General features: G+C 73.2%; 46 protein-coding genes and 1 pseudogene (2 of these 47 running past the window's edge). 20 read left to right on the top strand and 27 right to left on the bottom strand.

Going from position 1 to position 56,879, the window contains the following annotated elements:
- Positions 1-1,055, top strand: the 3' portion of a protein-coding gene (locus ACZ4NT_RS06075) for a maltokinase N-terminal cap-like domain-containing protein (RefSeq protein ID WP_467723791.1). Its footprint begins 337 nt before the window's first position; only the last 1,055 of its 1,392 coding nucleotides appear in the window; the start codon falls outside the window, past its left edge; the stop codon is at positions 1,053-1,055.
- A gap of 48 nt (positions 1,056-1,103) precedes the next feature.
- Positions 1,104-3,401, top strand: coding sequence for a 1,4-alpha-glucan branching enzyme (glgB, locus tag ACZ4NT_RS06070; protein ID WP_467723789.1), 2,298 nt, complete (start codon positions 1,104-1,106; stop codon positions 3,399-3,401).
- A gap of 25 nt (positions 3,402-3,426) precedes the next feature.
- On the opposite strand, the gene ACZ4NT_RS06065 is transcribed toward glgB, so the two are convergent.
- Both ACZ4NT_RS06065 and ACZ4NT_RS06060 read right to left on the bottom strand, forming a co-directional pair.
- On the bottom strand, positions 3,427-4,854 hold the full coding sequence (locus ACZ4NT_RS06065) for a M1 family metallopeptidase (protein ID WP_467723787.1): 1,428 nt from the start codon (positions 4,852-4,854) through the stop codon (positions 3,427-3,429).
- Positions 4,855-4,969: 115 nt separating this feature from the next.
- Positions 4,970-5,758, bottom strand: a complete 789-nt coding sequence (locus ACZ4NT_RS06060; RefSeq protein ID WP_121408098.1) for a PIG-L deacetylase family protein — start codon at positions 5,756-5,758, stop codon at positions 4,970-4,972.
- A 256-nt stretch (positions 5,759-6,014) separates the two neighbouring features.
- Here ACZ4NT_RS06060 and ligD point away from each other — a divergent pair, with 256 nt between their 5' ends.
- Positions 6,015-6,980, top strand: a complete 966-nt coding sequence (gene ligD, locus ACZ4NT_RS06055; protein WP_121408099.1) for a non-homologous end-joining DNA ligase — start codon at positions 6,015-6,017, stop codon at positions 6,978-6,980.
- 24 nt (positions 6,981-7,004) lie between these two features.
- Here ligD and ACZ4NT_RS06050 read toward each other — a convergent pair whose 3' ends face one another.
- Entirely contained in the window at positions 7,005-8,327 is a 1,323-nt protein-coding gene (locus tag ACZ4NT_RS06050; RefSeq protein WP_467723784.1) for an MFS transporter, read from the bottom strand.
- Between the two features lie 105 nt (positions 8,328-8,432).
- On the bottom strand, positions 8,433-9,035 hold the full coding sequence (locus tag ACZ4NT_RS06045; RefSeq protein WP_121408101.1) for a TetR/AcrR family transcriptional regulator: 603 nt from the start codon (positions 9,033-9,035) through the stop codon (positions 8,433-8,435).
- A 103-nt stretch (positions 9,036-9,138) separates the two neighbouring features.
- On the opposite strand from ACZ4NT_RS06045, the gene ACZ4NT_RS06040 reads away from it, so the two are divergent.
- Entirely contained in the window at positions 9,139-10,164 is a 1,026-nt protein-coding gene (locus ACZ4NT_RS06040; RefSeq protein WP_467723782.1) for a DMT family transporter, read from the top strand.
- On the opposite strand, the pseudogene ACZ4NT_RS06035 reads toward ACZ4NT_RS06040, so the two are convergent.
- Positions 10,106-10,519, bottom strand: a pseudogene (locus ACZ4NT_RS06035) (LysE/ArgO family amino acid transporter); the annotation flags it as partial. The gene ACZ4NT_RS06040 and the pseudogene ACZ4NT_RS06035 sit on opposite strands and share 59 nt — an antisense overlap.
- Complete coding sequence (locus ACZ4NT_RS06030) at positions 10,486-10,644, bottom strand: hypothetical protein (RefSeq protein WP_467723780.1); 159 nt, start codon at positions 10,642-10,644, stop codon at positions 10,486-10,488. The gene ACZ4NT_RS06030 and the pseudogene ACZ4NT_RS06035, both read right to left, overlap by 34 nt.
- Before the next feature lie 67 nt (positions 10,645-10,711).
- On the opposite strand from ACZ4NT_RS06030, the gene ACZ4NT_RS06025 reads away from it, so the two are divergent.
- Positions 10,712-11,626, top strand: coding sequence for a LysR family transcriptional regulator ArgP (locus ACZ4NT_RS06025; protein WP_467723778.1), 915 nt, complete (start codon positions 10,712-10,714; stop codon positions 11,624-11,626).
- 177 nt (positions 11,627-11,803) lie between these two features.
- Positions 11,804-12,994 carry a hypothetical protein gene (locus tag ACZ4NT_RS06020; RefSeq protein ID WP_467723777.1) on the top strand — a complete coding sequence of 397 codons (1,191 nt, stop codon included), beginning with the start codon at positions 11,804-11,806 and terminating at the stop codon, positions 12,992-12,994.
- 251 nt (positions 12,995-13,245) lie between these two features.
- Here ACZ4NT_RS06020 and ACZ4NT_RS06015 read toward each other — a convergent pair whose 3' ends face one another.
- From ACZ4NT_RS06015 to ACZ4NT_RS06000, 4 genes are all read right to left on the bottom strand, one after another.
- Positions 13,246-15,369, bottom strand: coding sequence for a xanthine dehydrogenase family protein molybdopterin-binding subunit (locus ACZ4NT_RS06015; RefSeq protein WP_467723775.1), 2,124 nt, complete (start codon positions 15,367-15,369; stop codon positions 13,246-13,248).
- Positions 15,370-15,454: 85 nt separating this feature from the next.
- A complete protein-coding gene (locus tag ACZ4NT_RS06010) occupies positions 15,455-16,447 on the bottom strand; it encodes an FAD binding domain-containing protein (protein WP_467723773.1) in 993 nt (330 codons plus the stop codon).
- A complete protein-coding gene (locus tag ACZ4NT_RS06005; RefSeq protein WP_467723772.1) occupies positions 16,444-17,007 on the bottom strand; it encodes a (2Fe-2S)-binding protein in 564 nt (187 codons plus the stop codon). Before ACZ4NT_RS06005 ends, ACZ4NT_RS06010 begins: the two co-directional genes overlap by 4 nt.
- Before the next feature lie 48 nt (positions 17,008-17,055).
- Positions 17,056-17,544, bottom strand: coding sequence for a DUF5709 domain-containing protein (locus ACZ4NT_RS06000; protein WP_121408108.1), 489 nt, complete (start codon positions 17,542-17,544; stop codon positions 17,056-17,058).
- Positions 17,545-17,771: 227 nt separating this feature from the next.
- Here ACZ4NT_RS06000 and ACZ4NT_RS05995 point away from each other — a divergent pair, with 227 nt between their 5' ends.
- Positions 17,772-18,950, top strand: coding sequence for a PP2C family protein-serine/threonine phosphatase (locus ACZ4NT_RS05995; RefSeq protein WP_467723769.1), 1,179 nt, complete (start codon positions 17,772-17,774; stop codon positions 18,948-18,950).
- 9 nt (positions 18,951-18,959) lie between these two features.
- Here the strand turns inward: ACZ4NT_RS05995 and ACZ4NT_RS05990 are convergent, their stop codons facing one another.
- Positions 18,960-19,625, bottom strand: a complete 666-nt coding sequence (locus tag ACZ4NT_RS05990; protein WP_121408110.1) for an NUDIX domain-containing protein — start codon at positions 19,623-19,625, stop codon at positions 18,960-18,962.
- A gap of 194 nt (positions 19,626-19,819) precedes the next feature.
- Here ACZ4NT_RS05990 and ACZ4NT_RS05985 point away from each other — a divergent pair, with 194 nt between their 5' ends.
- Positions 19,820-20,176, top strand: coding sequence for a hypothetical protein (locus ACZ4NT_RS05985; protein WP_121408111.1), 357 nt, complete (start codon positions 19,820-19,822; stop codon positions 20,174-20,176).
- A gap of 98 nt (positions 20,177-20,274) precedes the next feature.
- Here the strand turns inward: ACZ4NT_RS05985 and ACZ4NT_RS05980 are convergent, their stop codons facing one another.
- From ACZ4NT_RS05980 to ACZ4NT_RS05965, 4 genes are all read right to left on the bottom strand, one after another.
- Positions 20,275-22,164: a discoidin domain-containing protein gene (locus tag ACZ4NT_RS05980; protein ID WP_121408112.1), complete on the bottom strand. Its 1,890-nt coding sequence runs from the start codon at positions 22,162-22,164 to the stop codon at positions 20,275-20,277.
- Between the two features lie 380 nt (positions 22,165-22,544).
- Positions 22,545-23,540, bottom strand: coding sequence for a LacI family DNA-binding transcriptional regulator (locus tag ACZ4NT_RS05975; protein ID WP_467723767.1), 996 nt, complete (start codon positions 23,538-23,540; stop codon positions 22,545-22,547).
- A gap of 241 nt (positions 23,541-23,781) precedes the next feature.
- Positions 23,782-25,275, bottom strand: a complete 1,494-nt coding sequence (locus tag ACZ4NT_RS05970; RefSeq protein ID WP_467723765.1) for an FGGY-family carbohydrate kinase — start codon at positions 25,273-25,275, stop codon at positions 23,782-23,784.
- Positions 25,276-25,427: 152 nt separating this feature from the next.
- Positions 25,428-26,606: an ROK family transcriptional regulator gene (locus ACZ4NT_RS05965; protein ID WP_121408115.1), complete on the bottom strand. Its 1,179-nt coding sequence runs from the start codon at positions 26,604-26,606 to the stop codon at positions 25,428-25,430.
- Positions 26,607-26,791: 185 nt separating this feature from the next.
- Here ACZ4NT_RS05965 and ACZ4NT_RS05960 point away from each other — a divergent pair, with 185 nt between their 5' ends.
- Complete coding sequence (locus tag ACZ4NT_RS05960) at positions 26,792-28,894, top strand: alpha-galactosidase (protein WP_467723763.1); 2,103 nt, start codon at positions 26,792-26,794, stop codon at positions 28,892-28,894.
- Positions 28,895-28,922: 28 nt separating this feature from the next.
- On the opposite strand, the gene ACZ4NT_RS05955 is transcribed toward ACZ4NT_RS05960, so the two are convergent.
- From ACZ4NT_RS05955 to ACZ4NT_RS05940, 4 genes are all read right to left on the bottom strand, one after another.
- Positions 28,923-29,654: a hypothetical protein gene (locus ACZ4NT_RS05955; protein ID WP_467723761.1), complete on the bottom strand. Its 732-nt coding sequence runs from the start codon at positions 29,652-29,654 to the stop codon at positions 28,923-28,925.
- 128 nt (positions 29,655-29,782) lie between these two features.
- Positions 29,783-31,660 carry a GMC family oxidoreductase gene (locus ACZ4NT_RS05950; protein WP_467723760.1) on the bottom strand — a complete coding sequence of 626 codons (1,878 nt, stop codon included), beginning with the start codon at positions 31,658-31,660 and terminating at the stop codon, positions 29,783-29,785.
- A complete protein-coding gene (locus ACZ4NT_RS05945) occupies positions 31,657-33,075 on the bottom strand; it encodes a hypothetical protein (RefSeq protein WP_467723758.1) in 1,419 nt (472 codons plus the stop codon). The genes ACZ4NT_RS05950 and ACZ4NT_RS05945 overlap by 4 nt, the downstream gene beginning before the upstream one ends.
- On the bottom strand, positions 33,072-33,758 hold the full coding sequence (locus ACZ4NT_RS05940) for an FCD domain-containing protein (protein WP_121408119.1): 687 nt from the start codon (positions 33,756-33,758) through the stop codon (positions 33,072-33,074). Before ACZ4NT_RS05940 ends, ACZ4NT_RS05945 begins: the two co-directional genes overlap by 4 nt.
- A 352-nt stretch (positions 33,759-34,110) precedes the next feature.
- On the opposite strand from ACZ4NT_RS05940, the gene ACZ4NT_RS05935 reads away from it, so the two are divergent.
- The 7 genes from ACZ4NT_RS05935 (at position 34,111) to ACZ4NT_RS05905 (ending at position 42,835) form a co-directional block, all read left to right on the top strand.
- Entirely contained in the window at positions 34,111-35,274 is a 1,164-nt protein-coding gene (locus tag ACZ4NT_RS05935) for a glycoside hydrolase family 64 protein (protein WP_183117195.1), read from the top strand.
- A gap of 145 nt (positions 35,275-35,419) precedes the next feature.
- Positions 35,420-36,520 (top strand): substrate-binding domain-containing protein, encoded by a 1,101-nt coding sequence (locus tag ACZ4NT_RS05930; RefSeq protein ID WP_467724154.1) that lies wholly within the window; start codon positions 35,420-35,422, stop codon positions 36,518-36,520.
- Positions 36,521-36,612: 92 nt separating this feature from the next.
- Complete coding sequence (locus ACZ4NT_RS05925; RefSeq protein WP_467723756.1) at positions 36,613-37,944, top strand: ABC transporter substrate-binding protein; 1,332 nt, start codon at positions 36,613-36,615, stop codon at positions 37,942-37,944.
- A 34-nt stretch (positions 37,945-37,978) separates the two neighbouring features.
- Entirely contained in the window at positions 37,979-38,965 is a 987-nt protein-coding gene (locus tag ACZ4NT_RS05920; RefSeq protein WP_467723754.1) for a carbohydrate ABC transporter permease, read from the top strand.
- Entirely contained in the window at positions 38,962-39,825 is an 864-nt protein-coding gene (locus ACZ4NT_RS05915) for a carbohydrate ABC transporter permease (RefSeq protein WP_467723752.1), read from the top strand. Before ACZ4NT_RS05920 ends, ACZ4NT_RS05915 begins: the two co-directional genes overlap by 4 nt.
- 89 nt (positions 39,826-39,914) lie before the next feature.
- Positions 39,915-40,943 (top strand): hydroxyacid dehydrogenase, encoded by a 1,029-nt coding sequence (locus ACZ4NT_RS05910; RefSeq protein WP_121408670.1) that lies wholly within the window; start codon positions 39,915-39,917, stop codon positions 40,941-40,943.
- Entirely contained in the window at positions 40,940-42,835 is a 1,896-nt protein-coding gene (locus ACZ4NT_RS05905; protein WP_467723750.1) for a DUF2264 domain-containing protein, read from the top strand. The genes ACZ4NT_RS05910 and ACZ4NT_RS05905 overlap by 4 nt, the downstream gene beginning before the upstream one ends.
- A gap of 48 nt (positions 42,836-42,883) precedes the next feature.
- Here ACZ4NT_RS05905 and ACZ4NT_RS05900 read toward each other — a convergent pair whose 3' ends face one another.
- On the bottom strand, positions 42,884-43,294 hold the full coding sequence (locus ACZ4NT_RS05900) for a Fur family transcriptional regulator (protein ID WP_121408125.1): 411 nt from the start codon (positions 43,292-43,294) through the stop codon (positions 42,884-42,886).
- A 433-nt stretch (positions 43,295-43,727) separates the two neighbouring features.
- Between ACZ4NT_RS05900 and katG the strand changes: the two genes are divergently transcribed.
- On the top strand, positions 43,728-45,968 hold the full coding sequence (gene katG, locus ACZ4NT_RS05895; RefSeq protein ID WP_467723749.1) for a catalase/peroxidase HPI: 2,241 nt from the start codon (positions 43,728-43,730) through the stop codon (positions 45,966-45,968).
- On the opposite strand, the gene ACZ4NT_RS05890 is transcribed toward katG, so the two are convergent.
- Both ACZ4NT_RS05890 and ACZ4NT_RS05885 read right to left on the bottom strand, forming a co-directional pair.
- The gene (locus tag ACZ4NT_RS05890; protein WP_467723747.1) at positions 45,937-47,061 is read right to left on the bottom strand and encodes a helix-turn-helix transcriptional regulator; all 1,125 of its coding nucleotides are present in this window, start codon (positions 47,059-47,061) and stop codon (positions 45,937-45,939) included. The two genes, katG and ACZ4NT_RS05890, sit on opposite strands and share 32 nt — an antisense overlap.
- 84 nt (positions 47,062-47,145) lie before the next feature.
- Positions 47,146-48,210 (bottom strand): NAD(+)/NADH kinase, encoded by a 1,065-nt coding sequence (locus tag ACZ4NT_RS05885; RefSeq protein ID WP_121408128.1) that lies wholly within the window; start codon positions 48,208-48,210, stop codon positions 47,146-47,148.
- Positions 48,211-48,576: 366 nt separating this feature from the next.
- On the opposite strand from ACZ4NT_RS05885, the gene ACZ4NT_RS05880 reads away from it, so the two are divergent.
- Positions 48,577-49,419, top strand: a complete 843-nt coding sequence (locus ACZ4NT_RS05880) for an aldo/keto reductase (RefSeq protein WP_467723745.1) — start codon at positions 48,577-48,579, stop codon at positions 49,417-49,419.
- Between the two features lie 82 nt (positions 49,420-49,501).
- Positions 49,502-50,179 carry an AIM24 family protein gene (locus ACZ4NT_RS05875; protein WP_467723743.1) on the top strand — a complete coding sequence of 226 codons (678 nt, stop codon included), beginning with the start codon at positions 49,502-49,504 and terminating at the stop codon, positions 50,177-50,179.
- 57 nt (positions 50,180-50,236) lie between these two features.
- On the opposite strand, the gene ACZ4NT_RS05870 is transcribed toward ACZ4NT_RS05875, so the two are convergent.
- The 3 genes from ACZ4NT_RS05870 to ACZ4NT_RS05860 form a co-directional block, all read right to left on the bottom strand.
- Positions 50,237-52,051 carry a M4 family metallopeptidase gene (locus ACZ4NT_RS05870; protein ID WP_467723741.1) on the bottom strand — a complete coding sequence of 605 codons (1,815 nt, stop codon included), beginning with the start codon at positions 52,049-52,051 and terminating at the stop codon, positions 50,237-50,239.
- A gap of 191 nt (positions 52,052-52,242) precedes the next feature.
- Entirely contained in the window at positions 52,243-53,307 is a 1,065-nt protein-coding gene (locus ACZ4NT_RS05865) for a polyprenyl synthetase family protein (RefSeq protein ID WP_467724152.1), read from the bottom strand.
- 29 nt (positions 53,308-53,336) lie between these two features.
- Positions 53,337-54,518 carry a tetratricopeptide repeat protein gene (locus ACZ4NT_RS05860; RefSeq protein WP_467723739.1) on the bottom strand — a complete coding sequence of 394 codons (1,182 nt, stop codon included), beginning with the start codon at positions 54,516-54,518 and terminating at the stop codon, positions 53,337-53,339.
- Between the two features lie 324 nt (positions 54,519-54,842).
- Here ACZ4NT_RS05860 and ACZ4NT_RS05855 point away from each other — a divergent pair, with 324 nt between their 5' ends.
- Positions 54,843-55,469 (top strand): alpha-ketoglutarate-dependent dioxygenase AlkB, encoded by a 627-nt coding sequence (locus tag ACZ4NT_RS05855; RefSeq protein WP_121408133.1) that lies wholly within the window; start codon positions 54,843-54,845, stop codon positions 55,467-55,469.
- A gap of 118 nt (positions 55,470-55,587) precedes the next feature.
- Here ACZ4NT_RS05855 and ACZ4NT_RS05850 read toward each other — a convergent pair whose 3' ends face one another.
- Together ACZ4NT_RS05850 and ACZ4NT_RS05845 are read right to left on the bottom strand one after the other, a co-directional pair.
- Positions 55,588-56,334: a nitroreductase family protein gene (locus ACZ4NT_RS05850; RefSeq protein ID WP_467723737.1), complete on the bottom strand. Its 747-nt coding sequence runs from the start codon at positions 56,332-56,334 to the stop codon at positions 55,588-55,590.
- A gap of 94 nt (positions 56,335-56,428) precedes the next feature.
- On the bottom strand, positions 56,429-56,879 hold the 3' portion of the coding sequence (locus ACZ4NT_RS05845) for a TetR/AcrR family transcriptional regulator (protein ID WP_121408134.1). The gene runs 143 nt beyond the window's last position; the window shows 451 of its 594 coding nt (coding positions 144-594); its start codon lies off the right edge, out of view; it ends in the stop codon at positions 56,429-56,431.

The following is a 56,879-nucleotide window of genomic DNA, read 5'->3' as shown; positions in this document are numbered from 1 at the left end:
CCGGCCTCATGGTGTACGACGCCCTCCAGGACTCCGAGGCGGCGGGGCTGCTGCTGGAGCGGCTGCGGCATCCGGGAACGGCGGGGCCGCTGCGCTTCGAACGGGACACCCGGGTGCCGCTGCCCACCGGGCTGGCCCCCCGGCTGCTGGACGCCGAGCAGTCCAACTCCTCGCTGGTCTACGGCGACTCCTTCATCCTGAAGGTCTTCCGCCGCATCCAGCCGGGCGTCAACCCGGACCTCGAGGTACCCGCGTCGCTGGCCCGCCAGGGCTGCACGCGGGTACCCGCGCCAGCCGCCTGGTTCACCACCTCGCACCCCGAGCAGGCGACGCTCGGAGTGCTCCAGCCGTATCTGCGCGACGCCACCGACGGCTGGGCCCTCGCGCTCGAAACGCTCACCTCGGAGCGGGACTTCACCCAGGAGGCGTACGCGCTCGGCCGGGCGACGGCCGAGGTGCACCTGGCACTCGCCAAGGCCTTCCCGCTCGACACCCCCAGCCGGCGCCACAACCGGCGGCTCGCGGACGCGATGACCGAGCGGCTGCACACCACCGCCCGTTCCGTTCCCGCGCTGCTGCCGTACGTGCCGGGACTCCAGAGCGCCTACGACGCGCTGGCCCTGCTCGACACGGCCCGCCCCGCGCAGCGGATCCACGGTGACCTCCACCTCGGCCAGGTGCTGCGGGCCGGACGGCGGTGGTTCGTCATCGACTTCGAGGGCGAGCCGGCCCGCCCGCTGACCGAACGCCGCCGCGCCCAGTCCCCCGCGCGGGATGTCGCGGGCATGCTGCGCTCCTTCGACTACGCGGCACGGTCGCGCCGCCCGTGGCGCCCGGAGTGGGCGCAGCGCTGCCGCGAGGCCTACTGCGCGGGATACGCCGCGGAATCCCGGTGGGATCCGCGGGAGGAGCCCGAGGTACTGCGGGCGTACGAGACGGACAGAGCCGTCTACGAGGTGCTGTACGAGGCCCGGCACCGGCCCGACTGGCTCCCCGTGCCGATGGCGGCGATCACCCGTCTCGCCGAGACGCCGCTCAATCCGCGACGGCAGTAGCACGCATCCCTTGTTCCCCTTCTCTCCGCCCAAGGAGGCTCCAGAGCCGTGGCACCCCACACCACAGTCGTCCCCGATCCGTCCGCCCCCGTCCTGCCGTCCGGGACGCCGGAACCCGCCTCGATGACGTCCCGGGCCGGTCCGCCGCGGTCCGCGCCGGCCGCACCCGGCGTACGGCCGGCCGACCCGATGGACGCGACGGACCGCGCGCGGCTGCTGTCGGGTGCCCACCACGATCCGCACGCCCTGCTCGGCGCCCACGAGGTCCCGGGCGGCGTCCGGTTCCGGGTGCTGCGGCCGTGGGCGCGCACGGTGGGCGTCCTAGTGGATGGGCGGCGCACGATGCTGCTCGACGAGGGCGACGGCCTGTTCGCCGGCGTCCTGCCGCTCGACGCCATCCCCGCGTACACGCTCCTCGTGGCCTACGACGGCGACGAGTCCGAGGTGGCGGACCCGTACCGCTTCCTGCCCGCCCTCGGCGAACTCGATCTCCATCTGATCGCCGAGGGGCGGCACGAGGAGCTGTGGCGGGCGCTGGGCGCCCGGCCCATGGTCCACGAGGGTGTCGTCGGGACTCGTTTCACGGTCTGGGCGCCGAACGCCCGGGGCGTCCGCGTCTGCGGCGACTTCAGCCACTGGGACGGCGCCGCGTACCCGATGCGCTCGCTCGGCTCGACCGGTGTGTGGGAGCTGTTCCTCCCCGGCATCGGTGCGGGAACGGCGTACAAGTTCGACATCACGCGCCCCGACGGGTCGCACTCCCTGCGCGCCGACCCGATGGCCCGGCGCACCGAGGTGCCCCCGGCGACCGCGTCGATCGTGACGGAGTCGTCCTACGAGTGGGGTGACGAGGCCTGGATGGCGCACCGCGGGGACGTGCCGGTGCACGAGGCGCCGTTCTCCGTGTACGAGGTCCACCTGGCGTCCTGGCGGCCCGGTCTCACGTATCGCGAGCTGGCCGAGCAGCTGCCGCCGTACGTCGCCGAACTCGGCTTCACCCATGTGGAGCTGATGCCGGTGGCCGAGCACCCCTTCGGCGGTTCCTGGGGCTACCAGATCACCGGCTTCTACGCGCCGACGTCCCGCCTGGGTTCGCCGGACGACTTCAAATTCCTGGTCGACGCCCTGCACCGGGCGGGGATCGGGGTGCTGATGGACTGGGTGCCGGCGCACTTCCCGCGCGACGACTGGGCCCTGGCGCAGTTCGACGGCACCCCGCTGTACGAGCACGGGGACCCCCATCGGGCGGCCCACCCCGACTGGGGCACGCTGGAGTTCGACTACGGCCGCCGCGAAGTGCGCAATTTCCTGGTCGCCAACGCCGTGTACTGGTGCGAGGAGTTCCACATCGACGGCCTGCGCGTGGACGCCGTCGCCTCCATGCTCTACCTCGACTACTCCCGGGAGCCCGGGCAGTGGACGCCCAACATGTACGGGGGCAACGAGGATCCGCACGCCGTCTCCTTCCTGCAGGAGATGAACGCCACCGTCTACCGGCGCAACCCGGGCGTGGTCACCATCGCGGAGGAGTCGACGGCCTGGGACGGCGTCACGCGGCCGACGTCGGACGGCGGCCTGGGGTTCGGGCTGAAGTGGAACATGGGCTGGATGCACGACTCGCTGGTCTACATCTCCAAGGACCCGGTGCACCGCAAGTACCACCACAACGAGATGACCTTCTCGATGGTGTACGCGTACAGCGAGAACTACGTGCTGCCCATCTCGCACGACGAGGTCGTCCACGGCAAGCAGGCGCTGGTGGCCAAGATGCCCGGCGACTGGTGGCAGCAGCGCGCCAACGAGCGCGCCTACCTGGGTTACATGTGGGCCCACCCCGGCAAGCAACTGCTGTTCATGGGGCAGGAGTTCGCACAGGGCGGCGAGTGGTCCGAGGCCCACGGGCCGGACTGGTGGCTGCTCGACCCCGGCTACAGCGCCGAGCCCCACCACCGCGGGGTCCGCGACCTCGTGTGCGACCTGAACGCCGTCTACCGCGACGTGCCGGCCCTGTGGCAGCGGGACACGCACCCCGCGGGCTTCGCCTGGGTGGCGGGCGACGCGGCAGAGGACAACGTCTTCGCGTTCCTCCGCCACGCCGCCGACGGCTCGCCGCTGCTCGCGGTCAGCAACTTCTCCCCGGTCGTCCGGCACGACTACCGGCTCGGGGTCCCGGACGGAATGCCGGCCTGGCACGAGGTCCTCAACACCGACCTCGCCCGGTACGGCGGCAGCGACGTCACCAACTCCGGGCCGCTGAAGCCCGACGCGGAGCCGAGCCACGGCCGTCCGGCCTCGCTGTCCCTGACCCTGCCGCCGCTGGCGACGCTCTGGCTGCGTCCGGGCTGACGGCCGGCCCGGGCCTCGGCGCGCGTCACACCGTGGACGGTTTGCCCGCTGTGCCGATCCAGGTGTGGAACAGCGCGCCGAGGTCCTTGCCGGACAGTCGCTCGCCCAGGCGGACGAACTGGGCCGTGGTGCCGTGGCCGCCGCGGTGCTCGGTGGCCCAGGTGCGCAGGATGCGGAGGAAGACCCGGTCACCGACGGTGGTGCGCAGCCGGTGCAGGGCCATGGCGCCGCGGGCGTAGACGGGGGTGGCGAAGATGTGGGCTCCGTCGCCGGGGTCGTCCGGCGCGAACTCCCAGAGGTCGTCGCTCGCGGGACGCGCGTACAGTTCGTCGAAGGCCTGCTGGGCGCTGTGGCCACCGTGCTGCTCGGCGTAGAGCCACTCGGCGTAGGTCGCGAAGCCCTCGTTGAGCCAGATGTCCTTCCAGCTGGTCAGGGAGACGGAGTCGCCGAACCACTGGTGCGCGCTCTCGTGGACGAGGGTGCCGAGGTCGGGCGCGCTGTCGTAGAGGGGGCGGGTCTGGGTCTCCAGCGCGTATCCCACCTGGGGGGCGTGGTCGACCACCGAGCCTGCCGCCCGGAAGGGGTACGGGCCGAACAGCTTGCTCTCCCAGGCCAGTACGGACGGCAGCTTCTCGAGGACGGGCGCCGCCCGGGCCGCCTCGCGCGGGTCGACGGCGTTGTAGATCCTGAGTCCGTCCGGGGTGGTGTACTGCTGGACCTCGAACCTGCCCACCGTCGCCGTGGCGAGGTACGCGGCCATCGGCTCCGACTGGCGCCAGCGGAAGGTGGTGCGGCCGTGCGCGGTCCGCTGCCCGAGCAGGACGCCGTTCGACACCGCGGTGCGTCCTTCGGGGACGGTGAGGGCGATGTCGTAGGAGGCCTTGTCCTTGGGGTGGTTGTCGGCCGGGAACCAGGTCATGGCGCCCTGCGGCTCACCGGCGACGAAAGCGCCGTCGTCCGTGGGGATCCAGCCGTCCGGTGAACCGTCCGGGTCCGTCACGGGTTTCGGGATGCCCTCGTAGGTGACGGTGACGCGGAACTCCTGGTGCCGGCGCAGCGAACGCCGTGGGGTGATCACGAGTTCCTGGCCGGTGCGGCGGAAGGACGCCTTCTCGTGGCCGACCGTCACACCGGTGACCTTCAGGCCCGCGAGGTCGAGGTCGAAGCGGGTGAGGCGCTGGGTGGCCCGGGCGGTGATGGCCGCCCTGCCGTCGAGGTGGCGGGTGCCCGTGTCGTAGTCGAGGGCGAGGTCGTAGTGGCGGACGTCGTAGCCGCCGTTCCCGGCGAGGGCGAAGTACGGGTCTCCGACGCCGGGGGCGCCGGCTCCCGATCCGGCCGCCGCCGGTGAGGCGGCGGCCAGCAGGGCCGCGAGGGCGACGGGGACGACCGCGGCGACGGCCTTCCGGCCCGGGACGGCCGGGCGTCCGAAGGCCTGCTGACGGGGCAGAGTCACATGCGCTCCTGGGGGGGGGTGGCGGTGATCAATGCCGTTCAGCCTAGGGGCCGCTCCGGCCCGGGAACCCCTTGATCAGGTCAAGTTCCTTCCAGGAGCCGGGGGTTCACGGCTGTCACACCCAGGGCGGCGGCCCGTCGGGGATGAGCTGATGCACGTCGAAGAGGACCGCGGCCTCGACACCCAGTGCCGGCCCGGACATACGGCCCACCCAGGTCAGGAACGGGCCCGGCTCGAAACCCTGGTCCCCCAGCCCCTTGGTGTACTCGGCATGCGCCGCCAGTGAGGCGATGCCCCGCTCCAGCGGCTCACCCGTGACGTCCACCCCGTGGGTGGCCTGCTCGGCGCCCGCGACGCACACCATCCGGATGCCGTTCCACGGTTGCAGCCCCTCGCCCTCCAGTTCCGGGAAGATCCAGCGGTTGCCCGCGTCCCGCGCCGCGTCGAGGGTGGCCAGGCCGACCTCGCGGTGGTCCGCCTGGTTCGTCATGCCCCCGATCATGCGGACGGTGAACGCGTTGGTCACCACGATCTCGGGGCGGTGGCGCCGCATGGCCCGCACGATGTCCCGGCGCAGGTCCGGTCCGTACTCCACGACGCCGTCCCGGTGGTCGAGGAACTCCACGGTGTCGACGCCCACTTCGAGGGCCCCGGCCCGCTCCTCGGCCTCGCGCAGCGGCTTCGCGCGGTCGGGGTGCAGTCCGTCGATTCCGGCCTCGCCGCGGGTCGCGAGGAGATACGTGACCTGTTTGCCCTGGGCGGTCCAGCGGGCGACCGCGCACGCGGCGCCGTACTCGAGGTCGTCGGGGTGCGCCGCCACCGCCAGACATCGCTGCCAGTCCTCGGGCAGGACGCGCAGGCCGGCCGGGTCCGGGACGCCGTCTTTGTCGTGAGTGGGATCCATGACCGAATCATGACGCCGTGCGCCGGTTGCGCAACAGAGGCGCGAGGGGTGGCGGCCGGGCGTGCACGTTGCGGGCGGGGACACCTGCCCGCGGACCCGGTCTAAAACCGGCCGTTCGGAAAGGGGGTCCGGCGCTCCGGCGGACGACGGAACGGACTCGTACCCGTCAGGTCCGGAGGGCGGACGGGGGCCCCGTTCAGGGGAAACACCGGCCCGGGACGCGTGGGAACGGGTCGGGACTGTCGACAACTGACCTGTGACACTCCCGCGTATCGCCCCCATGCTCGCCACGCCCGGTGTGCTGCCCCCCTCGGCGCAGGACCCGCGCTGGGCCTACGAGACGAAGCAGGACGGCCAGCGCGTGGTGGTGTATCTGCCCGGGGACGGCAGCGTGGTGCTGCGGGCCCGGTCCGGGGAGGACATCACCGCCGCGTACCCGGAACTGCAGCCTCTGGGCGGTGCCCTCGGGAGCACCCCGGCGGTCCTGGACGGCGAGATCCTGGTCCTGGACGAGCGGGGACGGGGGGATTTCCAGCGGCTGCAGTCGCGCATGGGCCTCGCGCACTCCCCGGCGAGGGCGGCCCGCCGGGCCGCGGAGGACCCCGCGCACCTGATGCTGTTCGACGTGATGCATCTGCGCGGCGACCTCACGAAGCTCACCTATGCCCGCCGCCGCGGGCAGTTGGAGGCCCTTGCCCTGGAAGGGCCCGCCTGGTCGACACCATCGGCGATCGTGGGGCACGGCGAGGCGGCCCTGCAGCTCACCCGGGAGAACGGCTTGGAGGGGCTGGTCTGCAAGCGGCTGGACTCCCTGTACGAACCGGGTGTGCGCTCCCGCGCCTGGATCAAGATCCGGAACATGCGGATCGCGGACGTCGTCATCGGCGGCTGGTCACCCGGCCGGGGACGGCTCACCGGCCTGCCCGGGGCCGTTCTCGTGGGACAGCGCGAGGCGGGACGGCTGCGCTACGTCGGCAGTGTCGGCACCGGCTGGAGCGAGGACGAGCGACTGGCGCTCGCCCGGCTCCTGGACGCCGCGGAGAGCGGCACCTGCCCCTTCGACCCCGTGCCCGCCGCTCCCGGAGCGCACTGGGTGCTGCCCCTCCTGGTCGGCGAGGTCCGGTACAGCACGCGGACCCGCGCCGGGATGCTCAGGCAGCCGTCGTGGCACCGGCTCCGCCCGGATCTGGCACCGGAGGACTCCGCCGCCGACCTCCCCTGAGGCGCCCGTCCCGCCGTACCGCTCTCAGATCGTGTAGCGGCGCAGCGCCGGGGTGGCGAACGCGAGGACGAGCGTCGCGGCCATGACGAGGAGACCGCCGGCCACCACCGCGGCACGTGCCCCGAGCAGCGATCCGGCCGTGCCGTGCAGGACGTCGGCCAGCCGGGGACCGCCCGCGACCACCACCGTGAAGACGCCCTGCATGCGTCCGCGCATCTCGTCCGTCGCGGCGGACAGCAGGATGGCGCCCCGGAAGACCATGGAGACCATGTCGGCGACGCCCGCGGCGGCGAGGAACGCCACGGCCACCCACAGGCTGGTGCTCAGTCCGAACCCGGTGATCGCCACCCCCCAGGCCAGGACCGCGCCGATGACCATCAGCCCGTGCCGGCGGGCCCGCGAGAACGTGCCGGACATGAGCCCGCCGGCCATCGCGCCGATGGGGATCGCCGCGAACAGCAGGCCGAGGGCGAGCCCTTCGCCGTAGGGCGCGTAGGTCTGGGAGGCGAGCTGCGGGAAGAGGGCGCGGGGCATGCCGAAGACCATGGCGATGATGTCGGCGAGGAAGGACAGCAGCAGCACCTTGTGCAGCGACATGTAGCGGAAGCCCGCGACGACCTCGCGCAGCCCCGCGCGCCGGGTCGCCGGGCCGCCGAGCGGCGGCAGCGCCGGGAGCCGGTACACGGCCCAGACGGTGACGCACAGCGCCAGGGCGTCGATGAGGTAGAGCTCGGCCAGGCCGATCACGGGGATGAGGGCACCGGCGAGCAGCGGGCCCGCGATGAGGCCGGTCTGCATCACGGTCGAGCCGAGGGCGTTCGCGGCCGGCAGCTCCTCGGCGGGGACGAGCCGGGCGATGGAGGCGGTGCGGGCGGGCGCGTTGAGGCCGAAGAACGCCTGCTGGAGGGCGAGCAGCACCATCAGTACGAGCACCGAACCCAGTCCGGTGGCCGCCTGTATCCAGAACAGCAGCGAGGTGACGGCGACCCCGGTGTTGGTGATGAGGAGCAGTTTGCGGCGGTCCATGCTGTCGGCGACGGCGCCGCCCCACAGGGCGAAGACCACGAGCGGCAGGAGGCCGGCGAGGCTCGCGTAGCCGACCCAGGCCGAGGAGCCGGTGATGTCGTAGATCTGCTTGGGTACGGCGACCGCGGTGAGCTGGCTGCCCACGGCCGTGACGATGGTCGACGACCACAGCCGGCGGTAGGCGGGGCGGCGCAGCGGGCGGGTGTCCATGGCCCAGCGGCGCCAGCCGCCGCGCGGTGCGGCGGACTCCGCCGTCTCGGGCGCCGGGGGCGCGTCGTGGGGTCCCGCGTCGTTGTCGGTGGTGTTGCTGCTCGTGTCCACGGCCGTCCTGGATGCTCGATACATCTTTCGGTGTCAGCATTCACTATCGTCGACCGGGGCAACCGACCGCCCCGCTGTCCGGCGCCCGGACGGACGGGCCGCAGGTCACCGTGCCGGGCGTCCGGCCGCGATCTCCGCCACCATGCGGGCGGCCACCGCCCCGGCGTGACCGATGGCCCCGGGGAAGATGTCGAGGCCGTGCGCCACGAGGGCGCCTTCGTGCAACAGCATCAGCGTGCGCCCCACAGCATCGGGCGCGTCCGGCTGGAGCGGGCGCACGAGGTCGGTGAACAGTCCGAGCATCCAGCGCTTCTGGCCGTCGATGACCGCGGTCGCGGGATGGGCGGGGTCGTCGATCTCCGCGTGCGCGTTGACCATGCTGCAGCCCCGGGCGCCCTCGGCCTCCATCCACGCCCGCGTGGCGTCGAAGACCGCCGCCACCTTCGCCTCCGCGGTGGGGGCGGCGTCGACGCGCGGCACCAGGAAGGCGCGCCAGCGCTCGTCCCGCTCCGCCAGGTACTCGACGACGATCTGGTCCTTGGAGCCGAAGCGGTCGTACAGCGTCTTCTTGGTGACGCCGGCCTCGGCCGCGATGAGGTCGACGCCCACCGCGTGGATCCCGCGCTCGTAGAAGAGCCGTGCGGCGGCCTCCAGCGCGCGGCGGGCCGCCGGGGTCAGGGTCACGCGGTGGGGCTTCGCGGTCGTCATGCGTCCAGGGTAGACCGATCTGTATAGTCGAGGCCGAGTAAACAGATCTGTCTACTTGCGGCCGGGTCCAGTGCCGGATCCGGCCGAGGAGGTGTGCGGTGCCGTGACGATCCTGTTGTCCCTCGCGTTCGTGGGCGCATGGAGCTCCGGCTTCATCGGCGCCAAGCTCGGAGCGGGCACCGCGCCCGCGCTCACGCTCCTGATGTGGCGCTTTGTGCCCCTGGCCCTCGTCCTGACCGCCGTGGCCCTCACCGCGACCCGCCGGGCGTGGCGGGGCCTGACCCGGAGAGTCCTCGCACGTCAGGCCGCGGTGGGGGCGCTGTCGCAGAGCGGCTATCTGCTCACCGTCTACTACGCGATCCAGTTGGGCGTCTCCAGCGGCACCACCGCCCTCGTCGACGGAACACAGCCCCTGGTGGCCGGGGCGCTGGCGGGTCCTCTGCTGGGGAGCCCGGTGTCCCGGACGCAGTGGGCGGGACTGGGTCTCGGCGTGTCCGGCGTCGCCGTGGTCACGGCGGCCGACGCCGGCGCCGTCGCCGGTGTGGCCTGGTGGGCCTACCTCGTCCCGTTCCTCGGCATGCTGTGCCTGGTGGCGGCGACGTTCCTGGACCGCCGCTCCCCGGGGGAGGTGCGTCCTTCGGTGTCCATGACGATCCACGTCGGCAGCAGCGCGGTCGTCTTCGGCGTCCTGGCCGCGGCCGCGGGAGGGGCCGCCCCGCCCTCCGCCGTCTCGTTCTGGGTCTCGGTGGCCTGGCTGGTGGGTCTGTCCACCTTCGGCGGCTACGGGCTGTACTGGCTCCTGCTGCGGCGCTCCGGGGTGACCTCGGTCAACACCCTCATGTTCCTGATGGCGCCGGTGACGGCCGTGTGGGGGGCGCTGATGTTCGGCGAGCCGTTCGGAGTGCAGACGGGGGCCGGGCTGGCGCTCGGTCTGCTGGCCGTGGCCGTGGTGCGGCTCGGCGAGCGCCCGCGGCGGGGGCCGAGGCCGCCGCGGCCGGTCACGCTCCGCCGATCAGCGTCGCCCCCAGGCCGATCATCGTCGCCGCCACCAGACCGTCCAGCACCCGCCAGGACGAGGGCCTGGCCAGGAAGCGGCCGAGCAGACGGGCACCGAAGCCCAGCGCGGTGAACCAGCACAGGCTCGCCAGCACGGCGCCCAGGCCGAAGGTCCAGCGCAGCGCTCCGCGGTCGGCGGCCACGGAGCCGAGCAGGAACACGGTGTCGAGATAGACGTGCGGGTTGAGCCAGGTCATCGCCAGGCAGGTGAGCACGGCCCGCCGCCGGGACCCGGTCGCCTCGCCCTCCACCCGCAGGGCCCCCGGCCGCAGCACGCGCCGGGCGGCGAGAGCGCCGTAGACCAGCAGGAAGGCACCGCCGACCAGTCCGACCGCCGTCAGCGCCGAGGGCCAGGCCACGACGACCGCCCCCACGCCGCCGACGCCCAGCGCGATCAGCGCGGCGTCGGACAGGGCGCAGATGCCCACCACCGCGAGGGCGCCTCACGACGGACGCCCTGACGCAGGACGAAGGCGTTCTGGGCGCCGATGGCGACGATCAGCGAGAGCCCGGTGCCGAATCCGGCCGCCGCGGCACTGAGGGCGTTGGTCATGACGACGACGCTAAGGAAGCACCTTGGGGAAAGTACAGCTAAAGATTTTTACGTACCCTTAGCCTTCGTGATGACCGAACTCCCGCTCGATCAGGTGCGCACTCTGCTCGCGGTGGTCGACGAGGGCACTTTCGACGCCGCGGCCCGGGCTCTGCACGTGACCCCTTCGGCGGTCAGCCAGCGCGTCAAGGCTCTGGAACAGCGCACGGGCCGGGTACTGCTGATGCGCACGAAGCCGGTGCGGGCCACCGAGTCCGGCGAGGTCGTGGTGCGTTTCGCCCGTCAGCTGGCCCGGCTGGAGCGCGACGCGCAGTCCGCACTGGGCCTGACGGACACCGCGGGGCCGACGCGGCTGCCGATCGCGGTGAACTCCGACTCGCTGGCGACCTGGTTCCTCCCGGCCCTCACCCGTGTGCGCCAGGACCTGCGGCCCTGTTTCGAGCTGCGGCGGGCGGACCAGGACCACACGGCCGCGCTGCTCAGGGAGGGCCGGGTGATGGCGGCCGTGACCTCGTCGCCGGACGCGGTGACGGGCTGTTCCGTCCGGGGGCTGGGGCGCATGCCCTATCTGGCGGTGGCGAGCCCGGACTTCGCGGAGACCTGGCTCGGCGATCGGCCCGACGCGCCGCCGGGCGAACTGCTCGCGGACGTGCCCGTCGTGGCCTTCGACCGGCACGACGACCTCCAGGACGCCTTCGTGCGCACCCTCCTCGGACGGGACCGAGGGGCCTCCGCCCTGCGCCACCACGTCCCCACCTCCGAGGGATTCGTCGACGCCGTCGCGGCCGGAATGGGCTGGGGCCTGGTGCCGCGGGTACAAGCCCGACCGCTGCTGCGGGCCGGGCGGCTCGTCCCGCTCGCCCCGGACCGCACGGTCGAGGTGCCGCTGTTCTGGCAGCAGTGGAAGCTCGACTCACCCGCCCTCGCGGCCGTCGCCGATGCGGTGGTCGCCGCGGCGCGGGAGGCGCTGGGGCCTGCCTGAGGCACGGCCGCGGGCGCAAGCGGGCGGCGGCGTCCCGCACCCCTCCGGGGGCCGGGCTCACACGGCTGCCACACCCGGGTGGCGAGGTGGTTGGCGGCCCCATAGAAATGGTCAGCATCAGCTTGCGCATCGCGATCGGGGCGTGATGCCAGCCGCACCCTCTTCATGGAGCCGACCATGACCACCCGCTCTTTCTCCTTCTCACCCAGCCCTGACCGGCCGGAGATACCCCCGGACGGTGCCGCCGGTCCCCCCGCGCCGCCCCTGCCCCCCAAGCCGCCCGTCGGCACGGAACCGGCCCCGGAAGCACCGCCCACCCGTGCGGCACAGGAGGGGCCCGTACAGGCCGGCCCCGAGCCCGAGGACCAGTACGCCGATCCCATGGACGGACTGGTACACGCGGCCGTCGCCGACCGGCCGCTGGAGGAAGTGGTCCAGCTGATCACGCTCCTGGAGCAGTCGCCGGAGTACGCGCGCGCCACCGTCGACGCGCTCCGGGCGGTCGGGGTCGAGCGCTCCGTCGAGGACGTCACCCGGCTGGTGGCGCTGCTGACGCGCCCCCCGCGAAGCCCCGAATCCGCCGACGAGGCGATCCGCGCCGCGGCCGAGTGTCGACCCGTGGAGGACGTGACCCGTCTGATGGCGCTGCTGCACCGGCCGCCGATCGAGCAACACTGCGGCGACGAGGCGGTACGCGCCGCGGCGAGCCGGCCCGTCGAGGAACTCGTGCAGCTGATCGGCCGGTTGGCCCAGGAGCAGGACGTGCCCACGCACGGAACGGGACTGCTGGCGGGGCACACCACCGCGCCGTCGCCGCACGCCGCGGCCGCGCACCCGCCGCAGGCCGCCCACGAGACACCGGGCGACCACAACCGCAACAACGACCACGACCACGGCCCCGCGTCGTCCCGCACACGGCGCCCCCGCGCGCCACGCAAGGACGGCACTCCCCCGTCGTGGCCGGGATGGCTCGCCGCAGCCGCCCTGGTCCTGTGCGCGCTCGCCTACTTCCCGCTGCACCGGGACGGCGCGCCCGTGAACGCCTACGGCTTCGCCCTGGGCGCCTCCGCCCTGTGTCTGGTCGTCGCGCTGGCGCTGGTGCTCAAGAACGCCCTGCCGGTGCTCGCGACCGCCGTGGTGATTCCGGCCGCACTGGCCGCCCTTCAGGTGCTCGACGGCCGACTCCGGTCGCCGGCCCTGTCCCGGGCGCTGGAGATCACCGCCGCCCCGCAGTGGTTCGCCGGCCTTGCGTCAGTCGTGGCCGCACTGGCGGCAGCCACGGCCCTCCTGGCATCGCTGGCGGCGGAGAAGCTCGGCAGGCAGCCCGAAAGCCGGCCCCTGGCCGGGGCGCACCAGTCACCGGAGTGACGGCGGTGCCCGCCGTGAGCGGGCGCCCACCGCGTCGACCCGCGCGGGTCTGCGTTCCGCAGGCCCGCGCGGTGCTGTCCGCTCTCGCCCGCCCGCGAGCGGGCGCCACTCATCGGCCCCGATCGGGGGCGGGCTCGGCTCTACGGCCCGACCGCGGCCAGGCTTCACTCGACGGCCCGACCGCGACCGGGCTTCACTCGACGGCCCGACCGCGGCCGGGCTTCACTCGACGGCCCGACCGGGGACGGGCCTCACCGGAGCCGCCCCCCGCCGACGTGTTCCGCCAGGCCGGTCAGCACCCGGTCCGGGGTCAGGGGGAGTTCGCGCAACCGGACACCGGTGGCGTGGTACACGGCGTTGCCGACGGCGGCCGCCGTCCCGACGATGCCGATCTCACCGATCCCCTTGCTGCCCATGGGGTTGAGATGAGGGTCCTCCTCGTCGATCCAGTGCGCTTCCAGGGCGGGGACGTCCGCGTGGGCGGGCACGTGGTAGGACGCGAGGTCGGACTCGGTGAAGTCGCCGAACGGCGCGTCCATCGTGCTTCCCTCGGTCAGCGCCATGCCCAGCCCCATGGTCATGCCGCCGATGAACTGGGAGCGCGCCGTGCGGGAGTTGAGGATGCGGCCGGCGGCGTACACGCCGAGCAGCCGGCGGACGCGCACCTCCCCGGTCACGGTGTCGACGGCGACCTCCGCGAAGTGGGCACCGAAGGCGTGCCGGGCGTAGTCGCTCTCGGCGTCGGCGGTGCCTGACGTGTCCGCCCGCGCCTCCAGCCCGTCGTCCGGCAGGGGCCCGGCGTGGCCGGCCAGGGCTGCCTTGAGGCGGCCGCAGGCCTCGTGCACCGCCCAGCCCCAGGAGGCGGTGCCGGACGAACCACCGGCCAGCGGAGCCGACGGCAGGTCACTGCTTCCCACTTCGGTGCGGACGCGTCCGAGCGGGACGTCCAGGGCGTCGGCGGCGATCTGCGCCAGGACGGTCCGGGCCCCGGTGCCGATGTCCGTGGCGTTGATCCGCACCACGAAGTCGCCGTCGGGAAGAGCCCGGACGCTCGCCGTGGACGGCGAGACGAGCACCGGATACGTCGCCGCCGCCACGCCCGAGCCCACCAGCAGCGGGCCTTCCAGGCGCGACCGCGGACGGGGGTCGCGGCGGGCCCAGTCGAACCGGCGCGCCCCCTCCCGCAGGCACTCCACCAGATGACGGCTGCTGAAGGGCTTGCCGCTGTCGGGTTCGGCGTCCGGCTCGTTGGCGATACGCAACTCCACGGGATCCATGCCGAGTTCGACCGCCAGCTCGTCCATGGCCGACTCCAGCGCGTACATGCCCGGGGCCTCGCCCGGCGCGCGCATCCACGACGGGCTGGGCACGTCCAGCGGCACGACCCGGTGCGTGGTGAGGCTGTGCGGAGAGGCGTACATGACCCGGGTGGGCATCGCTGCCTGCTCGACGAACTCCTTGATGCGGGAGGTGTGGGTGGTGACCTCGTGGAGGACCGAGGTGAGCCTGCCGTCCTCGGTGGCGCCCAGCCGGACGCGCTGCAGCGTGGGGGCGCGATGGCCGACCACGGCGGGCAGGTGGCGGCGGGGCAGGTTGACGGTGACGGGGCGGTCCGTCACGCGTGCCGCCATGGCCGCGAGGACGACGTGCGGGCGGGGGGTGCCCTTGGATCCGAAGCCGCCGCCGACGTGTTCGGACACGACGGTGACCCGGTCCTCCGGGATCGCGAACATCTGGGCCAGCACGGCGCGTACGGTCGTGGCGCCCTGGCTGGAGTCGTGCACCACGAGCCGGCCGTCCTCCCAGCGCGCGGTCGCGGCGTGCGGTTCCATGGGGTGGTTGTGCAGCGGCGGCACCCGGTAGTCGGCGTCCACACGGACCGCCGCGGAACAGAAGGCGCCCTCGGGGTCGCCCAGTTCGCGGTGCGCCGGATAGCCGCCGTTGGCCTTCTCGGGTACGTAGGCCCCCGGGTGCCCCTCGGTGAGGGTCACGTCGTGGTCCCGCTCCGCGTAGTCCACCCGCACGGCCGCCGCGCCCGCGCGGGCCGCCTCCAGGGTCTCGGCGACGACCAGGGCGACGCACCAGCCGCGGTGCGGCACCCGGTCGTCCTGCAGGACGGCGAGCGTGGGGTCGTCCTGCTCCGCGACCCGGGGCGCGTTCTCGTGGGTGAGTACCGACAGCACGCCCGGCAGCTCCAGCGCGGCGGCGGTGTCGACCGCGCGGACCGATCCGGCGGCGACGGAGGCGGGCACCGGCCACGCGTGGGCCCGGCGCGGGAGCGGCTGTTCGGCGGCGTAGCGGGCGGTGCCGGTGACCTTGTCCCGGCCCTCCCGGCGCTCGGCGGGAGCGCCCAGCGCGCTACCGGTGTCGGCCATGGAGTCCTCCTGGTGCGTGCAGGTTCCGGTGTCGTCGTTCCCCGGTCGGGGTGCTCGTCGGCGGCGGCGCGGGGCCCGGGATCGGTCAGGTGACGGCCGGGGGTGCGAGCCGGCTCAGGACGTCGACACCCAGGTTGCGGGCCAGCGGCACCTTGAAGGCGTTGTCGCGCAACGGCCGCGCCTCCTCTAGTTCGAGGTCGAGGGCGTGCTCGAACGCGGCCGTGGTGGGCGCCGCGCCCAGCAGCGCCGCCTCGGCCCGCCGCGCCCGCCAGGGCCGGTGCGCCAGTCCACCGAAGGCGATCCCGGCGTGCCGGACGACGCCGTCCGCGATCTGCAGCACGGCGGCCACCGACGCGAGGGCGAAGGCGTACGACGCCCGGTCGCGGGCCTTGCGGTAGGCGGAGGGCAGTCCGGAGGTGGCCTCGGGGAGCAGCACACCCGTGATGAGTTCCCCGGGTCGGATCTCGGTCTCCCGCTCCGGGTGGTCGCCGGGCAGTCGGTGGAACTCGGCCACCGGGACGGTGCGTTCGCCGTCGGCGCCGTGCAGCTCCACCCGGGCGTCGAGCGCGGCGAGGGCGACGGCCAGGTCGGAGGGGTGCGTGGCGATGCACTGCGCGGAGTGACCGAGCACCGCGTGGTCCCGGTGGACTCCCTCCAGGGCACCGCAGCCGGAGCCCGGTTCGCGCTTGTTGCAGGGCTTGTCGACGTCCTGGAAGTAGGGGCAGCGGGTGCGCTGGAGCAGGTTGCCGCCGGTGGTGGCGACGTTGCGCAGCTGCCCGGAGGCGCCCGCGAGGACCGCCTGGGAGAGCACGGGGTAGCGGTCGCGGACCGCGGGGTGGGCCGCGAGGTCGCTGTTGCGGACGGTCGCCCCGATCCGCAGGGACCCGTCGGGCAGTTCCTCCACGGTGTCGAGGGGCAGGCGGCTGACGTCGATGAGGGCGGCGGGCTGCTCCACCCCGAGCTTCATCAGGTCCACCAGGTTGGTGCCGCCGCCGAGGTAGCGGGCGCCGGGGTTGGAGGCGTACGCGTCGGTCGCCTCCTCGACGCTGCCGGCGCGTACGTACGCGAAGGGCTTCACGAGACCACGTCCTCGACGGCCTGGACGATGTGCGGATAGGCGCCGCAGCGGCAGAGGTTGCCGCTGAGCCGCTCACGGATCTCGTCCGCGCCGAGCGGCACGGGCCGCCCCGACGGCACGGCGGGGTCGGTCACGTGCGAGGGGTGTCCGGCCGCCGCCTCGGCGACCGCGCCGACGGCGCTGCAGATCTGCCCCGGTGTGCAGTAGCCGCACTGGAACGCGTCGCGGTCCAGGAAGGCCTGCTGGAGCGGGTGGAGTGTCTCGCCGTCGCCACCGGCCAGACCCTCGACGGTCGTGATGTCGTCGCCGTCGAGGGCGACCGCCGGCAGCAGGCAGCTGTTGACGCGGCGGCCGCCCACCAGGACGGTGCAGGCACCGCACTGGCCGTGGTCGCAGCCCTTCTTGGCGCCCGTGAGACCGAGGTCCTCGCGCAGCACGTCCAGCAGGACGGAGCGGTGGTCGACGGTCAGGGTGTGCGGTTTGCCGTTCACCCGGAGAGTCACCTCGGAGTGGTGGCGGTCGGGTGAGCCGGCGGTGTCGCGCGCGGATCCGGAATCCACGGATGACCTCCAGGTGGGTGGGCTGCACGGGCCGGTGGCGGCCCGCCGCTAAAGGGAGTCGATGTCCTCGTCCGGGATGCGGTGGACGGCCGCCTCCTCCGCGGAGGCCGCGCCCCCGTCGATGCCCACGTCCTCGGCGAGCATGTCCTTCTCGGCGTCCTCGTGGGCACCCTCGTCGGGAGCCACCAGGCGGCCGGCGCGGTCCTCGCCGACCTCGTCGTCCACCGGTTCCCCCTCGCCGTCGGGGAGGTCGCCCACACCGTCGCCGGCGTCGGGCTCGGCGAGAGCCGGGTCCGGTCGCTCCTCCGACAGCCGCTGGTCCAGGCTCTCGCCCTCCCGCTGCTCCCGCGCCGTCGTCCCCTCGTGCTCCACCGCCAGCGGGCGCTCGGGCGGCGACCAGCCCTCCTCGTACGGGTCCGACTCGCGGTCGGAGAGGGTGTCCTCCGCGTCGAGGATGCCGTCGTCCTCACGGCCCTCGGTCCCGTCGGGCTGGTAGACCTCGTCGCCCATGACTTCTTCGTTGCTCTCGCTGCCCATGGTCTGTGTGTTCCTCCGGACGGTTGTGTTGTCTTGCAGCCCGCGTATCCAGGCTGCGGCAGACCACACGTTCCGGCACGCCAGGGACTCCCGGTGAACACGGTGCGTGACGGCAGCCGGGGGTCCCGCGGGACCCGTGGTCGCCGGGCGACGGGCCCGCACCGGTGTGAGACTTCTTCACGGAGCGCCCGGACCACGGGCCGCGACGTGCGACGAGGGGAGCCAGGGTGGCGACGGCAGAGACCGAGGAAGCGCTCCTGACGGAGTTTCTCGCCGACCCGGCCAATGCGGCGCTGGACCTGACGACCGCGGTGGCGCGCTGTTCCAAGGCGCTCGGCCTGCAGCACTCCGTCGTGTACCTCGCCGATCTGCAGCAGCGGCAGCTCGTGCCGCTGACGGACGTGGCCTCCGTGCTCGACATCGACGACTCCCTCGCCGGCTGGACCTACCGCACGCAGTCCCTGCGTGTGGAGGAGTCCGAGCTCGGCGGGATGACGGCGTGGTTCCCGCTGCTCGACGGGGCGGAACGCCTCGGCGTCCTCGCGGTGCACTGCCCGGCCCTCGATCCCCTGGCGCTGCGGCGCGGCAGGACGCTCGCCACCCTGCTCGCCATGATGATCACGTCGAAGCGGGCGTACAAGGACTCCTTCATCCGGCGCACCCGCACCGAACCGATGCAGCTGCCGGCGGAGATGCTGCGCGCCTTCCTCCCACCCCGCACGATCGGCACCAGGCACGCGGTGTCGACGGCGGTCCTGGAGCCCGCGTACCAGATCGGCGGCGACGCGTTCGACCACTCGCTGACCGAGACGACGCTGCACGTCTCGATCCTCGACGCGATGGGCCACAATCTGGCGTCGGGGCTGACCACCGCGGTGTCGCTCGCCGCCTGCCGCAACGCCCGCCGCACCGGGGCGGACCTGCCGGAACTGGTGGAGTCCGTCGACGCGGCTCTCGGCGAGTGGCTGCCGGACCAGTTCTGCACCTCGGTGCTGTGCCAGCTCGACCTGGCCTCCGGGACGCTGCGGTGGATCAACTGCGGTCATCCGCCGCCGCTGCTCATCCGCGACGAGCGGGTGGTGGACGGTGCCCTGGACCGCGACCCGGAGCCGCCGATGGGGCTGCCCTCGCTCCTCACCTCGCGGGCACGGCAGGTCCACGAGGTCACCCTGGAGCCGGGCGACCGCGTCCTGATGTACACCGACGGGGTCACCGAGGCGCGGACCCGGGACGGCGGGCTGTTCGGGCTGGAGCGGTTCACCGACTCCGTCATCCGCGCCACGGCGGGCGGTGAGCTGCCCCCGGAGGTGCTGCGGCGCCTGATCCACTCCATCCTGGACTCCCAGACCGACGGACTGCAGGACGACGCCACGATCATCCTGTTCGAGTGGCGCCCGCCGCGGTGACCCCGGGCCTCATCCGGAGCTGAACGGGCCCTCCAGGGCCGCCCACTGCAGCAGCATGATGGTCTTCGCGTCGGCGATCTCGCCGGTGCGGATCATCTCCAGGGCTCTGCGGAAGGGCAGTTCGACGATCTCGATGTCCTCACCCTCCTCGTCCAGCCCGCCGCCTTCGTGGGTACGGGTCGAGGGACCGTAGGAGGCGGCGAAGAAACTGACGCGTTCGGTGACCGATCCGGGGCTCATGTAGACGTCGAAGACGTGCCGGACGGCGCCGATGGTGTGCCCGGTCTCCTCGATCACCTCGCGGCGCACGGCGACCTCCGGATGCTCGTCCTCCTCGTCGAGGAGTCCGCCCGGCGTCTCGACGAGCATGCCATCGGGGTGTCCGTTGACGTAGACGGGATAGCGGAACTGCCGGGTCAGCAGCACGGTTTCGCGGTCCGCGTCGTACAGCAGCATCGTGGCGCCGTTGCCGCGGTCGTGCGTCTCGCGCTCCTGGGTGCTCCAGGTGCCGTCGCCGCGCCGGAAGTCGAACGTGGTGGTGCGCTCCACATACCAGTGGCTGGACAGGAGGGTCACGTCCCGCACCTTGACGCGCGGGTTGCCGGTCAGATCCCGGCCGGTACGGTCGAGTCCGGTGCGGCCGCGGCGGTCCGGGGTGTCGATGCCGGCGGTCATCGGACGCGGGCCGGGCGGATGGAACGGAAGATGCTCATGACCGCTTCTACCATTTCGTCCCCGTCGCTGTCGCACGGCCTCCCCCGCACGACGGGTCCGGCGAACCGGACTCCGCGAGGAAACCGGAGGTCCCCACGGGCAGCGGAACCCGCCGGTCACGACCACGGAGGCGGCCGCACGTCTAGGCTCACGGCATGGAACAGACGGAGATCATCCTGCGAGCCATCGGCGTCCTCACCGAGACCAACGCGATGGTCCGCAGGATCGCTCAGGACGAGGACGCCGAGGTCGAGTCGACCGAGACCCAGCTCGGCGCCCTCGTGACGGAGGTGTTCCCGAGTGTCGAGGTGCCCGCGGACGCCGGCCCCGCCGAAGCCGGCCAGGCCGTCGCGGACGCCTATCTGCCCGCGACCATCTCACTCGTGGGCGCCTTCGCGTTCCTGTTCTCCGAGCTTGCCGAGGTGCACGACTCCGGACGGACCGACGTGAAATCGGCCGACCTCCTCCAGGACCTCGCCCTGCGCATGTCGCGGGCGGGCGAGGAGGGTTGACGGGCCACGGGCCGGCCGGGGCCCCTGCGGAGTCGTTCGGGTGCCGCTCGCCGACCGCCGGGGCGGGGCACCCAGGCGGTCGGCGGTCGGCGATCAGGTCACCGCTTCTGCTCCACGCGCACCCAGTCGACCTCGGCGCGCACTCCCCCGGCGGCGACCCGGTCGACGCTGGACTGGGGCAGCCCCCAGTACGGCGCGGTGACCTTGTTCCAGCCGGCCGGATAGCCGCCGCCCAGGGCGAGGTTGAGGATGACGTACTGGTTGTGGCCGAACACCCACTGCCCCCGGGTGGACTCCAGTTTGTTGCGGGACGTCTCCTGGACCAGGCGGTCGTCGACGAAGAAGCGCATACCTGTCGGGGTCCACTCGACCGCGTACGTGTGCCACTGGTCGGCCCGGCCCCCGTCGGGATAGGTCTGGCGGGCGCCGATGTTGCCGTCGGCCGAGTAGCCCGGGCCGTGCAGTGCGGTGCTGGTCCAGTCGCCGTAGCCGATGTTCTCCATGATGTCGGTCTCGCCGGAGGCGGGCCATGACACCGACGGGTCGTCGACGTTGCTGCCCAGCATCCAGAAGGCCGGCCAGAATCCGTCCCCGACCGGCAGCTTCATGCGCGCGCTGACCCGGCCGTAGGTGAAGTCGAACCTGGTGTTGGTGTCGATGCGCCCGGAGGTGAAGTCGTAGGTGCCGCCGCCCGCCTGCGTGCAGCCCTTGCAGTACTTGGCCTTCAGCAGGAGGCTGCCGTTCTGCGTGCTGATGGTGTCGGCGGAGTCGACGTAGGCCTGGGACTCGCCGTTGACCGGGCCCATCTCCTGGCCGGTTCTGACCACGCGCCACTTCGAGCGGTCGAGGGCCGCCGCGGTGAAGTCGTCGAAGAAGGTCGTCTGGTAGGTGCCGGACTGTTCGCCGGGCAGTGCCGGATACGCGGCGGAGGCGCTGCCTCCCGTGCCCCAGACCTGGAACTCGTAGAGCGAGTAGCCGAACTGGGCCGTTGCGGGTGCCGGGTTGTAGAAGGAGCGCCGTTCCTTTCCGAGCATCCGCACGTAGCGCCCCGTCGCCGGCTGGGCCAGGGTGACGCCGTCGTGGCGACCCGCTGCCTCGCCCGGCGACTTCACGTCGGCGCGGCGGGCGGCCACCTCGGCGGCCGAGGGCCGGTGAACGGTTCGCCAGGTCCGGTTGTCGTCGGAGACCTGGATCTCGTAGTCCACCGCGTAGGCCGCCTCCCAGTAGAGGTCGACGGTGTCGATGGTGGAGGTGGCGCCGAGGTCCACGGAGATCCAGCGGTCGGCGTTCCAGTCGCTGGACCAGCGGGTGGCGTCGCCCTTGAGGTCCGCGGGCCAGCCGCCGTCGGTCGCCGAGGCGGGTGAGCTGCCGGCGTGCTGGTAGAGGTTCGAGTAGGCGGGGTGGTGCAGGGCGAGGTTGGAGCGGGTGGCCGAGGCGGGGGCCGGTTCGCCGCCGTAGACCTTGAAGGAGTACAGCGAGTAGCCGTAGGGCGTGGCGCGCTCCACGCCGCGCAGGCGTACGTACCGTCCGGTCACCTCCTGGGGATGGGTGTGGGCGGTGACGGAGCCTCCGGTGCCGGCGGTCTCCGTGTAGAAGGGGGTCCAGTCGGTGCCGTTCCTGGACACCTCCAGGACGTACCGCTTGCCATAGGCGGCCTCCCAGTCCAGGGCGACCCGGTCGATGCGGAGGGTGGCGCCGAGGTCGACGCGTATCCACGCGTCGTCGGCGAACTGGCTGGACCAGCGCGTGGATCCGTTGCCGTCGAAGGCCAGTCCGGGCGCCGTGCCGCCGTTCTCACTGCCGGAGGCGGTGACGGAGGCCGGGTTCGCGGCATAGGCCGCGGCGGCCCGGTCGGTGTCCCAGGCCGCCGCGGCGACGGCGCCGGACTGGGGGTCCTGCGCCGCGACGGCCGTGCCCGCGGTCAGCAGCGTGAGGGCGGACAGGGTGGCGAGGGCGGTCATGAGTGTGCGGGGTGTACGGGATGGCATGCGGCTCTCCTGAGGACGTTGGGGGTGCCGGGTGCGTGCGGGCGTGCGGCGGTGCGGGGACGGCGCCGGTGTACGGGGTGGCGCTGCCGTGCTCGGTTGCGCCCGTGGGCCGGTGGCGCCGACGGGCCGCCCGGGACGGGGGCCGGTGGGGCGTCGTGCGGTGCGGTGCCGGGCGCGCTTCGGTGGGGCGTTGTGGGGTGCGGTGCCGAAGGGGCTTCGGGGGGGGCGTGGTGCGGTGCCGGGCGGGCGCCGGTGAATCGTGGTGCGGTGCCGGACCGGGCTCCGGTGGGCCGTGGCGCGGTGCCGGACGTGGGGAGGGGCCCGGCGCCTGCGTCCTCGGGGGCCGCTCGGCGGGCCGGGACGGGTGTGGTGAGCGGGAGCTATCGCGCCGGAGCCGAGCCGCGGACGACGACTCGCGTGGGCAGGACCACGGGAGACGCCGGCGACTCCTCCTCCGCCAGCCGGGCGAGGAGCATCCGTGCCGCCGTCTCCCCCATCTCGCGCATCGGCTGGCGGACGGTCGACAGGGAGGGTTCGGTGTGCCGGGCAGCCGGGATGTCGTCGAATCCGATCACCGCGACGTCGTCCGGCACCCGGAGCCCGGCCTCCCGCAGAGCGCCCAGTACGCCGATCGCCGCGAGGTCGTTGTGCGCGAAGACCGCGTCGAACCGCCGCCCCTCGGCCAGCAGCCGGAGCACGTGCGCCCGGCCGTCGGACTCGGTGAAGTCGCCCTCGACGACGAGGTCGACCCCGATGCCGTGTTCGGCGTGCACGGCACGGAATCCGTCGAGCCGGTCGCGTACGCAGCCGAAGCGCAGCGGACCGGTGAGCACGAGCGGCCGGCGCCGGCCGCCGGCCAGCAGGTGCCGCGCCGCCGCCGCCCCGCCCTCGACGTTGGCGGCCGTCACGGACGGGAACTCGGGATGTCGGCCGCGGTCGTCGACGAGCACCACGGGCAGACCGTCCCGGTGCAGCGCCGTGAGCATGTCGAGGGTGTTCTCCGGCTCCACGACGAGCAGTCCGTCGAAGGCGCGGGCGGACACCTGGTGGGTGAACCGGGCCACGGACTCCGCGCCCCGGTTGCAGGTGAAGAGCAGCAGGCCGAAGCCGGCCGCCTCCACGGTGTCGACGACGCCCTGCAGCACCTCCCCCATCCAGGGCCAGGTGAGGGAGGGGACCAGCATGCCGACCGTTCTGCTGCTGCCGCGCGCCAGCCCGACGGCGCCGGAGCTCGGGACGTAGCCCATGCGGTCGATGACGCCACGGACCTTCGCCGCGGTCGAGGAGTCGACCTCGCCGCGCGTGTTGAGCACCCGCGAGACGGTCGTCTTGCTCACGCCGGCCGCCTGAGCCACATCGGCGATGGTGACGCGCATGGATGCCTCCTGACGCACCGGCGGGCGACGTCGCCCTGGAACCGGTACCGGTACCGGTTCCGGCGCTGGGCCGCGAGTCAACCGGAGTGTCATGGCGCCGTCAATACTTCACACCGAACTCGCCGACTCCGGGCACATGAGCCCTCTTGACTTCAGCTCTTGAACGCTCGCGTCCGCCGCCGACCGGTGCCCGTCGGCCCCGCCGACAGGAAACGTACGGCTGCGGCGGCGCCCGTCCGCGTCAGCCCTCGGGTGCCTCGTCGCCGGTCCCGTCGCGCCGGCGCCGGGCCAGGGCGTGGGCCAGGTCACGGGTTGCCGGGTGGAGACCCAGGTACAGCTCGTACAGCTCGTCGTACCCGGCCCGCACACGGGTGTCCGGCTCGACGTGCGCGTGCACCGGGTTCCAGGCGTCGATGTCCGGTGCTCCCACGGCGCCCGCGGCGAGGAACGCGGCGCCGTAGCTCGCGCCGATGGTGACCCGGCGGATCTCCTGTACGAGGCCGGTGACATCGGAGACGATCCGGGTCCAGAGGCCTCCCCGGGTGCCGCCTCCCACCGCGACGACCCGGCGGATGTCGGCTCCCGCGGCGCGCATCGCCTCGACGTTGTGCCGCACCCCCAGCGCGGTCGCCTCCAGCGCGGCCCGGTACAGGTCCCCGCGTGTGTGTTCCACCGTCAGCCCGGCGATCACCCCGCGCGCGTCCGGATCGGCGACCGGCGTCCGCTCGCCCGCGAAGTACGGCAGCATCAGCAGGCCCCGCGCGCCGGGTCCGGACGCTGCGGCCTCGGCGAGCAGTTCGGCGTGGCCGGGATCGCCGAAGAGCTGCCGCAGCCAATCGGTGATCATGCCGGACGTGGCCATACCGCCCGCCAGGTTCCGGGTTCCCGGCAGAGCGCCGACGGTGCTCCACAAGGAGGGCACCAGGATCCGGTCGGCGACCGTGTGGATCAGGAACATGGTGCTGCCGTACATGAGCATCAGGTCACCCGTGCGCTGGGCGCCCACGCTCAGCGCCTCGGACCAGGCGTCGACGGTGCCGGTGATCACCGGGGTGCCGGCCGTCAGGCCCGTGGCGGCGGCCGCCTCCGGTGTGACGCAGCCGGCGGTCTCCCCGGGCGCACGCAGGGGTGGCAGCTCGATGCCGGGCGCGACCCGCCGGGCCCAGGGGCCGTACCAGTCCTGGGCGACGGAGTCGTAGAGCGGGACGGCCTGGCTCGCCGAATGGTGGTCCAGCACGTACGCACCCGTCAGCCGGCGCACCAGATAGGAGCCGGTCATGTACAGCCGCCGGGCCCGTTCCGCCACCCTCGGCTCGTGTTCCGCGACCCAGGCGATCTTGGGTCCGACCGCCTGGGTGGAGAGCAGGGAACCGCAGCGCCGCAGGACTTCCTCACGGCCCAACTCGGCTTCCAGACGGGCGATCTGAGCCGTGGCCCGGGTGTCGATCCCGTAGAGGATCGCAGGGCGCAGCGGCTCGTCGGACTCGTCGGTCAGGACGACACACGGGCCCATGCCGCTGACGCCCACGGCGGTGATGTCCCGTCCGTGCCCGGCGAGTTCCCGGGTCAGGGAGACGAACTCCTCCCACCAGACTTGAGCGTCCATCTCGACGTGGCCGGGCCGCGGGCGGTCGACGGTGTGCGGGCGTACGGCCGTGGCGAGCACGGTGCCGTCGTCGTCGACCAGCACGCCCTTGCTGCTGGAGGTCCCGATGTCGACGCCGAGGACAGTCATGCGTCCGGAGCGTAGGCGATCCGGCCGGTGCGGGGGCGTGCCGACACCGACGGACCGGCTCATCGGCACAGGCCCCCGACCGCGGCGCGCCCGAAGTCGTCGGCTCCCGGGGATGTTCCAGGTCGTCCGCGGGCCGCGTCGCCCACCGTCGGTCAGTTCCTGTCCGGGGTGATGAAGGACTGGATCGCGGTGGCCGCGGCGCCGCGCGCCCACTCCTCGAAGGGGAGCGGGCGCGTCCGCACCTCGCAGCGCGCCGCCGAGCCGAAGGCGGCTCGGGCGAACGCGTCGCGGATCTGCTCGGCGAACAGGTCGTGGGCGGCCAGCCCCTCGCCGGAGATGATCACGCGTTCGGGACCGAGGAGGTTCGCGACGGTGGCGATGCCGCGGCCGATCGCCTCGCCCGCCCGTGCGTACACCTCCCGGGCACCCGGGTCCCCGCCGCGTGCCAGGCTCACCGCCTCGGCCGCGTCGGCGACGTGCACGCCGGTCACCTCCCTGATCCGGCCGACGATCGCGGAGTCCGAGGCGATGGCCTCCAGGCAGCCGCGGTTGCCGCAGGGGCAGCGGGGGCCGGCGGGGTCGATGGTGACGTGCCCGATCTCCCCGGCCACGCCGTGGGCCCCCGAGACGACCCGCCCGTGCACGACGAGACCGCAGCCGATGCCCGCGCCGACCGTCACCAGGGCGAAGCCGGACAGGCCCGCCCCGGCGCCGAACCACTGCTCGGCGACCGTCAGCGCGCGGACGTCGTTGTCGACCGTGACCGGCAGACCGGTCGCCGAGCCCGCCAGTTCGGCGAGCGGGACGTCGTGCCACCGCAGGAACGGCGAGAACCGCACCAGTCCGTTCGCGCGGTCGACGTCTCCGGCCACGGCGATGCCCAGCCCCTGGACGGCCACCCCGAAACCGTCGGCCTCCGTCTGCAGTTCCCGGACGAGCGCCCCCGCGACCGCCAGCACCCCCTGCGGGTCGTACGAGGTGAGCGGCACCCGCCGGGTGACCAGGATGCGGCAGCGCAGGTCGGTGAGGACGGCGATGAGTTCGTCGCCCGTCATCTTGAGGCCGATGAACAGTGCCCTCCCGCCGTCGACCCGCACCGGGCTGGCCGGGCGCCCGAGCGAGACCGGCCGGGCGTCCTCGCCGGTGTCCTCCACGAGATAGCCCGCCTCGATCAGAGGCCGGACCGCCTTGGTGACCGCGGCGGCCGACAGCCGCGTCCGGACGGCCATGTCCGAGCGGGTGAGCGGGCCGTGGGACAGCACCGTGGTGAAGATCTGGGCAGCGGCCGGCGTGTGGACCGGGAACGCCTCGGTACGGGTGGTCGAGCGCATGGCCGGACCGTAGGCCTCTTTAATTTCCGCTGTCAATGAAAGAGGCGGGATCGTCACGAGTCTCTTCTCTGAGACTCCCACTGCCTGCAAATGTTGGATTTGGAGCAGGCATTGACACATGATCGAAGGTCGCGGTTGGCTTTCGACGTCCCGCCCGCGCCACCACGACGTGAGGAACCCTGCCGATGATCTCCTTCGCCCCGGACACCGGCGTCTGGCTGCTGACCACTCCACGGACGTCGTACGCGCTGAGAGTCGACGAGAGCGGAGTTCCGTGCCATGTCGCCTGGGGGCCGCGGCTCACCCTCGCCGAGGCCGGCGAACTCGCGGTGGCCCGCACCCCGGCGGGCAACAGCTTCGAGGGGACGCCCGGTGTCGGCGAGGAACTCCCGGTCGACGGCGGGACGCGCTACGGTCCGCCGTCCCTGCAGGTGCGGTTCGCCGACGGATCCCGCGCCTTCGAATGGCAGCCCACGGGGCACCGCAGCGACGAGGGCGAGCTGGTGCTGTCCTTCCGCGACCGCCGCCGGCCCCTGCACGTGGCGCTGCACTACCGCGTGCGGGACGACACCGACGTCGTCGAGCGCTGGATCGTCGTCCGCAACGACGGTTCGGAACCGGTCACCCTGCTGCGCGCCGACTCCGCCGCCTGGGCCCTGCCCCCGCTGGCGGACTACCGGCTCAGTCACGTCACCGGCCAGTGGTCCGCCGAGAACCAGCTGCACCGTGAGCGCCTGGCGCACGGCGAGACGGTGCTGACCAGCCGCCGCGGTATCACCGGTCACCACGTCAACCCGTGGGTGATGCTCGACGAGGGTACGGCGACGGAGGAGCACGGCCGGGTGTGGAGCGCCGCCCTCGCCTGGAGCGGAAGCTGGCGGATCACCGCGCAGCGCACTCCCGACGGCCGGGCCGGCTTCACCGGCGGGCTCGCCCACGAGGGCACGAGTGTGCCGCTCGCGCCGGGCGAGGAGTTCACCTCTCCCCGGTTCGCGGGAGTCTGCACCGACGGCGGGTTCGGCGCGGCCAGCCGGGCCTGGCACGCGTACGCCCTCGCCCATGTCGTGCCGCACCCCGGCGAGGAGGTGCCGGTCCTCTACAACTCCTGGGAGGCGACGGGCTTCGACGTCGACGAGGCGGGTCAACTGGCCCTGGCGGAACGGGCGGCGGCGCTCGGCGTCGAGCTGTACGTGGTCGACGACGGCTGGTTCGGGGCCCGTCGCAGCGACCGCGCCGGGCTCGGCGACTGGACGCCCTCGCCGGAGCGCTTTCCCGACGGACTCGCCCCGCTCGTCCGCGCGGTGCACGGACTCGGCATGAGGTTCGGACTGTGGGTGGAGCCCGAGATGGTCAACCCGGACAGCGATCTGTACCGCCGTCATCCCGACTGGGTCCTGCACTTCCCCGACCGTCCGCGTTCCGAGCTGCGCAACCAGCTCGTGCTCAACTTCGCGCGCCGCGACGTCGCGGACTGGGCGTACGGCTGGCTGACCCGACTGGTCGGCGACCACGGCATCGACTTCCTCAAGTGGGACATGAACCGGGCTTTCAGCGAGGCCGGCTGGCCCGGCCGGGAAGACGGCGCCGACCGCCTGGGTCCCGAGTACGTGCGCAATCTCTACGAGGTACTGGACCGTCTGCGGGTGGACCACCCGCGGCTGCGGATCGAGGCGTGCAGCGGCGGCGGCGGGCGCGTCGACCTGGGCATCCTGTCCCGCACCGACCAGGCGTGGGCGTCGGACAACACCGACGCCGCCGACCGGATGTGGATCCAGCACGGTTACGGGCAGGTCTACCCCGCCCGCACGATGGGCGCCTGGGTGACGGACGTGCCGAACCAGCTCACGGGCCGCACGGTCCCCCTGCGCTTCCGTTTCCATGTGGCGATGGCCGGAGCGCTGGGGATCGGCGGCGATCTCACGCGCTGGTCCGAGGAGGAACTGCGGGAGGCGGCCGACCTGGTGGCCGCGTACAAGCGGGTACGGCACCTCGTGCAGCACGGCAGGCTGGACCGGTCGGCGCCACCCGCGCACGAGCTCCCCTCGGCGGTGCAGTACACGGCTACGGACGGGTCGGAGACCCTGGTGCTGGCCTGGCGGCGCGTCGCACGGCACGGCGGCCCGGAGCTGCCGCTCCGGCTGCGGGGCCTCACGCCCGGGGCCCGCTACCGCGACGCCCGCACCGGCACCGTCCACCATGCCGCCGTGCTCGGCGAGTACGGCCTCCGTCCCGGCCTGCCGCCGGGCGACTGGTCCAGCGTCGCGGTGCACCTGGTGCGGGAGTCGTAGGAGGCCGGACCCGCGGCGTGGGCCGCGGTCAGTAGCGCTGGGCCTTGGCCAGGTACGGGGTGAGCTCGGTCCCCGCGGGCTGCCGGCTGACGGCCACGGGCTGGGCCCGCTTCCCCGGGCCGAGGTCCTGCGCGCCCACGTACCGGGTCTCGACGACCTTGTCGTCGGCGTTCCTGAAGTCGACCTGCACGGCGTACGACGCCTTCCGGTCGGTCTTGTTGGTGATGCTGACGAGCACGGCGAGCAGCCCGCCGGTCTGCGACTTGGGCAGCCCGGTCATCGCCACCTCGGAGAGGGCGTTGCCGCGGCCCTGCACCTTCTTGAGCTCCGCCTCCGCCGCGGCGGAGGCGCGGGCCGTGTCGGCCGCGACCGACGCTCCGAAGGAGGAGGCCGCGGCGGACGCGGACGAGGCGGCCGCCGATGCGGACGCGCGCGCGGAGTCGATGGCGGACGCCGCGGAGGAGGCCAGAGCGGACGGCGGCGTTCCCGAGAAGGAGGACTCGTCGGGCGCGCTCGGCCGGGAACTCACCGAGGCCCCGCCTTCGTCACCGCCGCTGTCCGTGCTGCACGAGACGAGCACGGCGCCGGAGACGAGGACGGACAGCAGAGCGAGGGGCCCGCGGCCACGGCCCGGACGGCCGGAGCGCGCCGACGGAGCGGCGGACCGGCGTCCCCCGACGCACTCCCCGTCGCGGGCGGTGGCATTCGTGCGAGTTGCCCGACTCGGCCGCTCTCCGGCCTCGGGGATGCGTGTGCTCATGGCCGTTCGTCCCTCTTCCCGCCGGTGCGGCGCCCGTCGTACGCGTTCGCTCCATGCTCCGTGCGGCTGCCCGGCGCCGCGAACGGCGCCGGGCCATTGGGGTGGGCCCGGCGCAGGCGGGCGCCGGCTCAGATCCCGTGACGGCCGGGCCCCGCCGCCCCCTCCCGTTCGAGGTGCGTCCCGGTGATCGCCAGCGCCGCCGCCATGATGCTCAGCTGGGGATTCACCTCGGGACACCCCGGAAGCACGGAGGCGTCCGCGACCAGGACGCCGCGGACCCCGCGCAGCCGGCCCTCGGCGTCGGCCGGGGCCCGCAGCGGGTCGCCGCCCGCCGCGACGGTGCCCGTCGGATGGAAGGCGGACAGGTGCAGGTCGCGCGGCCCGGCCCGGGAGAGCAGCTCGTCCAGTTCGGCGAGCGAGCGGGCGCGGGGCGCGAGCGGCAGACCGGTGAGGATCTCCTCTGCGCCCGCCGCGAACAGCAGTTGCCCCATGGCGCGTACGGCCGTCATCAGCCGCTCGCCGTCCCGGCGGTCCAGGGCGTAGCGGACGACGGTGCGCTCCCGCCCGTGGACCCGTCCGGAGGGACGGTCGGCGATCATGGCGCCGAGTGTGGCGAGATGTGCCGCGCCCTCCAGCTCGCGCCGCAGCTCGCGTCCCACGCCGGGCAGGACGAAACTCCCCATGCCGGGAGGGCTGGCCGTCGCCTCGATGAGGATGCCTCGGGGGTGCAGTTCCTCGACCCCGGCGCTCTGCAGGACACCACGCCAGGCGGTGACGGGCGCGGCGAACCGTCCCGCCACGCTGGTGGCCGGATGGACGCTGAGGTTGCGCCCCAGACGCGGATGTCCGCCCAGTCCCGAACGGCGCAGCAGGGCCGGTGTGTGCAGGGCGCCGGCCGCCGCCACGACGAGCGGGGCCAGGATCTCCAGCTCGCTGCCGTCCGTCCGGCCGGCCCGCACTCCCGCGGCCCGTGGCGTCCCGGGTCCGTCGCGGTCCACCAGGATGCGGTGCACGCGGGCCCCCGTGACGATGCGCGCTCCGGCGGCACAGGCGTCGGGCAGCACCGAGAGCTGCACGCTCTGCTTGGCACCGGTGGGGCAGCCGACCACGCACTGGCACGAGCCCCGGCATCCGGGGGCGTTGCGCCGCAGGGGCCCGGCCCGCCAGCCGAGCCGGGCAGCACCGGCGAGTGCGAGCAGGCCGTTGGCGCCGAGGACGTCGAGGGGCTGGACGGCGACGCGCAGGGTGCGTTCGACCTCGTCGAGCAGGGGGGCGAAGTTCTCGGCGAGCCCGAAGCCGTACCGGTCTCTCCAGCGGTCGAGCACGTGGTCCGGAGTCCGGTAGCAGGTACCGGAGTTGACGACCGTGGTGCCGCCGACCGCGCGTCCGACCGGAAGCAGCAGGGGTGGGTTGCCCAGCGCGACGGTGGCGCCGCCGTCCCGGTACAGCTCGGCGAACCGGTCGAGGGGCGCCCGGCGTCCGAAGGACTCCGTCGAGTGGTGTGCGCCCTCCTCCAGGACGACCACGCGCAGTCCGGCGCGGGCCAGCGTCCTGGCGGCCACCGCGCCGCCCGCGCCGGAGCCCACGACCACCACGTCGGCGGTGGTGCGCGCGGGCCACTCCTCGGCGGGCGTGCAGTCGAGCGGCGGATCCTCCGGACCCTGTGCGGGCGCCCGCGGGGCCGGGTCCTCCGTGGCCGCCAGCCGCTCGGTGCCGGCGGCCAGCAGCACGGGCACCTTCAGGAGGTCGAGGAGGGGCACGAGCGCGGGCCGGGCGGCGAGCGAGGCGAGCAGGGTCTCGCGCTCGTCGCCGTCGAGTGCCGCGAGGCGTCTGCCGGTACGCAGGAGGGCGTACGCCTCCAGGGCCGCGACGGCGGTGCGCACGCCTGCTCTCGCCGGGACGGGCAGGGCGGCGAGCACCGAGTCGAGCCGCCGCGGCACCTTCGCGGCCCAGTCGTCCCCGTCCGCGTCAGCCAATAGCGCGGCGACCAGCCCGTCGACGCTCATCGCCCACCCACCTCGGCATGCGCGGTGCCGGCCAGCGACCACTCCGCCTCGGTGCGCCAGTGGCCCCACCAGCGTTCCAGCACCACCCGGGCGTCCGCGGACTCGCTGTTGCGGCAGACGGCGCGGGCGCCGTCGGGGTCGCGGTACTCCAGTTCCAGGGTGCGTGCGGGCGGCTGGACGACCTCGACCCGGATCCGGCGCAGTGCCGTGCGCCCGGTCACGCTCCACTCGGGCAGACCGATCCGGGCCCTGAAGCGGCCGAGGCCGAACCGGCCCACCGCCGTGCGTTCGGCCCGCCGCGGCCAGGTCCGGCCCTGGCGCCGCAGCCGGAGGAAGACCAGCGGCGGCAGCCGGCGCAGACCGGGCCGGGTGGACACGGCCGCGACGATCTCCAGGACGTCGCCGTCGCCGAGGTCCGCGTGCAGCCAGGCCCAGTGCCGGGCGTTGCCGTGCCCGTAGATCCTCGCCGAGGCGCCGGGCGCACGGTCCAGCCTCAGTGTCCGCCCGCCGTAGGAGAACTCTCCCTCGTACGCCGCCCGAGCCGCGGGGAGCATCTGTGCGGCCGGCAGCAGCGGGCGGCGCCAGGACCAGCGGGGAAAGGTGAACAGCGGTGGCCCGTCCGGGTGTTCGGTGATCCGCCATGCGAAGTCTCCGGCCTCACCGTGCAGCCGTCCCGGGTGGGCCGTGACGCCGTCGGCCTCGAAACCCGCCGTGGGGGCGGTCCACGGGACGGGGCCGAAGCGGGCGTGCTCGACCGGCCCGTCGGGCGGGAAGGCGGCGACCCAACCGTGGGCCACGGGCCCGGACCCGTCGGCGGGCGCCGTCAGTTCGTGGTGCAGCCACAGTCCGGTGCCGCTCGCGGGGTCGGTGAGGGTGGTGTACCAGACCTCGGTGCGGCCGGGGGTTCCGTCCCAGCGGGGCGCCAGGTGCTCGGCCGCCTCCCGCACCCGGTCCGAACCGAGGCGCTCGCCGCCTCCAAAGTGGCGTGGGAAGCGGAAGCCGAGGAGGAAGGGGACCAGGCCGGTGGTGAGCAGGAACCGCAGGACGCCGGCGCCGACGCGCGTCTCCTGCTCGTACAGCGTGAAGGGAAGGACGGTCATGGACCGTACCGGTCGGCGCGGCGTCACGGACTTCCAGCCGTCGAGGACGATCCGGCGTCCGCCGGCGCCGAACGACAGCCGGTAGCGGATGCGGCGTCGCGCCAGCGGCGACACCTCCAGCTCGCCCTCGGCGCGGACGTCGTCGGCGAAGCCGCCGACGCGGACCCGCCCGCTCAGGCGTGCCGCGGTCGTCCGGTGCGGGAGCAGGACCGTGTCGGCGCGGGCCCGCAGGTCGAGGCGTATGCGGCGCTCCCGGTTCTCGCCGTCGAGCCGGACCGTGCCGAGCATCGTCTCCGTGAACTCGGTGCCCCTCACGCGAGTCCCTCCAGCATGATCCGCTCGGTCTCCGCGAGGTAGGCGTCGGCCGCCGCGTGCGCCCGGCGGCGGTCACCGGCGACCACGGCGTCCACCACCGGCGCCAGCCGTTCGTGGGCGGCCTCGGGATCGGTGAAGGGGCCCGTCAGTGCGGCGCGGACGGGCAGATAGGCGTTGAAGAGCGTGTTGGTCAGCAGGACGTAGACCCGGTTGCCGGTGGCCCTCGCCAGCGCGCGGTGCACCTCGATGTCGGCCAGCTGCACCGCGTCGGCACCGGCCGCCTCCCGTACGGCGGCCAAGTGTGCGCGGAGTTCGTCGCGTTGCGCGGGACCGGCCTTCGACGCCGCCCGCTCGGCGATCAACGCTCCGATGCTGCGCCGCACTTCGAACACCTCGTGGACCCACTTGGCGTCGTGACGGACCAGCATGGGCAGCAGATCGGCACCCCCGAGCCGCACGAAGTCGCGCACCCGGGTCCCGACTCCGTGCCGGGTCTCCAGCAGCCCGGCCTGGACGAGCCGGCCGAAGGCGTGCTTGAGGCTGGTGCGGGTGACGCCGTAGCCGTCTGCCAGCTCGCGCTCCGGCGGAAGGTAACCGCCGGTCGGATGGCGGCCGTTGAGGATGTCCTTGCGGAGCCGGTGCTCCAGTACGTCCACGATCGTCTCGCGGGGCAGTGCCTCCACGGGGTCTCCTCTTCGGGCGGCGGTCCGGCGCTCCGGCCGGACGAGGGGCGGGTGGGTGAGCGAGGGCGGCAGGCAAGTGGCTGAGTGGATGAGCCACTCAACCAGTGGCGAGCGATGAGGTCAATCCCCCACGACGCGCGGCACAGGCGCCAGGTGGCAGTCCAACGCTCCGTCAAATTCCTTCTCTCATAAGACGGTTGCGCATCAGCTCGTGCGCGATTGGTTGACATGTACGCCACCTGACGCAACATTGAGAGCGCTCTCAAGCAATCCGGACGGCTTCCGTCCGTTGGAGATCCACCTCGTGAGGAGGCTGAGAGTGCCCAAGAATCCCAAGTGGCGATCCCTGGCGATGGCCGCGGCCACGCTCGCCGCGGCACTGCTGACGTTCGGGACTCCGTCCCGTGCCGAGGCGGCCGTTCCGGCGACCATCCCGCTGAAGTTCACCAACAACTCCGGGCGCAGCGACCCCGTCTACATCTACGACCTCGGCACGCTGCTCTCGACCGGCCAGCAGGGCTGGGCCGACGCGAACGGGACCTTCCACGCCTGGCCCGCGGGCGGCAACCCGCCGACCCCGGCGCCCGACGCGTCGATCGCGGGACCGGCCAACGGGCAGTCCAAGACGATCCGGATCCCGAAGTTCTCCGGCCGGCTCTACTTCTCCTACGGCAGGAAGCTCGACTTCCGACTGACGACCGGCGGACTCGTGCAGCCGGCCGTGCAGAATCCGAGCGACCCCAACCGCAACATCCTCTTCAACTGGTCCGAGTACACGCTCAACGACAGCGGACTGTGGATCAACAGCACGCAGGTCGACATGTTCTCGGCCCCCTACGCGGTCGGGGTCCAGCTCGCCGACGGCACCACGAGGAACACCGGTCACCTCAAGCCGGGTGGATACAACGGGTTCTTCAGCGCCCTCCGCGGACAGCCGGGCGGCTGGGCGAACCTGATCCAGACCGCACCCGACGGCACCGTCCTGCGCGCCCTCGCCCCCGGGCACGGCATCGAGACCGGAGCGCTGCCGGGCGGTGTGATGGACGACTACGTCAACCGCGTGTGGCAGAAGTACAGTTCGTCGACGCTCACGGTGACACCGTTCGCGGACCAGCCGGGCACCAGGTACTACGGCCGGGTCTCCGGGAACGTCATGAACTTCACCAACAGCGCGGGAGCGATCGTCACCAGCTTCCAGAAGCCGGACTCCGACAGCATCTTCGGCTGCTACAAACGCCTCGACGCCCCGAACGACCTGGTGCGCGGCCCGATCTCGCGGACCCTGTGTGCGGGCTTCAACCGCTCCACGCTCCTGGTCAACCCCAACCAGCCCGACACCGGCTCCGCGAGCTTCTACCAGGACACGGTGACCAACCACTACGCCCGCAAGATCCACGCGCAGATGGCCGACGGCAAGGCCTATGCGTTCGCCTTCGACGACGTCGGCAACCACGAGTCGCTGGTCCACGACGGCAACCCGCAGCAGGCGTACATCACGCTGGACCCCTTCAGCTGAGCGGATCACCGGTCCGGTCCTGCGGCCGGGCCGGTGATCCGATCGGGTGATCCCTTGCGGTCCCGTGGGAGACGTAGGCCCAGTATGCTCGCCTCGAAACGCTCAAACGAACATGAGGCGATCGCGCCGCGAGGGGATCACGGGCATGCGGGAACCGGGCGATGTCAGGCGGCAGCGGATCCTCGCGGTCGTGGAGTCCCGAGGCGCCGTCAAGGTGACCGATCTCGCCTCCGAGCTGGAGGTCTCGGTCGTCACCGCCCGGCGGGACGTCGAGGAACTGGCCCGCGCCGGCCGGCTGCGCCGGGGCCACGGCGTGGCCCGTCCGGTGACCGCCGCCCTGGAGCCGGCCGTCCCGCCGGCCGCCCGGGCGGGCGGACAGGGCGGCCCGGTGGCCCTGGTGGTGCCCGAGCGGCACACCTACCTGTACGAGGCCATGGACGGGGCGCGTGCCGTCCTGGAGGCGGCCGGCATACGCATCGCCCTGCACATCGCCCCGCAGGCGCCCGACGCGGAGCGGCCCATCGTCGAGCGGGCGCTGGCGGACGGCGCCCGGGGCCTGCTGATCGCGCCGCGCTGGCGGACCGCGGCGGCGCAGGACGCCGACGCGGACTGGCTGTCCCGCACGGACGTGCCCACGGTGATCATGGAGCGCCGGCCCGGCCCCGGCAGCCCCCTGCACGCCGTCGACTCGGTCTGCTCGGACCACTGGTACGGCATGTGGCTGGCCGTGGAGCACCTGACCTCGCTGGGCCACCGCCGGATCGTCCTGGCGGCGCGCGACGACAGCCCCACCGCGCGGGCCCTGCGGGCCGCCTTCACGAGCATCGTCGCCGCCCGTGCCGACATCGAGGACGCTGTGGTGGTGCTGAGCGCGAAGGACGCCGGGGCGGACTCCGCCGAGACGGCGCCTGACTCCCTGGCGGCCCTGCTGCGCGAACGGCGTGCGACGGGCGCCGTACTGCACGGCGACGTGGACGCCCTGATGCTGGTGCAGCAGCTGGCCGACAGCGGGGTGCGCGTACCCGGGGACTGCTCGGTGGTGGCCTACGACGACGTGGTGGCGGCGCTCGGCAGCACCCCGCTGACCGCCGTCGCGCCGCCCAAGTCCGAGGTGGGCCGGGTCGCCGCCGCCCTGCTGCTGGAGCGTCTCGGCCGTCTCGGAGACGTCGCCGGACGGCCCCGCCGGGTGGAGCTGCTGCCCGAGCTCAAGGTGCGGGGCTCGACCGCGACAGCACCGATCGTTTGACCGCTTTAGTTTCTTCTGATCGGTCTCTTGACCGCTACTCTCTCAGTCGATCAGGATGCCGGTGTCTCGCACCTGAGCCGCAGGAGGCATCCATGCCTGGCCGACCGAGCCGCCGGTCCCTGCTCACCGCCGTCGCCGCCGTCCCCCTCGCGGGTGCGGCGAGCGGCTGTTCCTCCGGGGAGAGCCGCCGATCGCAGAGCACGGGCAGGACCACCCGCATCACTTTCTGGTCCGCGTTGCGGGGCAGCCAGGAGGTGGTCGACGCCTTCAACCGTACGCACGACCGCGTCCAGGTCGACTTCCAGCAGATCCCGTCGGGCGGTCAGGGCGGCTACGCCAAGCTCAGCAATGCCGCGCGGGCGGGCAACGCCCCGGACGTGGCCACCATCGAGTACCCCCAGGTGCCCGGCTTCGCCATCGACGGCGTCGCCCGCGACATCACCTCGCTGGCGAGCGACCGGCTGCGCGCGAAGCTGCTCCCCCAGGCGCTCGGGCTGACCACGTTCGAGAACCGCGTCTTCACGGTTCCGCTCGACGTCGAGCCCATGGTGATGCACTACCGCACCGACCTCTTCGAGCACTTCGGGCTGCAGGTACCGCGCACCTGGGACGAGTTCGAGCAGGCCGCCCGGGCGGTACGGCGCAGATCCCGCACCAGGCGGCTCGTCCTGTTCCCCACCGACGGTGCCACCCAGTTCGCCGCGTACGCATGGCAGGCGGGCGCCCAGTGGTTCGACACCCGGGACGGCGCCTGGAACGTCTCGCTGACGGACGCCCGCACCCGGGAGGTCGCCGCCTACTGGCAGCGCCTCGTCGACGACGACCTCGTGCACGTCAACGAGGTGGAGAGCCGGCGCAGCGACGCCCAGATCGGTGAGGGGCTGGTCCTGGTCCGGCTCAGCGGTGCCTGGGACGCGGGGGCCCAGATGAACGCCCGCCCGGGTCAGCGGGGCACGTGGTCCCTCGCCCCCATGCCCCAGTGGGACACGGCCCGCCCCGCGGTCGGCACGCACGGCGGCTCGACCTTCGCGGTCACCCGGGACAGCGAACACCCCGAGGCCGCCATGGAGTTCATCGAGTGGCAGGTCTCGCACCCCGACGCCCTGCGCGCCCGCCTCTCCAGCGGCACCAGCAGCCAGTATCCGGCCGCGCCCGCACTGGTGGCCGTCGGGCGCAAGGCCTTCGACCGCTCGTACTACGGCGGCCAGGACATCTACCGCCTCTTCGCGCAGGAGGCGGCGATCATCCGGGACGGCTGGACCTGGGGCCCCCGGATGACGGCGACCAACCGGGTCATGCAGGACGGCTTCGCCCGCGCGGGCGCCGGCCGGATGTCGCTCATGGACGCGGTGCGGGCGGCCCAGGACGGGACCATGCCGGACCTGAAGGCGCTGGGCCTTGCGACCACCGAGCACAGCGACTGACCGACACGGACCGCTCCTCACCTCACCAAGGCAGGTGACCTCCATGACGACCACCGCTCCCCCGGTCGGTGCGACGACCCGCCGGGCCGGCTCCACGACCGGGTCCGCCGTCCGCACCCCGGCCCGCCGCCGGGAACGCGTCGCGTGCGGTGTCCTGATGGCGCCGTTCTTCCTCCTGCTCACCACGGTCTTTCTGGTGCCGGTCGGTACCGCCGTGTGGCTGAGCTTCTTCAGCGACGACCAGCCGGGGCTCGGCTTCGGGCCCGAACGCAGGGTCTTCGTCGGACTGCGCAGCTATGCCGCCGTGCTCTCCGACCCGACGTTCCTCGGCGGCCTCGGGGTGGTGGTGCTCTACTGCCTCGTCTACATCCCGCTGATGGTGATCGGCGCGCTCGCCCTCGCCCTGCTGCTCGACTCCGGCGTGGTCCGTCTGCGGGCGTGGGCGCAGCTCGGGCTGTTCCTGCCGCACGCGGTGCCCGGCATCATCGCCGCCCTGATCTGGCTGTACCTGTACACGCCCGGCATCAGCCCGGTCGTCGACCTCCTCGGCAGAGCCGACGTCACGATCGACTTCCTGGGTGTGCACACCGTGCTGCCGGCCATCGTGAACATCGCCCTGTGGAGCAACCTCGGCTACAACATGGTGATCTTCTACGCGGCGCTGCAGGCCGTCCCCCGCGAGGTCCTGGAGGCCGCGGTGATCGACGGGGCGGGGCCGGTCCGCACGGCCCTGCGCGTGAAGACGCCGCTGGTGCGCTCCTCCATCGTCATGGTCGCCATGTTCACCCTCATCTGGGCGCTCCAGCTGTTCACCGAGCCGATGCTGCTCAGTCAGTCCACCCCGATGATCAACTCCCGTTTCTCGCCGAGCATGTACATCTACGACGCGGCGTTCACGCGCAACAACTACGGCCTCGCCGCCGCCGCTTCGGTGATCCTGCTGCTCTGCACCATCGCCCTCTCGTACGGCGTCACCCGCTGGACGAACCGTGCGGGGGCCCGCCAGGAGGCCGCCCGATGAGCACCGGCTCCCCCACCGCCCTGCGCCCCCGCCTGCTGGGCCGCACCGCCGTCAACACCGTGGTCGGCATGGGTGTCCTGTACACCCTGCTGCCGGTGCTGTGGCTGGTGCTGGCCGCGTCGAAGAACCGGGACGCGCTGTTCGGCAGCGACGTGCTGTCGCCCGGCGACTTCTCGTTCGCACAGAACCTGCAAGACCTGTTCGCCATGGACGGCGGTCTGTACGGCCGTTGGTACGCCAACAGCCTGCTGTACGCGGTGGTCGGCGCCGCGGTCAGCGCGCTGGTCAGCGTCGCGTGCGGCTACGCCTTAGACAAGTACCGCTTCCGGCACAAGGAGAAGCTGTTCGGGCTGGTGCTCGCCGCCGTCATGGTGCCGCAGACCGTGCTCGCGCTGCCGCTGTACCTGATGGCGTCCGGTGCCGGACTGGTCAACAGCTTCTGGGCCGTGTTCGTCCCCGCGCTGTTCAACCCCTTCGGCGTCTACCTCGGGCGGATCTTCAGCCAGGGTTACGTTCCGGACGAGGTATTGGAGGCGGCCCGGGTCGACGGAGCGGGCGAACTCACCGCCTACGCAAGGGTGTCGCTGCGCATGCTCGGACCCGGTCTGGTCACCGTCTTCCTCTTCCAGCTCACGGCCATATGGAACAACTTCTTCCTGCCGATGGTGATGCTGTCGGACCAGGACCTCTATCCGGTCAGCCTCGGTCTGTACACGTGGAACAGCTCGGCCTCCGTCTCCCCCGAGTACTACCCGGTCGTGATCATGGGCTCGCTGCTGGCCGTGCTGCCGCTCATCGCCGCCTTCGTGCTGCTCCAGCGGTTCTGGCGCTCGGGCCTGACCGCGGGCGCGGTGAAATAGCGCCGGCCCGGCCGGACCGGGCCGCGGCCGGGGTGCCGGCCCGGCATGACACCCGGCTCGGCACGACACACACGTACCTCAGGAGCAAAATGCACATCTCGTCAGGCGGCCCCGCCCTCCCGCGGACCGCTCTCGCCATGGGCCCCGACGCCGCGGCCGCCGTCTTCACCCCCGACGCCCTGGCGGCGCTCGGCCGGGTCTGCGATCTCGTGCCGCCGCCGGCCCTCGACGACTTCGGCACGGACCGGGCCCGCTCCGTGCTGCGGGACGTGGAGGTCCTGGTCACCGGCTGGGGCTGCCCGGTCCTGGACGCGTCGGTCCTCGACGCCGCCCCGCGGCTGCGGGCCGTGGTCCACTCCGCCGGTTCGGTACGCCACCACGTCACCCCCGCCTGCTGGGAGCGCGGCCTTGCGGTGTCCTCCGCCGCCGCGGCCAACGCCCTGCCCGTGGCCGAGTACACCGTCGCCATGATCCTGCTCACCGGCAAGCGCGTCCTCGAACGCGCCCGGGACCACCGCACGACGCGCCGCCGCGACTCCTGGCTCGGCACCTCACGGCAGGTCGGCAACTTCCGCCGCACGGTGGGCATCCTGTCCGCCTCCCTGATCGGACGGCGGGTGATCGACCTGCTGCGCCCCCACGACCTGCGCGTGCTGCTGCACGACCCCTTCGTCACCCCGGAGGACGCCGCAGCGCTCGGGGTGGAGGCGGTGGAACTCGACGACCTGTTCGCCCGGAGCGACGTCGTCAGCGTCCACACACCGCTGCTTCCCGCCACCCGCGGACTCGTCGACGGCCGGCTCATCGCCTCGATGCGGCACGACGCCGTGCTGATCAACACGGCCCGCGGGGCGGTGGTCGACCAGGCGGCCCTCACCGAAGCGGTCACGGACGGCCGGATCCGTGCGGTCCTGGACGTCACCGACCCCGAGGTCCTGCCTCCCGACCACCCCCTGTGGGACTGCGACAACGCCCTGATCACCCCGCATCTCGCCGGATCCCAGGGCAACGAGTGGGCACGCCTGGCGGAGCTCGCCGTCGGCGAGGTCGCCCGGTGGGCCGCGGGCGACGGCTTCGCCCATCCCGTCCGACACGAAAGGCTGGCCCACCTCGCATGACGCTGCCCGGACTTCCCGCCGACGACCGCACGGCGAGCTCCGCAACCGGCTACACCCGCGCCCACTGGGAGACCGCCGCCGACCTCCTGCTGCGCGCCGCCTGGCGCTGGGCCACCCCCGGCTCGGCCCTGCTCGACCTGCCCGGCCGCCCCTCGGTGTCGGGCGTGCGCTCCGACGGCCTGGAGGGGTACGCCCGCACCTTCCTCGCCGCCGCCTTCCGCGTCGCGGGGGCCGACGGCAGGGACCCGCACCGCTGGCTGGACCGGTACGCGCGGGGACTCGCGGCCGGCACCCGCACACCCGGACGCGACGACACCGAGTCCTGGCCGCTGATCCTGGACCACCACGTGCAGGGTCAGCCGATGGTGGAGTCCGCGTCCGTGGCGCTCGGCCTGCGCCTGACCCGGCCGTGGCTGTGGGACCGCCTCGACGGCGACGAGCAGGACCGGGCCGAGGAGTGGCTGCGCGGCGCCCTGCGGCACGTACCGGCGCCGAACAACTGGTATCTGTTCCCGTACACGGTGGCGGGGTTCCTGGAGTCCGTCGGCCGGGGTGACACGCAGACGGCACGCGTGCGGGAGCGGGCGCTCGCCCTGCTGGAGGGCTGGTACCGGGGCCAGGGCTGGTACGCCGACGGGGACGGACGGGCCTTCGACCACTACAACGGCTGGGCCCTGCACCTGTATCCGGTACTCGACGCGCATCTCGCCGGCGACGGGGCGAGCGGTCCGTACGGGGCCCGGCTGCGCGAGCACCTGGAGAGCTTCTCCCTGCTCTTCGGGGCGGACGGGGCACCGGTGCACTTCGGCCGCTCGCTCACCTATCGCTTCGCGGCCGGCTCGGCGGTGGCGCTCGGCGCCGTCACGGGGCACACCCCGCTGACTCCCGGCGCGTCCCGGCGGCTCATGAGCGGGTCGCTGCGCTACTTCCTGGACCGCGGGGCCGTCGACGCCGACGGACTGCTCGGTCTCGGCTGGCACGGCCCGCATTCCGCGACCCTGCAGGGCTACTCGGGTCCCGCCTCGCCGTACTGGGCGTCCAAGGCCTTCGTCGGACTGCTCGCGCCCGCCGACCACCCGCTCTGGACCGCCCGCGAGGAGCCCGCTCCCAGCGAGGGGCCCGACCGGGTGCTCGCGCTGCCCGCGCCGGGACTGCTGGTCCAGAGCACGGGCGCCGACGGCATCGTCCGGCTGCACAACCACGGCAGCGACCACGTCCGCCCGCACGAGGGCGAGTCGGCGGCCGGGAACGATCCGCTCTACGGACGGCAGGCGTACTCCACCCGTACCGGCCCCACGGCCGCCGGGAACGTCGCGGACAACCACCTGGGCCTGGTCGTCGGCGGAGCCCGCAGCGTGCGGCGGCGGATACATCCGCTGGGGGCGGGCCACGGCGACGGCTGGGGCTGGGCGGCCTCCTGGCACCGGCCCGTCTTCGCGGCGGGCCCGCCGACGGTTCCCGGACTGCGCGTGGAGAGCGTCACGGTGGTGCGGGGCCGGTACGAGCTGCGGGTGCACCGCGTCGTGGGCGCCCCGCCCGGCGCGGCCGTCGAGCAGACGGGCTGGGCGACCGGCCCCGACGGCTCTCCCGTCTGCGCGCTCCACCCCCTGAGCGGCTGGAGCGGGCGGGACGAGGTCCGGGCGCCGCAGGGCACGGCTTTCGCCCGCTGGGCGCGGGTCCCCCGGCTCACCGGCGAGGCGGAGGGCACGAGCCTCTACGCGTGCCTGGCGACGCTCACGGCGGAACCGGATCCCGCGCCGCTCGCCGGGGCGGTCACCGGGGTGAGCACGGACGACGACGCCGTCGAGGTGCGCTGGGCGGACGACGGCTCACGGACTCGGATCGCCTTCGCGCCGTTCGGGGTCACGCACGTCGGTGGTGCGACCGGGTGAACACGCCCGAGCTGGCCGCGGGTCCGGCCGGCCCTCTCCTCGCCCGCGTCAGGAGCAGGAGGGGCACAGCCCGCGGTAGGTGACCTCGACCTCGGACACCGTGAACCCGAACCGCTCCTCCGCGGGGAGGTCCGCCAGCGGGCTGCCGGTGGGGTGGACGTCGCGGATCGTGCCGCAGCCGGAGCAGACCAGGTGCTGGTGGGGCCGGTGCGCGTTCGGGTCGTAGCGCTTGGCCCGGCCGTCGGTGGAGACCTCGATGACCTCGCCGAGGGAGACCAGTTCCCCCAAGGCGTTGTAGACGGTGGCACGGGAGATCTCGGGCAGCCGCTCGGCCGCGCGGGCGTGCACCTCGTCGGCCGTCAGATGGACGTGGTCGCCGTCGAGGACCTCCGCCACGACACGCCGCTGGGAGGTCATCCGCCAGCCGCGCCCGCGCAGTCGCTCCAGCAGGTCGCTCATATCGGTTCACCTATTCGGGCTCGATGGGATGTTCGGCGTTCCGCGGTGGATGTCCGGATCCCGATCCCCTGTGGAATTGGCATGCTTATTGACTTGGACTGTGTCCATCGTAGGATCGGTTCCGGCAATAGCCAAGGGACAGGACGACCCAGTGCGGCAGGAGACTGAGACGTGACGGGCACCGGGAGGCCGCGCAGTGCCGGCTCGCGTGCCACGGCGCCCTGCGTCGCGCGGTCGTGGAGCCTCGGGGACGGTGACCCGCCCGGCGCCGAGGCCACCCGCGCGGCGTACGGGATCCCCACCCGGCCGTTTCCGCCGGCGAAGGCCTCCCGGCCTCCGGTGGCCGCTGCCTCTCCCGGGCCCCCTGCCCCACCGTTTTTCCACCGCCCGAAGTTCCTGAGCACAGTGACCCGCTCGGCCCGGAAGGACCCCCATGACTGAGAACCACGATGCACTCGTCACCGACCCGAAGACGACGGAGGGCGAGGGCGAGGGCGGTTGCCCGGTCGCGCACGGGCGCGCCGCGCATCCGACGCAGGGAGGCGGCAACCGCCAGTGGTGGCCCGAGCGGCTCAATCTGAAGATCCTGGCCAAGAACCCCGCCGTCTCCAATCCGCTGGGCGAGGAGTTCGACTACGCCGAGGCGTTCCGGTCGCTCGACCTGCCGGCCGTCAAGCGTGACATCGCCGAGGTGCTCACCACCTCCCAGGACTGGTGGCCCGCGGACTTCGGCCACTACGGCCCGCTGATGATCCGCATGGCGTGGCACAGCGCCGGCACCTACCGGATCAGCGACGGCCGCGGCGGCGCCGGGGCCGGCCAGCAGCGCTTCGCCCCCCTCAACAGCTGGCCGGACAACGTCAACCTCGACAAGGCCCGCCGCCTGCTGTGGCCGGTCAAGAAGAAGTACGGCCAGAGCCTGTCCTGGGCCGACCTCCTGATCCTCACCGGCAACGTGGCGCTGGAGTCCATGGGCTTCGAGACCTTCGGCTTCGCCGGTGGCCGTGCGGACGTCTGGGAGCCGGACGAGGACGTGTACTGGGGTCCCGAGACCACCTGGCTCGGTGACGAGCGCTACACCGGCGACCGTGAGCTGGAGAACCCCCTGGGCGCGGTCCAGATGGGCCTGATCTACGTCAACCCGGAAGGCCCGAACGGCAACCCCGACCCGCTGGCCTCGGCCCGCGACATCCGGGAGACCTTCCGCCGGATGGCGATGAACGACGAGGAGACGGTCGCCCTGATCGCGGGCGGTCACACCTTCGGCAAGACGCACGGCGCCGGCCCGGCGGACCACGTCGGCGACGACCCCGAGGCCGCCTCGCTCGAGGAGCAGGGCCTCGGCTGGCGGAACACGTTCGGCACCGGCAAGGGCGGCGACACCATCACCAGTGGCCTCGAGGTCACCTGGACCAGCACCCCCACGCAGTGGAGCAACGGCTACTTCAAGAACCTCTTCGAGTACGAGTGGGAGCTGACGCAGAGCCCCGCGGGCGCCCACCAGTGGGTGGCCAAGGACGGTGCCGGCGCCGGCACCATCCCCGACGCCCACGACCCGTCCAAGAGCCACGCGCCGACGATGCTGACGGCCGACCTCGCGCTGCGCTTCGACCCGGCCTACGAGCAGATCTCGCGGCGCTTCTACGAGAACCCCGACCAGTTCGCGGACGCGTTCGCCCGCGCCTGGTTCAAGCTGACGCACCGTGACATGGGCCCCGTCGTGCGCTACCTCGGCCCGGAGGTTCCCTCCGAGACCCTGATCTGGCAGGATCCGCTGCCCGAGGTGACGCACGAGCTCGTCGACGCCGGTGACGTCTCGGCGCTCAAGGGCCAGATCCTGTCGTCGGGCCTGACCGTGTCCCAGCTGGTGTCCACCGCATGGGCCTCGGCCTCGTCCTTCCGCGGCAGCGACAAGCGCGGCGGCGCCAACGGTGCGCGCATCCGCCTGGAGCCGCAGAACGGCTGGGAGGTCAACGACCCCGACGAGCTGGCGACGGTCCTGCGCACCCTGGAGGGCATCCAGCAGTCCTTCAACGCCTCCGCCACGGGCGGCAAGCAGATCTCGTTCGCCGACCTCATCGTGCTGGCGGGCGCCGCGGGCGTCGAACGCGCCGCCAAGGACGCCGGCTTCGAGATCCAGGTCCCGTTCACGCCGGGCCGGGTGGACGCGTCGCAGGAGCAGACCGACGTCGAGTCGTTCGCCGCGCTGGAGCCGACCGCCGACGGGTTCCGCAACTACCTGGGCAAGGGCAACCGCCTGCCGGCCGAGTTCCTGCTCATCGACCGGGCGAACCTGCTGACCCTGAGCGCTCCCGAGCTGACGGTCCTGGTCGGTGGCCTCCGCGTCCTCGGCGCGAACCACCAGGGTTCGCAGCTCGGCGTCCTCACCACCACCCCCGGTGTGCTGACGAACGACTTCTTCGTGAACCTGCTCGACCTGGGCACCACGTGGAAGGCGACCTCGCAGGACCAGAGCACCTTCGAGGGGCGCGACGCCGCCACGGGCGAGGTGAAGTGGACCGGCAGCCGGGCCGACCTGGTCTTCGGGTCCAACTCGGAGCTGCGCGCCGTCGCCGAGGTCTACGCGAGCGACGACGCGAAGGAGAAGTTCGTGAAGGACTTCGTCGCGGCCTGGGACAAGGTCATGAACCTGGACCGGTTCGACCTCGTCTGACGTGACGCGTGACGTCCGGGCCGGCAGGCACCATCGCCGGCCCGGACGTCTTCGTGTCCGCCGGGTTCACGTCCGCTCCCCCGGCCGCGGACCGCGGCGCCGGTGGTCCGGCCGCGGCGTCCGCACAGCGGCGGGCCAGATCGCCGAACGCGACCCTGAGCTCGTGGGGCCCCACGACCTCGATGCCGACGCCGAACCGGGCGACCGCGGCGGCCAGGCCGGTCCACGACCACGAGCCGAGGACGAGCCGGCACCGGTCGGGGCCGAGTTCCTCGACGATCCCGTCGGAGGTGTGGCGGGACACCTCGGCGGCGGGGAGAGCGAGGATCACCTCGCCGCGGCAGGGCCAGTCGCCCGGCCCCCGCGCACCCCGGAATGTGCCGGTCAGATAGGCCCCCACCGAACCGCCGGGCACCTCGCGCGGGGAGAAGCGGGGCCCGGTGGGTGTCCGCGGGGTGATCCGGTCGGCGCGGAAGACACGCCAGTCCTCCCGGTCGAGGTCCCAGGCGAGGAGGTACCAGCGACCGCCCCGCGCGACCAGGTGATGGGGCTGCACCCGGCGCACGGGAGGCCCGAAACCGGTCTCGTGCACGTCCGGCGCGGAAGCGGGCGGGTAGTCGAAGCGCAGCACCTCACGGGCGTGGACCGCGGCGCCGAGGGCGGCGAGCACCTCGCCGTCCACCCGGGGTCCCGGCGGGCCGGCCGGGGGCTCGCCCGCGGTGACCTGCAGCGTGTCGACGCGGTGGCGCAGCCGTGCGGGCAGGACCTGCCGGACCGTGGCCAGGGCGCGCGTGGCGGCGTCGTCGATGCCGGCGCCGGTGGTGGCGGCGACCCGCAGGGCGACGGCCAGGGCCACGGCCTGCTCGTCGTCGAACAGCAGCGGGGGCAGTCGTGCGCCGGCGTCGAGCCGGTAGCCGCCGTCGGGGCCCTTGGTGGCCAGCACGGGATAGCCGAGCTCACGCAGCCGGTCCACGTCCCGGCGCACGGTGCGCGGGCTGATCCCCAGCCGCTCGGCCAGCAGGGCGCCCGGCCAGTCCCGGCGCGCCTGGAGGAGGGAGAGCAGGGACAGCAGACGCGCTGAGGTCTTCGGCATGCGCCCATGGTCCCCCGGGTAGCGGTCGGAATCCGGCCGCTACCTTCGTGCACCCCTCGCCCGGGCTTCGCGGCCGGACCGTCTTCAGGCGGGCGGGTCGGGCATCGGGGGCATGGCGAGATGGGCGAGGTCCGGAGGCGGCGGGGTGGTCAGCGGCCAGAGCGGCGCGGCGTCTCCGTCCGCCAGCGCGGCCGGGGCGTCGGTGAGCTTCATCCGCTCCCGCAGCCGGCCGTAGAAGTCGGTGGGCCCCAGCCGGACCGCACGCAGCCGCCGGGGAGAGGCGTAGACGCCGATCCAGTCCCCGGGCTCCAGGACACCGCGCACCTGGCCGTCGATGCTGACGGCTGCCTGGCCGGACCGTTCGAGCAGGCGGAGGGCGACGGGCTCGTCGGGGGCCGCCACGACCGACCGGTTGAACGTCATGTGCGGCGCGACGGGGGTGAACACCAGCGCGTCCGTACGAGGGGAGACGACGGGCCCGCCGGCGGCGAAGCTGTAGGCGGTCGAGCCGGTCGGTGTCGCCACCAGCAGCGCGTCGGCGGAGTAGGACGCCAGGAGCCTCCCGGCGAGGTAGACGCCCGCGGACACCTGGCGGTCCCGCGACAGCTTCTCCAGGACGATGTCGTTCAGCGCCGTGACGTTGAGGGCGACGCCCCATTCGTCACCGGTCTCGCAGTCGGCGCGGACCCGGGGAGGCGGCAGGAGCGGACCGCGGCCGTAGCGCATCAGCGCCCCCATGTCCGCCGGGACCTCCAGGGCGCGGGAGGCCCGCAGCGTGAGCAGCATGCGTTCCTCGACGACGAGGCGGTCCTCGCGCACCGCGTCCAGGGCCGAGCGGACCAGGGAGGCGGACACCTCGGTGAGGAAGCCCACCCGGCCGAGGTCGATGCCGAGTACCAGTGCGTCGTTCTCGGCGGCCAGTCGGGCCCCACGCAGGAAGGTGCCGTCACCGCCCAGGGTGACGACGAGGTCGGGATCGCCCGCCGCCTCGTTCTCCTCGTGGGCGCTGTGCCGGCCACCGTCGCGCCACACGTCGATGTCCGTGCACTGGACGGAGTGCTCCGTGCACCAGGCGCGGACGCTGGCTGCGGCGTCCACGGCTTCACGGCGTCCTCCGTGCACGACCAGGCCGATCCGGCGGACTGTCATGAGTCACCTCCCCGTCCAGCGTACGAAGGGGCCCGCCCGCGCGCCTCGGGAGCGCACCGCGCTTGCGAGGAGCGCGGTGGCCGTGGCAGGGCGCCGCCCGCGAAGGACCGGCCCGTTTCCCCGGCCGCTCGGCGAGCAGGTGGGAAGGCAGTCGTCGAACCGCCCCGCGCACCGACCGGAGAGCCGCCCGTGTCCACGCCGTCCGCCGCCCGTCCGGACCCCAGCGGTGGCCGAAGCGGGCTCCGGCGCTTGAGCTACGGACAGGCGGGCACCCCGGCCCGATGCCCGGGGTGCGTCACCGCCGCGACGCCCTCGCGCCACGCGCGGCCCACGGCGCGCCGCGCCCCGTACGAAGGAGAGAACGCCATGCAGACCGTCACCCTGAACAACGGCGTCGAGATGCCCGTCCTGGGCTTCGGCGTCTACCAGATCCCGCCCGAGCAGACCGAGCAGGCCGTCACCGAAGCCCTCGCCGCCGGCTACCGCCTCCTCGACACCGCCGCCGCCTACGGCAACGAGGAGGCCGTCGGCCGGGCCATCGGGAACAGCGGCATCCCCCGGGACGAACTGTTCGTCACCACCAAGCTCTGGATCCAGGACGCCGGGGAGGAGCGCACCGAGCGCGCCTTCGACACGTCGCTGCGCAAGCTCGGCCTCGACCACCTCGACCTGTATCTGATCCACCAGCCCTACGGCGACGTGTACGGCTCCTGGCGCGTCATGGAGCGCCTGAACCGGGAGGGACGCGTCCGGGCGATCGGCGTGTCCAACTTCCACTCCGACCGCCTCGTCGACCTCATCGACCACAACGAGGTCACGCCGGCCGTGAACCAGGTGGAGACGCATCCCTTCTTCCAGCGCACGGCCGACCAGGAGCTCATGAGCGGGCGCGGCGTCCAGATCGAGTCGTGGGGACCCTTCGCGGAAGGCCGCAACGACCTCTTCACCCACCCCGTGCTGAGCGACATCGCCAAGAAGCACGGCAAGTCCGTGGCACAGGTCGTCCTGCGCTGGCTCGTCCAGCGCGGCGTCGTGGTCATCCCGAAGTCGGTGCGCGCGGACCGGATGGCGGAGAACATCGACGTCTTCGACTTCGTGCTCACCGACGAACAGCTGGCGCTGATCGCCGCCCTCGACCTCTGCACGTCGCTGTTCTTCGACCACCGCGACCCGGCCATGGTGAGCAGGCTCGGCAACGCCCGTCTGTAGAAATGAACTTGACGGGTCCCGGATGGTGGCCGGCCGGTGCGTGATCTTGGCGGAACCGAGTGCTCCGGGCCAAGATGCCCGCATGAAGGGTGACCTCTTTTCCAGTGACCACATGGTGCAGCCGGCCGCAGCGCCCGGCATGACCGTGCAGAACGCCAAGTCCATCAGATACGCCGTCGACGGGGAGATGTTCGCGCGGCAGGCGGCGATGATCGCCTGGCGCGGGGCGCTGCAGTTCGAGCGCAAGGGCCAGGGTGTGGGCGGCATGCTCAAGCGGGCGGTCACCGGCGAGGGGCTGGCGCTGATGGCGGTGCGCGGGCAGGGCGAGGCCTGGTTCGCGCACGAGGCGCAGAACTGTTTCATCGTGGACGTCGAGCCGGGCGACGTCTTCACGGTCAACGGCCGCAACGTGCTCTGTTTCGACGCCTCGTTGTCCTACGAGATAAAGACCGTGAAGGGCGCGGGCATATCGGGCGGCGGCCTGTTCAACAGCGTCTTCACGGGGCAGGGCCGGCTGGGGCTGATCTGCGAGGGCAACCCGCTGGTCATCCCCGTGTCGCCGCAGCAGCCGGTGTACGTGGACACGGACGCGGTGGTGGGCTGGAGCGCCCGGCTCACCACCTCGCTGCACCGGTCGCAGTCGTTCGGCTCGATGCTCCGCGGCGGTTCGGGCGAGGCGGTGCAGCTCAAGCTCGACGGCGAGGGCTTCGTGGTGGTGCGGCCCAGCGAGGCGACACCGCAGAAGACGCAGCAGCACTGATCCGGCCGCCCGCTGAGGGGTGCCCCCAACGGAGGGCACCCCTTTTTCCCCGCTCCTTCAGTGCCGCGGTGCAGGGGTGTTGGCGGAGGTGACGTTGACGGCGGCCCAGGCGCGGTCCACCCTCCGGTACTCCGTGCTGCCCCGCCCGTACAGGTCGGCAGCGGCTTTCAACGTCGCGACGCGCGCGTCGTGGAAGTCGGTGGTGGAGACCATGTACCGGGTGAGCGCCCGGTAGAAGACAGCGGTCGCCTTGGCGCGGCCGATGCCGGCGGCCTTCGCGCCGTCGTAGGTGGGCGAGTCGTGCACGACACCGCCGATGGTCTTGCGGCCGCTGCCCTCGGCCAGCAGGTAGAACGCGTGCGAGGAGACCCCGGAGCCCGCGTGGACCTCGGCCGCGGCGGTTCTCGGCGACCAGAAGTCGATCGTCTTCTCCAGCTTGTCGAGAGACGGCTTGTCCAAGCGGCGCAGGAATTTCTGTGCCAGTCCCAGCTTCTCGCCGACGAGATAGTTGGGCGGGTTCTCGGGGTTGCCGGCGGCGAACTCGACGGCCGAGCCGAAGATGTCCGCGAGGGACTCGTCGAGCGAGCCGGGTTCGCCGTACTGGTCGCCGTCCGCGTCCACCCGGGTCGGTTCGAGGGCCGCGGTGGCGGCGACGACGCCGTGGGTCAGCTCGTGGCCGGTGACGTCGAGGACGACCAGCGGCTTGGTGAACAGGTCGTCGTCACCGTCGCCGTAGAGCATGCACCCGCAGGCCGTGTCCCAGAAGGCGTTGCCGACCTTCTTTCCGAAGTGGACCATGGCCCGGGCGCCCCTCCCGTCGTTCCCGATGCCCTTGCGCCCGAACGACTTACGGTAGAAGTCCAGGGTCCTGGTGATGCCGTACTGGGCGTCGACGGCGGCCGTGGCCCGCCCGGACGTCCGGCCGTTGCCCCACTTGTTGTCGCCGTCGGTGAACTTCACGCCGCGGGAGAACGCCTCCGGCTCCCGGCCCTTCGCGTCCCGGGTCTCGGTGTTCCAGCGGGTCGGGTCCTTGAGGACGTACCTCGTCCGTGCCGTCCGGGTGGTGGTCAGCGGCACCTTGCCGACGAACAGGGAGCGGCCCGATCCGGTGGCGGTCCTCGGATAAGGGGCCGCCGCCCTGCCCGTGGGCGAGGAGGCCCGCAGACCGTCCGCAGCCCCGGCGAACGCGGGCGGAACGGCGACCGCCGTACCGGTGGCGGGGGTCGCCCGCTCACCGCGCCGGCGCAGTGTCTCGCCGAGGGAGGGCGAGACGAACTCGTCGCTGTCGGGGGTGTTGCTGCGGATCCTGCCGGACTCCGCGTCCACGACCACCGTGCGGGAGCCGCCGGCCTGCGTGGTGTCGCTGTCCGTCACCCGCACGCGGTAGGCGAGTGCCGTCGCCCCGTTCCGCGCGTCCACGACGAGTTCGGCGTCGCCCGCCTCGCCACGCGCCGCAGAAGCGGCCCTGCTCTCGGCCTGATGTGCCGTCAGTTCGGCCTCGGTCGTGGCCGGCCGGACGAGGTGGTCGGCGGCCCGGGTCGCGCCGAGATACGCCGACCGCGGACCGAGGTGGACGACCAGGTCGCCGCCGAGGACCGGGAGCCCGCGGTGGGTGCGGACGAAGCGGACGTGCCGCTTGCCGTCCGGGTCGGCCATCACGTCCCTGGCCCGCAGGGAGTCGCCCTGGGTGACACCCGTGTCCGCCGCATGGGCGAAGGCGGCGGCGCGGGCCGCGTCCACCGTGGAGGAAGCCGGACTCCCGGCTCGGGACGGGCGATCGGGGGCGTCCGCGACGGCGGGGCCCAGGGGGAGCGCGACGGTCGTCGTCACCGCCACGGCGATCGCCAGGCTGCGTATGTGGGGTCTACGCACTGAGTTCCTTCGTGCAGGGGCGGTGGGGTCGCCGACCGCCCTGGCGCGCGGCGTTGTTGGGCGCCGCGGGGGCTGTCGGGCCCCGACGTAGGTGATGCGGCGTTCGCCGCTCCCGCTCCCGGAAGGGGTGAATGTGACGTATGTCGCGCTCCCCCGGGCCCGCCCGAAGGGCCGGGGGAGCGCGACGGATGTCAGAGCGTGCGGTGGCTGAGGGCGGACAGCAGCGTGCGCAACTCCGCGCGTGCGCCCGGCACCAGTGACGGCGACGCCAGGAGGGCGTCGGCCGCCGCGAGATGACGCCGCGCTTCCCCCAGCGCCGCCGCGCGGCCGCCGCACCGCTCGACCAGGTGCGCGGCCCGGCGTACGGCGGAGTCGTCGAGGGCGCTTCCGGAGTGAAGCAGACCGGCCAACTCGGCGCCACCCGGGGCCTCCACGGCGGCGAGCACCGGCAGGGTCTTCTTTCCCTGACGGAGATCGCTGTGGACGGGCTTGCCGGTGACCGCCGGGTCGCCCCAGATGCCCAGGAGGTCGTCGACGATCTGGAAGGCCACGCCCAGGTGTCGGCCGGCCCGGTCCAGGCCGGTGACCGTCTCCCGCTGCGCTCCGGCGAGTTGGGCGCCGAGCGCCAGGGCGCATCCGAGCAGGGCGCCCGTCTTGCGCTCGGCCATGACCGCGTACTCCTGCGCACTCACCGCGTCGGGTCCCGACCAGGGACGGCGGGCGAACAGCAGGTCGTCCGCCTGGCCGTGGACGAGATCACCGAGGGCGCCGGTCAGCTGCCGCACCCCCGCCGAGAGAGGGGCGGCCTCCCGCGTCCCGGGTACCGCGTCCGGCGCGGGGACGGCCGCCAGGGTCTCGACGGCCAGAGCGAAGAGGGCGTCGCCGGCCAGTACGGCAGGGCCGGTGCCGTACGCCTTCCACACCGCGGGACGGCCGCGGCGCAGCGGATCGCCGTCCATGATGTCGTCGTGCAACAGCGAGAAGGTGTGCACGAGTTCGACGCAGACGGCGGCCGGGACTCCGGTCTCGGCGGGGGCGCCGACGGCTTCCGCGCCGAGGACGGCGAGGGCCTGCCGAACCCCCTTGCCCGTATTCCGGGTCGCGGGCGCTCCGCCGACCTCGCGACGGCCCAGCGCGTATCCGGCCATCTCCGCCACCCAGGGGTGCAGGGTGCCGACCGCCTCGGCGAGGGCCGGGGCGACCAGGTCACGGCAGCGGCGCAGCAAGGGCGACGCGTCGGCGGGAAGCGTCCGCATTCCCGTGTAGGGGGGTGTGGTCAGCGCCGTCACCGGCCGGCCTCCACGCCGTCCCGGGCATCGCCGGCCGCGGCGTGTCGCCCGCCGGTGCCGTCCGCACCGGCCGCGTCGTCCCGGGCGTCACCGGCCCGCGGGGCGGGGACGACGACCGCGGCCGGACCGGCCGCGGAGTCCTCGGCGGGGGCCGCCGTCAGGCCGAGTTCCACGCGGGCGCGGTCGATCATCGCGTGGCCGTGCCGCAGGCCGATGTCCTTCAGTACGCCGCTCAGCTCCGCGAGGTCCGCTGCGGTCTCGGCACGGTCGCGTCCCAGCCGGGCCCGGCACTTGACCAGGCCGAGCCGGGCCAACGCCCGGCCGCGTGGTTCGCTCATCCCCTCGAACTCGGCGAGGGCCAGCGCGTAGACGTCCTCGGCCTCCGGGTAACGCCCGGCACGGTAGAGGACGTTGCCGCGCATCTTGTGGTTGTAGGCGAGTGCGCTCACCAGGTTCATCTCCCGGCAGGAGACCTCGGCCTCGCCGAGCAGTTCGAGGGCGCGGCGCGTGTCCCCGTCGCGTGCGGAGACGATGTCCGCGAGTCCCCGCAGCGCCCAGGCGTGGCCGCGCCGGTCCTCGGCGCGGGCGGCGATGCCCGCGGCCTCCTCGAACATCGCGTACGCGGTGTCGTAGGAGCCCATGCTGCGGTGTATCTGGGCGATGCCCTCCAGGGCCCACACGGTGTGGCGGGCCTCGCCACGCTTCCGCGCCTCGGCCAGGAGCTGCTCGTGCAGGGCCGTCACCGCCGCGTAGTCGCCCTGGATCCGTCCGGTCTCCGCCAGGCCGGCGAGCGAGTAGCCGCGCACCACCACGTCCCCGGCGGCCTCCCCGAGTTCTGCGGCCAGCCGCAGCAGGCGCCGGGCGAGGGGGAGGGCGCCGCGCTGCCGGGCCAGGGTGCCGCCGCTCCACATCGCCCAGGCCATGGCACCGGTGTCCCCGGCCCCGCGGGCGGTCCGGTAGCTCGCCTTCCAGGCCCGGTCCGCGTCCGCCACCTGGCCGAGGCGACGGTGCGCCTCGGCGACCGCGAGGCCCGAGCGGGCCGCCTCTCCGTGTGCTCCGGCCCGCTCGGCGGCACGCAGTTGCTCGGTGCCCGCCGCGAGGACGTCGGTCAGCGAGGAGTTCACCGACAGGGTGGTCAATGCGCCCTGGTACTCCGGGGCGAAGGCCTTGCCGTACATGAGTGCCTTTCGGTCTGCGCCGGTCGGGACGGCTGGGTCCCGACGGCCGGTGTGGGAGGTCACCGGGCGGGCGGCCGCGCGGCGGGGCCGGGCCTCTCACCTGCTCCCGCCCCCTCCCGCACCCCTCTATACACCATGCGTATACACGGAGCGCATAGTGCACCGGACATCCACCGCGGACCCCTGGTTCACCACCGCGCGGGCCGCCGACCCGCTGTCGATCAAGACGGCGCCGACGGCGGCGGGGTTGCCTCGGCGGAGGCGGCACTTCCGATCCGGTCACACCATGGAACATATTTTCGAATACCGAGGTACGCTGCTGGTATGTCCATGCATCTCCAGGGCTCCCTGTTCGACCAGACCGACGACGTGGGGCTGAACCCCCTCGGCGGACTGCGCCGGACCGAGCTCGGCGACGGGGCCTGGATCGATCTGCTGCCCGGCTGGCTCCGCGGCGCGGACGCCCTGTTCGAGCAGCTCGCGGCCGAGGTCCCCTGGCGCGCCGAGCGCCGCCAGATGTACGAGCAGGTCGTCGCCGTACCGAGGCTGCTCTGCCACTACCGGGTCGGCGAGTCGCTTCCGCACCCCGTCCTCGACGAGGCACGCGACGCGCTGGGCGCGCGGTACGCCCCCGAGCTCGGGGAGCCCTTCGCGACAGCCGGGCTCTGCTACTACCGTGACGGCCGTGACAGCGTCGCGTGGCACGGGGACCGCATCGGCCGGGGCGCGCGCGAGGACACCATGGTCGCGATCCTTTCCGTCGGCGCGGCCCGGGACCTGGCCCTGCGCCCCCGCCACGGCGGGGAGACCCTGCGCTATCCGCTCGGCCACGGCGATCTGATCGTGATGGGCGGTTCCTGCCAGCGCACCTGGGAGCACGCCGTCCCCAAGACGGCGCGCGCCACCGGCCCCCGCATCAGCATCCAGTTCCGTCCGCAGGGCGTGCACTGAATCCGGCCCGGAACCGGTGCGGCCACCGGGCAGGGGCCGCCCCGGCTTCCCACGAACCGGATCCGCCGCAGGACGGGAACCCGCCCCGCGGAGCCCGAGCGGTCCGCCCGCCCCCGCGCTACCAGCGGTCCCAGTGCACCACGTCGGCGACCGGGCGCCGCCGCACGGGACCGAACCGGCCCGCCGGCCATCCCACGGGCACGACCGCGAAGGTCCGCATGTCCTCGGGGATGCCCAGCTCCCGCTGCCACTCCTGCTCCAGGAACAGGTGCCAGATCGTCAGATTGGCCGCGAGGCCCAGACCTCGGGCGGCGAGCAGCAGGTTCTGCACTCCCGGGTAGACGCAGGAGCCCTCGGCGAGGGCGGCGAAGCGTTCCTGGCCCTCGGCCATGCGGGCGGTCGCCTCCGGCCCCAGGGACTCGGCCCAGACGCGCAGGCCCTCGGGCTCGAAGCGCGGTTCCGGGAACCGGTAGCAGGGCACCACGAGGGCCGGAGTGTCGGCGAAGTGGTCGCGCTGGTACTCGATGGCGGCGACCATCCGTCCGTACGCCGCCTCGTCCATGCCGGCGGGCGCGTACTTGCCCGTGGTCGCCAGATACGCGTCCACGCACCGGCGCCACAGGGGCGCGAGACGGGCCATGACCTCGCGGTCGGTGACGACGACGTACTCGTAACACTGCATGTTCCCGCCGCTCGGCCCCCACACGGCGGCCTGTATCAGCTGTTCGAGCAGCGGGCGCGGCACGGGTTCCGGCTTGAGCCGGCGCATCGCCCGCATGGTCGACATGGTGTCGACCAGACCGGGCTGTCCGGCGGCCAAGTCCTGTGCGATCTCTGCGGAGTTGGCGTAGGTGATGGGCTTCATGATCACGGATCATAGGTGGGCGGAGCCGGCCCGCGAGTCCCGTTCCGCGGTCTCGCCCCGCCGCGGCCGCAGATCCGTCCGTCGGGCTCTCGCCTCACGGGGTGAGGTGTGCCTGCACCGCCGGCGCGTACCGCTCGACGATGTCCTCCACGTCGGCGCCGCGCAGCCGGGGGCCGCGGGCGATGCCGTACATGACACCCAGTCCGAGCAGGGTGCTCACCGCCAGTTCGGCGCGCAGTCCGGCGTCGGGCCCGGTGAGTCGTTCCGCGAGGCGGTCGCTGACCTGGGTGCGGAAGTTGCCGCGGAGGATCTCGCCCTGCTCCCCCTGGAGGGGGGCGAAGACGATGCGCAGGATGGGGTCGGCGCCGTGGTCCCGCTGACTGACCACGAGATGACGGACCATGTGGCGCCCCAGGCTCTCCAGCGGCGCGTCCAGCAGGGCACGGGCGTCCGCCTCGAAGGACATCACCTGCGCCAGGAGCGTGTCCTTGTTCCCGAAGTACTTCAGGATCAGCGGTGCGCTGACGCCCGCACGGTCGGCGATG

The sequence above is a fragment of the Streptomyces sp. NPDC026417 genome, from assembly GCF_055567695.1.
Note: the sequence above shows the minus strand (reverse complement) of the source record. Positions and strands in the feature narration are given on the sequence as shown.

Excerpts from the sequence above, each read along its gene's own strand:
- ACZ4NT_RS06060 (WP_121408098.1), bottom strand. The coding sequence starts at position 5,758 with ATGGATCCCACTCACGACAAAGACGGCGTCCCGGACCCGGCCGGCCTG.
- ACZ4NT_RS06045 (WP_121408101.1), bottom strand. The coding sequence starts at position 9,035 with ATGACGACCGCGAAGCCCCACCGCGTGACCCTGACCCCGGCGGCCCGC.
- ACZ4NT_RS06030 (WP_467723780.1), bottom strand. The coding sequence starts at position 10,644 with ATGACCAACGCCCTCAGTGCCGCGGCGGCCGGATTCGGCACCGGGCTC.
- ACZ4NT_RS06020 (WP_467723777.1), top strand. The coding sequence starts at position 11,804 with ATGACCACCCGCTCTTTCTCCTTCTCACCCAGCCCTGACCGGCCGGAG.
- ACZ4NT_RS06015 (WP_467723775.1), bottom strand. The coding sequence starts at position 15,369 with ATGGCCGACACCGGTAGCGCGCTGGGCGCTCCCGCCGAGCGCCGGGAG.
- ACZ4NT_RS06000 (WP_121408108.1), bottom strand. The coding sequence starts at position 17,544 with ATGGGCAGCGAGAGCAACGAAGAAGTCATGGGCGACGAGGTCTACCAG.
- ACZ4NT_RS05990 (WP_121408110.1), bottom strand. The coding sequence starts at position 19,625 with ATGACCGCCGGCATCGACACCCCGGACCGCCGCGGCCGCACCGGACTC.
- ACZ4NT_RS05985 (WP_121408111.1), top strand. The coding sequence starts at position 19,820 with ATGGAACAGACGGAGATCATCCTGCGAGCCATCGGCGTCCTCACCGAG.
- ACZ4NT_RS05980 (WP_121408112.1), bottom strand. The coding sequence starts at position 22,164 with ATGCCATCCCGTACACCCCGCACACTCATGACCGCCCTCGCCACCCTG.
- ACZ4NT_RS05975 (WP_467723767.1), bottom strand. The coding sequence starts at position 23,540 with ATGCGCGTCACCATCGCCGATGTGGCTCAGGCGGCCGGCGTGAGCAAG.
- ACZ4NT_RS05970 (WP_467723765.1), bottom strand. The coding sequence starts at position 25,275 with ATGACTGTCCTCGGCGTCGACATCGGGACCTCCAGCAGCAAGGGCGTG.
- ACZ4NT_RS05965 (WP_121408115.1), bottom strand. The coding sequence starts at position 26,606 with ATGCGCTCGACCACCCGTACCGAGGCGTTCCCGGTCCACACGCCGGCC.
- ACZ4NT_RS05960 (WP_467723763.1), top strand. The coding sequence starts at position 26,792 with ATGATCTCCTTCGCCCCGGACACCGGCGTCTGGCTGCTGACCACTCCA.
- ACZ4NT_RS05955 (WP_467723761.1), bottom strand. The coding sequence starts at position 29,654 with ATGAGCACACGCATCCCCGAGGCCGGAGAGCGGCCGAGTCGGGCAACT.
- ACZ4NT_RS05950 (WP_467723760.1), bottom strand. The coding sequence starts at position 31,660 with ATGAGCGTCGACGGGCTGGTCGCCGCGCTATTGGCTGACGCGGACGGG.
- ACZ4NT_RS05935 (WP_183117195.1), top strand. The coding sequence starts at position 34,111 with ATGGCCGCGGCCACGCTCGCCGCGGCACTGCTGACGTTCGGGACTCCG.
- ACZ4NT_RS05930 (WP_467724154.1), top strand. The coding sequence starts at position 35,420 with ATGCGGGAACCGGGCGATGTCAGGCGGCAGCGGATCCTCGCGGTCGTG.
- ACZ4NT_RS05925 (WP_467723756.1), top strand. The coding sequence starts at position 36,613 with ATGCCTGGCCGACCGAGCCGCCGGTCCCTGCTCACCGCCGTCGCCGCC.
- ACZ4NT_RS05915 (WP_467723752.1), top strand. The coding sequence starts at position 38,962 with ATGAGCACCGGCTCCCCCACCGCCCTGCGCCCCCGCCTGCTGGGCCGC.
- ACZ4NT_RS05910 (WP_121408670.1), top strand. The coding sequence starts at position 39,915 with ATGCACATCTCGTCAGGCGGCCCCGCCCTCCCGCGGACCGCTCTCGCC.
- ACZ4NT_RS05905 (WP_467723750.1), top strand. The coding sequence starts at position 40,940 with ATGACGCTGCCCGGACTTCCCGCCGACGACCGCACGGCGAGCTCCGCA.
- ACZ4NT_RS05900 (WP_121408125.1), bottom strand. The coding sequence starts at position 43,294 with ATGAGCGACCTGCTGGAGCGACTGCGCGGGCGCGGCTGGCGGATGACC.
- katG (WP_467723749.1), top strand. The coding sequence starts at position 43,728 with ATGACTGAGAACCACGATGCACTCGTCACCGACCCGAAGACGACGGAG.
- ACZ4NT_RS05890 (WP_467723747.1), bottom strand. The coding sequence starts at position 47,061 with ATGCCGAAGACCTCAGCGCGTCTGCTGTCCCTGCTCTCCCTCCTCCAG.
- ACZ4NT_RS05885 (WP_121408128.1), bottom strand. The coding sequence starts at position 48,210 with ATGACAGTCCGCCGGATCGGCCTGGTCGTGCACGGAGGACGCCGTGAA.
- ACZ4NT_RS05880 (WP_467723745.1), top strand. The coding sequence starts at position 48,577 with ATGCAGACCGTCACCCTGAACAACGGCGTCGAGATGCCCGTCCTGGGC.
- ACZ4NT_RS05875 (WP_467723743.1), top strand. The coding sequence starts at position 49,502 with ATGAAGGGTGACCTCTTTTCCAGTGACCACATGGTGCAGCCGGCCGCA.
- ACZ4NT_RS05865 (WP_467724152.1), bottom strand. The coding sequence starts at position 53,307 with ATGCGGACGCTTCCCGCCGACGCGTCGCCCTTGCTGCGCCGCTGCCGT.
- ACZ4NT_RS05860 (WP_467723739.1), bottom strand. The coding sequence starts at position 54,518 with ATGTACGGCAAGGCCTTCGCCCCGGAGTACCAGGGCGCATTGACCACC.
- ACZ4NT_RS05855 (WP_121408133.1), top strand. The coding sequence starts at position 54,843 with ATGTCCATGCATCTCCAGGGCTCCCTGTTCGACCAGACCGACGACGTG.
- ACZ4NT_RS05850 (WP_467723737.1), bottom strand. The coding sequence starts at position 56,334 with ATGAAGCCCATCACCTACGCCAACTCCGCAGAGATCGCACAGGACTTG.